This is a genomic window from Paraburkholderia sp. JHI2823, from assembly GCF_038900695.1.
Lineage (GTDB): Bacteria > Pseudomonadota > Gammaproteobacteria > Burkholderiales > Burkholderiaceae > Paraburkholderia > Paraburkholderia mimosarum.
Genome location: NZ_JAYMRY010000024.1, coordinates 1 through 57671 on the forward strand (window position 1 = coordinate 1; position 57671 = coordinate 57671).

The 57671-nt window shown below is 60.0% G+C and carries 44 protein-coding genes and 2 tRNA genes (1 of these 46 running past the window's edge); 35 read left to right on the top strand and 11 right to left on the bottom strand.

Going from position 1 to position 57671, the window contains the following annotated elements; translation table 11 throughout:
• From VSR34_RS23545 to VSR34_RS23555, 3 genes are all read left to right on the top strand, one after another.
• Positions 1-2128, top strand: a 2128-nt coding sequence (locus VSR34_RS23545; protein WP_342963689.1) for a TonB-dependent siderophore receptor, incomplete at its 5' end; no start/stop codon positions are given.
• Positions 2129-2209: 81 nt separating this feature from the next.
• A tRNA-Leu gene (locus VSR34_RS23550) sits at positions 2210-2294 on the top strand.
• Between the two features lie 56 nt (positions 2295-2350).
• Positions 2351-2426, top strand: a tRNA-Ala gene (locus tag VSR34_RS23555).
• Positions 2427-2563: 137 nt separating this feature from the next.
• Here the strand turns inward: VSR34_RS23555 and VSR34_RS23560 are convergent.
• From VSR34_RS23560 to VSR34_RS23575, 4 genes are all read right to left on the bottom strand, one after another.
• Positions 2564-3412, bottom strand: coding sequence for a hypothetical protein (locus tag VSR34_RS23560; protein WP_342963690.1), 849 nt, complete (start codon positions 3410-3412; stop codon positions 2564-2566).
• 503 nt (positions 3413-3915) lie between these two features.
• Positions 3916-4992 (bottom strand): TniB family NTP-binding protein, encoded by a 1077-nt coding sequence (locus VSR34_RS23565; RefSeq protein ID WP_342963691.1) that lies wholly within the window; start codon positions 4990-4992, stop codon positions 3916-3918.
• A gap of 18 nt (positions 4993-5010) precedes the next feature.
• Positions 5011-7701, bottom strand: a complete 2691-nt coding sequence (locus VSR34_RS23570) for an integrase (RefSeq protein WP_342963692.1) — start codon at positions 7699-7701, stop codon at positions 5011-5013.
• 1135 nt (positions 7702-8836) lie between these two features.
• Positions 8837-9313 (bottom strand): HAD domain-containing protein, encoded by a 477-nt coding sequence (locus VSR34_RS23575; RefSeq protein WP_342963693.1) that lies wholly within the window; start codon positions 9311-9313, stop codon positions 8837-8839.
• Between the two features lie 2711 nt (positions 9314-12024).
• On the opposite strand from VSR34_RS23575, the gene VSR34_RS23580 reads away from it, so the two are divergent.
• From VSR34_RS23580 to VSR34_RS23595, 4 genes are all read left to right on the top strand, one after another.
• Positions 12025-12621, top strand: coding sequence for a BPSL0761 family protein (locus tag VSR34_RS23580; protein ID WP_342963694.1), 597 nt, complete (start codon positions 12025-12027; stop codon positions 12619-12621).
• A 46-nt stretch (positions 12622-12667) separates the two neighbouring features.
• On the top strand, positions 12668-13294 hold the full coding sequence (locus tag VSR34_RS23585) for a hypothetical protein (RefSeq protein WP_342963695.1): 627 nt from the start codon (positions 12668-12670) through the stop codon (positions 13292-13294).
• Positions 13295-13525: 231 nt separating this feature from the next.
• Positions 13526-14047 (top strand): HAD domain-containing protein, encoded by a 522-nt coding sequence (locus VSR34_RS23590; RefSeq protein ID WP_342963696.1) that lies wholly within the window; start codon positions 13526-13528, stop codon positions 14045-14047.
• Between the two features lie 207 nt (positions 14048-14254).
• Entirely contained in the window at positions 14255-14692 is a 438-nt protein-coding gene (locus VSR34_RS23595; RefSeq protein ID WP_342963697.1) for a hypothetical protein, read from the top strand.
• Positions 14693-15032: 340 nt separating this feature from the next.
• On the opposite strand, the gene VSR34_RS23600 is transcribed toward VSR34_RS23595, so the two are convergent.
• The gene (locus VSR34_RS23600) at positions 15033-15548 is read right to left on the bottom strand and encodes a hypothetical protein (RefSeq protein ID WP_342963698.1); all 516 of its coding nucleotides are present in this window, start codon (positions 15546-15548) and stop codon (positions 15033-15035) included.
• An 85-nt stretch (positions 15549-15633) separates the two neighbouring features.
• On the opposite strand from VSR34_RS23600, the gene VSR34_RS23605 reads away from it, so the two are divergent.
• From VSR34_RS23605 to VSR34_RS23640, 8 genes are all read left to right on the top strand, one after another.
• Positions 15634-16317, top strand: coding sequence for an SOS response-associated peptidase family protein (locus tag VSR34_RS23605; protein ID WP_342963699.1), 684 nt, complete (start codon positions 15634-15636; stop codon positions 16315-16317).
• Complete coding sequence (locus tag VSR34_RS23610; RefSeq protein ID WP_342963700.1) at positions 16314-16658, top strand: hypothetical protein; 345 nt, start codon at positions 16314-16316, stop codon at positions 16656-16658. Before VSR34_RS23605 ends, VSR34_RS23610 begins: the two co-directional genes overlap by 4 nt.
• A gap of 315 nt (positions 16659-16973) precedes the next feature.
• A complete protein-coding gene (locus VSR34_RS23615) occupies positions 16974-18560 on the top strand; it encodes a class I SAM-dependent DNA methyltransferase (protein WP_342963701.1) in 1587 nt (528 codons plus the stop codon).
• A gap of 7 nt (positions 18561-18567) precedes the next feature.
• Positions 18568-19896: a restriction endonuclease subunit S gene (locus tag VSR34_RS23620; protein WP_342963702.1), complete on the top strand. Its 1329-nt coding sequence runs from the start codon at positions 18568-18570 to the stop codon at positions 19894-19896.
• Positions 19893-23015, top strand: a complete 3123-nt coding sequence (locus VSR34_RS23625; RefSeq protein WP_342963703.1) for a type I restriction endonuclease subunit R — start codon at positions 19893-19895, stop codon at positions 23013-23015. The genes VSR34_RS23620 and VSR34_RS23625 overlap by 4 nt, the downstream gene beginning before the upstream one ends.
• Positions 23016-23591: 576 nt before the next feature.
• Positions 23592-24329: a class I SAM-dependent methyltransferase gene (locus tag VSR34_RS23630; RefSeq protein ID WP_342963704.1), complete on the top strand. Its 738-nt coding sequence runs from the start codon at positions 23592-23594 to the stop codon at positions 24327-24329.
• Positions 24329-25417 (top strand): AAA family ATPase, encoded by a 1089-nt coding sequence (locus tag VSR34_RS23635; RefSeq protein ID WP_342963705.1) that lies wholly within the window; start codon positions 24329-24331, stop codon positions 25415-25417. The genes VSR34_RS23630 and VSR34_RS23635 overlap by 1 nt, the downstream gene beginning before the upstream one ends.
• 110 nt (positions 25418-25527) lie before the next feature.
• Complete coding sequence (locus VSR34_RS23640) at positions 25528-27675, top strand: alpha-ketoglutarate-dependent dioxygenase AlkB (protein ID WP_342963706.1); 2148 nt, start codon at positions 25528-25530, stop codon at positions 27673-27675.
• A gap of 233 nt (positions 27676-27908) precedes the next feature.
• Here VSR34_RS23640 and VSR34_RS23645 read toward each other — a convergent pair whose 3' ends face one another.
• Positions 27909-28874 (bottom strand): TauD/TfdA family dioxygenase, encoded by a 966-nt coding sequence (locus VSR34_RS23645; protein ID WP_342963707.1) that lies wholly within the window; start codon positions 28872-28874, stop codon positions 27909-27911.
• A gap of 129 nt (positions 28875-29003) precedes the next feature.
• On the opposite strand from VSR34_RS23645, the gene VSR34_RS23650 reads away from it, so the two are divergent.
• Together VSR34_RS23650 and VSR34_RS23655 are read left to right on the top strand one after the other, a co-directional pair.
• Complete coding sequence (locus VSR34_RS23650; protein WP_342963708.1) at positions 29004-30086, top strand: hypothetical protein; 1083 nt, start codon at positions 29004-29006, stop codon at positions 30084-30086.
• Between the two features lie 8 nt (positions 30087-30094).
• Positions 30095-33424 carry an ATP-dependent helicase gene (locus VSR34_RS23655; RefSeq protein WP_342963709.1) on the top strand — a complete coding sequence of 1110 codons (3330 nt, stop codon included), beginning with the start codon at positions 30095-30097 and terminating at the stop codon, positions 33422-33424.
• A 406-nt stretch (positions 33425-33830) separates the two neighbouring features.
• Here the strand turns inward: VSR34_RS23655 and VSR34_RS23660 are convergent, their stop codons facing one another.
• Entirely contained in the window at positions 33831-34331 is a 501-nt protein-coding gene (locus VSR34_RS23660) for an Lrp/AsnC family transcriptional regulator (protein WP_342963710.1), read from the bottom strand.
• 193 nt (positions 34332-34524) lie between these two features.
• On the opposite strand from VSR34_RS23660, the gene VSR34_RS23665 reads away from it, so the two are divergent.
• Positions 34525-35541 carry a 1-aminocyclopropane-1-carboxylate deaminase gene (locus VSR34_RS23665; protein WP_342963711.1) on the top strand — a complete coding sequence of 339 codons (1017 nt, stop codon included), beginning with the start codon at positions 34525-34527 and terminating at the stop codon, positions 35539-35541.
• A 237-nt stretch (positions 35542-35778) separates the two neighbouring features.
• Here VSR34_RS23665 and VSR34_RS23670 read toward each other — a convergent pair whose 3' ends face one another.
• Complete coding sequence (locus VSR34_RS23670; protein ID WP_342963712.1) at positions 35779-36402, bottom strand: glutathione S-transferase; 624 nt, start codon at positions 36400-36402, stop codon at positions 35779-35781.
• Between the two features lie 180 nt (positions 36403-36582).
• Between VSR34_RS23670 and VSR34_RS23675 the strand changes: the two genes are divergently transcribed.
• From VSR34_RS23675 to VSR34_RS23720, 10 genes are all read left to right on the top strand, one after another.
• Positions 36583-37242: a glutathione S-transferase family protein gene (locus VSR34_RS23675; protein WP_028231138.1), complete on the top strand. Its 660-nt coding sequence runs from the start codon at positions 36583-36585 to the stop codon at positions 37240-37242.
• Positions 37243-37622: 380 nt separating this feature from the next.
• Positions 37623-38792: a porin gene (locus VSR34_RS23680; protein WP_342963713.1), complete on the top strand. Its 1170-nt coding sequence runs from the start codon at positions 37623-37625 to the stop codon at positions 38790-38792.
• A 365-nt stretch (positions 38793-39157) separates the two neighbouring features.
• Positions 39158-39586: a glycine zipper family protein gene (locus VSR34_RS23685; RefSeq protein ID WP_342963731.1), complete on the top strand. Its 429-nt coding sequence runs from the start codon at positions 39158-39160 to the stop codon at positions 39584-39586.
• A gap of 177 nt (positions 39587-39763) precedes the next feature.
• Complete coding sequence (locus VSR34_RS23690; RefSeq protein ID WP_028212268.1) at positions 39764-40342, top strand: YSC84-related protein; 579 nt, start codon at positions 39764-39766, stop codon at positions 40340-40342.
• Between the two features lie 16 nt (positions 40343-40358).
• Entirely contained in the window at positions 40359-40949 is a 591-nt protein-coding gene (locus VSR34_RS23695) for a copper-binding protein (protein ID WP_028212267.1), read from the top strand.
• 94 nt (positions 40950-41043) lie between these two features.
• Positions 41044-41421: a response regulator gene (locus VSR34_RS23700; protein WP_028212266.1), complete on the top strand. Its 378-nt coding sequence runs from the start codon at positions 41044-41046 to the stop codon at positions 41419-41421.
• 85 nt (positions 41422-41506) lie between these two features.
• Entirely contained in the window at positions 41507-42850 is a 1344-nt protein-coding gene (locus VSR34_RS23705) for a paraquat-inducible protein A (protein WP_028231136.1), read from the top strand.
• The gene (locus VSR34_RS23710; protein ID WP_028231135.1) at positions 42834-44450 is read left to right on the top strand and encodes an MlaD family protein; all 1617 of its coding nucleotides are present in this window, start codon (positions 42834-42836) and stop codon (positions 44448-44450) included. The genes VSR34_RS23705 and VSR34_RS23710 overlap by 17 nt, the downstream gene beginning before the upstream one ends.
• On the top strand, positions 44447-45106 hold the full coding sequence (locus VSR34_RS23715; protein ID WP_238327840.1) for a PqiC family protein: 660 nt from the start codon (positions 44447-44449) through the stop codon (positions 45104-45106). The genes VSR34_RS23710 and VSR34_RS23715 overlap by 4 nt, the downstream gene beginning before the upstream one ends.
• Before the next feature lie 19 nt (positions 45107-45125).
• A complete protein-coding gene (locus VSR34_RS23720) occupies positions 45126-45959 on the top strand; it encodes a hypothetical protein (protein ID WP_154671263.1) in 834 nt (277 codons plus the stop codon).
• A 29-nt stretch (positions 45960-45988) separates the two neighbouring features.
• Here VSR34_RS23720 and VSR34_RS23725 read toward each other — a convergent pair whose 3' ends face one another.
• Both VSR34_RS23725 and VSR34_RS23730 read right to left on the bottom strand, forming a co-directional pair.
• Positions 45989-46915, bottom strand: a complete 927-nt coding sequence (locus VSR34_RS23725; protein WP_028212261.1) for a DUF2950 domain-containing protein — start codon at positions 46913-46915, stop codon at positions 45989-45991.
• A 12-nt stretch (positions 46916-46927) separates the two neighbouring features.
• Positions 46928-48490 (bottom strand): DUF3300 domain-containing protein, encoded by a 1563-nt coding sequence (locus tag VSR34_RS23730; RefSeq protein WP_063619600.1) that lies wholly within the window; start codon positions 48488-48490, stop codon positions 46928-46930.
• Between the two features lie 1268 nt (positions 48491-49758).
• Here VSR34_RS23730 and VSR34_RS23735 point away from each other — a divergent pair.
• On the top strand, positions 49759-50982 hold the full coding sequence (locus tag VSR34_RS23735) for a HAMP domain-containing sensor histidine kinase (protein WP_342963714.1): 1224 nt from the start codon (positions 49759-49761) through the stop codon (positions 50980-50982).
• Entirely contained in the window at positions 50979-51665 is a 687-nt protein-coding gene (locus VSR34_RS23740) for a response regulator (protein ID WP_342963715.1), read from the top strand. The genes VSR34_RS23735 and VSR34_RS23740 overlap by 4 nt, the downstream gene beginning before the upstream one ends.
• 70 nt (positions 51666-51735) lie before the next feature.
• On the opposite strand, the gene VSR34_RS23745 is transcribed toward VSR34_RS23740, so the two are convergent.
• Positions 51736-52737 carry an AraC family transcriptional regulator gene (locus VSR34_RS23745; protein ID WP_342963716.1) on the bottom strand — a complete coding sequence of 334 codons (1002 nt, stop codon included), beginning with the start codon at positions 52735-52737 and terminating at the stop codon, positions 51736-51738.
• Between the two features lie 245 nt (positions 52738-52982).
• Here VSR34_RS23745 and VSR34_RS23750 point away from each other — a divergent pair, with 245 nt between their 5' ends.
• The 5 genes from VSR34_RS23750 to VSR34_RS23770 form a co-directional block, all read left to right on the top strand.
• A complete protein-coding gene (locus VSR34_RS23750; RefSeq protein ID WP_028212257.1) occupies positions 52983-54038 on the top strand; it encodes a 3-keto-5-aminohexanoate cleavage protein in 1056 nt (351 codons plus the stop codon).
• Between the two features lie 132 nt (positions 54039-54170).
• Entirely contained in the window at positions 54171-55496 is a 1326-nt protein-coding gene (locus VSR34_RS23755) for an MFS transporter (RefSeq protein ID WP_238327844.1), read from the top strand.
• Between the two features lie 58 nt (positions 55497-55554).
• A complete protein-coding gene (locus VSR34_RS23760; RefSeq protein ID WP_342963717.1) occupies positions 55555-56535 on the top strand; it encodes a quinone oxidoreductase in 981 nt (326 codons plus the stop codon).
• 10 nt (positions 56536-56545) lie between these two features.
• On the top strand, positions 56546-57394 hold the full coding sequence (locus VSR34_RS23765) for a TauD/TfdA family dioxygenase (RefSeq protein ID WP_028231131.1): 849 nt from the start codon (positions 56546-56548) through the stop codon (positions 57392-57394).
• A gap of 33 nt (positions 57395-57427) precedes the next feature.
• Positions 57428-57671, top strand: the beginning of a protein-coding gene (locus VSR34_RS23770) for an alpha/beta hydrolase (protein ID WP_028212253.1). Its footprint extends 317 nt past the window's final position; the window shows 244 of its 561 coding nt (coding positions 1-244); its start codon is at positions 57428-57430; its stop codon lies beyond the right edge, outside the window.

Genomic DNA, 57671 nt, shown 5'->3' on the forward strand with positions numbered 1-57671 from the left:
GGCGGCGAGCATCACCGGCGTTGCACACGCGGCGCACGCAGCCGATGCCGACGCGGCGAGCACAGCTGCGAACCCCGCGGCAAACCCCGCGGAAAACCCAACCGCACCCGCCGACGACGCCCCGCAGCTTGCGCCTGTCAAGATCACCGGCACGAAGACCCAGGGCTACGCGCCGCAATCCGTCGAAACCGGCCAGTACCGCGGCATGGATGCGCTCGCCGTGCCGGCCACGGTGAACGTCGTCACGCGCGCGGTCATGGACGCCCAGGGCGACACCGGCCTCTACGACGCGCTGCGCAACGTCGCGGGCGTGACGCGCCAGCAGCTCAACGGACTCGCCTACGACAATCTCTCGGTCCGCGGCATCCCGCTCGACAACCGCTCCAGCTTCTATCTCGACGGCCTGCTGCCCATCGACAACAACATCTGGATGCCGATGCAAAACAAGGAGCGCGTGGAAGTGCTCAAGGGCGCGTCCGCGCTGTACTACGGCTTCGGCGCGCCGGCGGGGATCGTCAACATGGTGCTGAAGCGCGCGGGCAGCGAGCCGGTGACGAGCATTTCCGTGCTCGGCGATTCGCACGGCTCGATCGGCGCCGCCGCCGACATCGCCCGCCGCTTCGGCTCGGACAACGAATTCGGCATACGGGTGAACGCGATGGACGAGCACGTCGAAACCCCCATCGACGGCGATCGCGGCTATCGCAAGTTCGTGAGCGCCGCGCTCGACTGGCGCGTGAGCGACAAGCTCGAGCTGCAATACGATCTCGAGCACATCGAAACGCGCGTCGTCGAGCAGGCCGGCATCGCGCCGCTCACGGCTGTGAACGGCAAGATCGCGCTGCCGGCCATGCCCGACCCATCGAAGCTGCTGGTGCCGAACGACAAGCCCACCACTGCGAGCGCCACCTCGCAGCTCGTGCGCGCCGACTATGCGTTCAACGATCACTGGAGCGCGATGCTCTCGCTCGGTCAGTCAATCACGCGGCGCGACCGCTGGGCCTGGGTGTTCCAGAAGTACAACGTCGCGACCGGTGCGGGCACTTTGCAAGGCAGCCAGCAGTACGGACAGATGTACGAGAACAAGAACGTGCGGCTCGAAGTCAATGGAGACTTCAGGACGGGGTCGTTCATGCACACCGTCACGACGGGCGCGGTGCAGAACTGGCTGTTTCAGCCGGACTTCACGACATATACGTATACGGCGGCGCAAAATCTCTACGATCCGGTCGACATCACGTCGCTCAAGCAGAGCGGCAGCGCGCGCCAGTTCTACGCGCAGCACGTGCGCAACAGCGGCGTTTATCTATTCGACCAGATCGACATCACGCAGCGCTTGCAAGTGGTGGCCGGCGTGCGCCGCTCTGAGTACAAGACCTCGCAGGCGGGCACGCCGGGCAGCGATATCAATCACACATCGCCCTCGGGCAGCATCACGTACCGCATCACGCCACAGACGAGCGTCTACGCGAGCTATGTCGAGGCGCTCGAATCGGCGGGCAGCGCGCCGGCCACGACCGTCAACGCGAACCAGATCCTGCCCGCGGCGGTGAGCCGACAGCAGGAAGTGGGCGTGCGCACGCGCTTCCCCGGAAACACGCTCGTATCGCTTGCGCTTTTCAATCTCAAGCAGGCCAGCGCCGGAACGAACGCCGACAACGTCTATGTGATGGACGGCAACGCGCGTTATCGCGGCGTGGAGTTCTCGGTGCAAGGCGACGTGACGAACAACGTTTCGCTGAGCGCGTCGGCCGTGTATCTCGACGCGAAGCAGATCGACTCCTCCGATCCGACGCTTGTTGGCAAGACTCCGGAAAACACGCCGCGTGTGACGGCGAGTGTGTTCGCCGAATATCGCGTGCCGGTGCTTGCGGGTCTATCGGTGAACGGCGGCATCTACTACGTCGGGCCGCGCCAGGTGAACAACGCGAACCAGGCGCAGATCGGCGGCTACACGCTGTTGACCGCGGGACTGCGTTACGCGACGCGCGTGTACGGCAAACGCGTTTCGGTGCAGGCGAATCTGGAGAATGCGGCCAACCGGCGCTACTGGAGTGCGGCCGGGTCGAATCAGCTTGCCGTGGGGCTTGGACGCACGCTCGAGCTGACGTCCACGCTGGAGTTCTGAGCGCCGCGCCCGCGCGTTAAAAATTCCTCACGCAGGGCCTTCAAAAATGCGCGGGGACTCGATACAATGGCGACCCTTCAAGCCCAGGTGGCGAAATTGGTAGACGCACTATCTTGAGGGGGTAGCGCTGAAAGGCGTGCGGGTTCGAGTCCCGCCCTGGGCACCAGTCGCAAGCGTATGAATCTGCTGCAACGGTAGATTCGTGCGGCAGCCGTTCTGCAAGGGGGTATAGCTCAGCTGGGAGAGCGCTTGCATGGCATGCAAGAGGTCAGCGGTTCGATCCCGCTTACCTCCACCAACAGAACGGCAGCAGCAAGGGCAACTTCGCAGCTGTGGAGTTATCCAAAGAATGTCGTAAACGACACGATTTGGTTAGACTGGGCGGCGCTCGCAATCTCTTGTTGGATTTTTTTCGAAAAAGAGTGCGAGCCGAGACTATGCCGCTCTGCTGGTTCCTGCAATCCCAGCCATACGGTTAGCCCTTCGCTGGAATTCGCATGCTTGGCGGAAATTAAAGGTCAGGCCCGTTCGTTTGCGAACGTCGGCTACAACGAGCCGCCGCGATGGATACGGGACTTTGGTTCCCAGCATTCTGTGCGAACTTAGAAACTCCGCGAATTTGGTATCTCCGGTCGCTTTAGCTGAATCCTTCTTATGCTCCTTGCCGTTTTCGATAAGCGCCGCAGACTGGTTGGGGGCAATTTTGTGAAGGAACTTGACCGAAACGTCGAGTCTGTCCGCTGCCTCCTGCAAATATCGGACTCTTCCCGAGGCGATTAATTGCTCGAAGTTTGCGACAAGCGCGGACGTCGGCGCTGAAGCGCCCTTCCGCTTCTTGTTCACGAGCCGATAATCGATATTGCGCGGCCGGCCTCTCCAAGCGATAGCCGGCGTATTTCCTAGCAAGACGTCGGAAACGCGGCAGCTACAGCAGTAGGCTATAAGAACAATCCAGTGGAGGCTCGGATGGACTTCACCAGTCATCCACCCATGGAGCTCACCCTTACTAATTCCAAGTTCAGCCGCAAACGTGGCAGCAATTCCGCCGAAAAGGCTAGAGCTTGCATGGCTTAGAAAAGTTGGAATAGCCGGGGAACCAAGAAAAGCGTCAGGACGCAATTGGCAATCCTCCAGTAGGTCGACAACCAGCCACGCGGACTTTATTTCTTCCGGATACGCCTCCTCGGCAACGTCCCTTGCCACATTCGAGCCGTCGACTCGCGATGAACCTGGCAACCAGAACGCTTCTCCGTCACCGAATTTTGGTGTCGGAATCTGTTTCAATCGCATTCCGTGTATCGGGCATGCCTTTACGCAGTCAATTAACCAGAGCAGCCGATTATATTTCGCAATATTTGCCCGGTCGTCCTGCGCATAGCACGCTGGACAAAATCTTTCACAACGAGAGAGCAGCTTATATGGCGACAACATGCTTCCGAGCGGCCGCAGCGTATGACGCTCTAGGTCATGGCGCAGAGTGAGAAGATTGAGCGCATTCGACCACCTCGCCGCCAAATCCGTGATTCCGCATATTGCGAGTCCGTAGCAATCCTTGGCTATGTGCCTGCGGCTATCGAAATCTCGACCCCCAAGCAGTGGTGCAATGGCACGGAAGGCGAAGGTCCAAGGAAGCATCCCATGGTGTGCGGATAGACGGCGGAAGTAACTTCGCAGGTCTTCAAGAGTATCTCCGCTGCAACCCTCAGGAGACAGTCCGAAGCATGCTGAGCGAGGAGGCGCGTCGTCTGGCCAACCTCCCGGTCGAGACGCCAACCGAAGAGAGGAGTTCATCCTTGCTGCCTCTGCGTATTTCTATTGGTCGCTTCCGCGTCGAGCAACAACTCGTCCCGAGCCTGCTTTTCGGTAATGTAGTTGTGTTTACTGTCTTTCTGGAGGTAAGACTGGACGGCATCCTCTCCGACAAGCGTATCCTTTACAATCTTTCTGTGAGCTCTCTCGGATGGCATCGAGCTAAAAAGAAATTCGTCTTTCCATTGTCGGCCACCGTCAGCATCGCATTTTTTCACGGCTCTTCTCAAGACGTCGACGGCTTGGCCACAGAAACCAAATGTGCCATTAAACAAGTACTCAACTTGACCCGCGATATCAACCTTGCAAGCGAGTGGCAGCGCCTCCGCGACTGATTTCACAAACTTGCAGAATTCTGTGAAATCTTCTTTTGTCGGTTTATATCGCGAGTAGTGAACGACCTCAAATCTGCGCGCGAGCTGGTCGGTCGCCACGGCAATTTCCTCGGAGCCGTAAGCGCCCAGTAGCAGCAAGTGAAAGCCTGCCCGATTCCCCAAAGACTTCAAAAGATTCCCACCCTCTCGAGGGTCTCCCTTTGCGCGAGTTAAATGGACAGCCTCATCGAGGATTAGGTATGTCGTTCCTCGCCCTATAAGCGCTTTTTCAAACATAAGTCTACTGTTACGCACAAGGTCACGTGACTTCCCGAGTTCTTGATAGTTGTTGATGCCGTCAAGTATGCTGGGCGCGAGCAAGGCATGACACAAATGTGTGTACTGTAGTGGCCAATTGAGTTCACGAGTACTAGCATCGACTGCATCCACCTCACACATCACTGCAGGAATAAGGCTTGAGTCATTGTCGACTTCTACCGCGTTGGAAGCGATATAGTCGGCTAATTGCATTTTACCCAAGGTCGACTTACCGGCACCGGTGCCGCCTACCACGAGAGTGATAGAAAGCCCGGCACCCGGCTTCGGTTGGTTGCGTATTACATTGATTACCTTATCCTGGTTCGCGTGAGGGAAACGGAGCGCATCCATGTATGCTTCTTTGTCGGCGGGACTGCCCGCGATGGCTTGTTCACGCGCAGCCGCTTGTTCACGAGTAAGCATGGCATACTCCCGGTAACGTTAGAGGGGGCGATAAACTGGCAATGATTCGTAATCCAAATTGAATTTCTGAACCAACGATTCGCCAGCGTTCGAAGTGTTTGACGCAGGTTGAGGCTTCGATGGTGGCCTATCGACGGTTGTAGGCGCTTGTTCGGTTCCCGTCTGAGCGGACGCTGATTTGTCGTCACCTTTGAGCGTTTCGCCGTCGGTCTCGCGAGGTATGACGTCGGCTATGCCTACCGCGCCGTATATACGGTGAGTCGCAGCCGTAGCGTCTGCGACAGCTGGGAGAACGTGGTCGTTCAGTACGTCGTCGAGCAAGGACTCAAACGCTTCCTCAGGCGCTTTCCGCAAGCGAAGCCAAACCTCATAGAATGCATAACGAAGTTCAATGGCGGTCAATCGACGGTATTGCATCAACAGCTTCGATTCACATCGAACCCAACGTCCATGAATGGAGGCCCACGCGACGCTGACGTCCCACATATCGACGAGCACCGGGACGTTCCGTTCTCTACTGCGCAGACGCGAAAACTCGTCGGTCCAGTAATGCAAAGGCCCAATTTGGATGCCCCTCTGCGGGTCAACGGTTCGCGTTCCACCACGCGATACGGGGATGCAGGTTTGAATCATAAACCGGCGGTCAAACGGACACAGCCGCCTAAGGCGGCGGCCAGTCTGGATGAACCCCTTGTTCATGTAATCTTCTGGAGTGTGGTCGTGCGCCGGATGCACGCGCTCCCGGTTGTAACGAACATAGAAGAAATCTTCCAGAAGCCCATGTAATTGTGCGAAGCTCATATGGTCTGCCCGCGCTGGGTCAACTTGCCGGGTGACCGTCCTTACGTGTTTCATTGCTTTTGTGTTGCCGACGAGCTTGTAGATAAGCAACTGGTTCGTTATTCCAAAAAGCCGCTCGATGACTGCACCGAAGCGAGCCTCGTGATAGGGACGGGTCTCGCGCGTTACGTCGTAAAGGTGACAAAGCGATTCGAAGGCAAGGGACTGAAGGTCTTTGCCGCCGTCAACGACGATGAATTCTGGCATACGCCGGTGAAGCCTTATCATCTCGCGTATAGCCATCATGCAGCTCGTTGCGCTCGGGGCGTGAGCGGCCAGATAAAATGCAAGTACGGCGCGCGACGTTGCATCCATGATGATTGTGAGCCACGGCCTAATTCTATATACGCGCCCTCCGTATCCGCGAATGTAAATTATGATGTCAAGTTTCGTATGGTCGATGTGGACGCGATGAAATGGCCGACCTCCGTGAACTTTATCTTCGTGGTTTAAATACCAAACGATGGGCTCGGCATTGTATGCTCGACGACTTCCCTCACGAGAGCGAATGTTAAAAAATGCGCGATAGTGTCGGTAGAAAGTGTTCTTGGACGGCGGATACTCTATACCGCGCTCGGCGCAAAGGGTTTTACAATCTTCGTAGGCGTTGCTTGTGAGGGGATTTGTGGGATTGTTGTTCCTGCGAGCAATTTCACGAATCACGTCGACTTTCGCTTCACTAATTTGTCGCCCGCGCCCAGGGGGACGCCGGCGAATCAGTGCAAGCATCTGCAGTGGTGCCGAATCTCCGGCCTCTCGCTTTTTTTTCTTCAGGCGCTGAACCTGTCGAATCCCAACGCCGAACGCGACCTGCGTGCCGCGCGGAGCATGTTCAAGCGCTTCCAGTAGTAGAAAGCGGTCGCGAGCTTGTTTAATGCGTCCGTCTTCATAGTGCTCATGCTGAGCCAAAAGCTCTTCGGTGCTCTTGGGAGTGGACAACATGATGATGTCGCCGGAGTACAACGCGGATTGAAACTGCACTTCCGGCATTTCCGCCGCAAGAGTCACTGATGAATCGCTGTAGTACAGGACTTTCCCTGTGGGCATTCCTGAAATCGTGAAGACTTCGGGCGCACCTCGAAACATAAAGTCGCTGCCTACCTCGACGTCAAATGTGAAAGCCTCCGTAACGGCATGCTGCGGAGGCCGGTTCCACTTGACCAACTCGAGCTGCTCGCGACTAGAGCAGACCGCTACATCATGAGGTTCGGAAAGGTCGTCGAATTCGAGGTCGACGTGAAGCCGCTGCTCGGCGATTGCCTTCCACACATCATCTACCCTAAACCTCCCCGGCGGCGTGGGGGCGACAACAGGCTCATTCCATGGAGTGACATCATCGAAAGCTTTCGCACAGAGAGCGGCAAGGCTCAATGCGCCGGGCTTTTCGACGAGGGGCTTGATTGCATTAAGGGCATCTTCAGATAATGGTTCTGAACCTTCGCCTTGATAGTCTCTGAGGTGTTGAAGGTTTGAAATGAAGAGAGGATTGTGCTCGACGGAGGACCGAAGGCAGAAAGTGATGCCCATCTCGGCGAAAAACTGCTCTTTTTCAGGGCAATGCCAGGTGTTATCACTTTCTGACTTGTAATATCGCCATGGATAGCGTGTGGCAAGCTCTTGCAAGCGTTTTTCAGTCTTCCATTCTTCTACAAACGGGCCCGCTGCAGTCAATCTCAGAATGTCAGGCGTGTATGGAACATCTTGGATGTACTCGCTCGTGCGACCGTCCGCGAAGGTTCTTCTTATTATCGTTGGAATACTGACCTGGACCGGTTGGCAGTAGAACTCGCGCGTGACGTCGTCAAGGTCGTATCGGTAAACAGCCGGAAATTCCACATTGCGGCTTTCGGTTGCGACGCGCCGCTTCATTTTGCGCGACGTATAGCAGGTGACGCAATTTCCCGCGCCGCCTCTAACCTTTCGCACAGGGGAATGTAGTCTCGAGCTAATAATGTACTTCTTTCCGCTGTCTGGCGTACCCCACTCAGCAAACGCATCGAGTAACTCCGAGTGCGTGTATGGCCGAGCTGGGCCTATCGGAGCATGTTCCGTCAACTCTTTATCACATAGCTGCCACTTTGATAACGGGGGCAGCTTGATTGGTAACTGAATGCTCACCTGCGCTACCTGTCAGCTACATTTACCGCCGAGAGCTAGGAGTTTTCCGATAGCTCTCGTACCAGTGAGAGTCGTGCTTTGAGGTCTCTAGCACGCAACGAGTCGCCTACTTCCGAGCGCTACGCGGGTGTGTGGTAGGACTTTCGCCCAATGGCCTTCTTTGCCTTCATATTGCTCTGTACGATTTGACGCGGGCTTGCGAAGACTTATCCGCGAGCCTTTCTAAAGAAGGTAGATTTCCTGACGCAGTACGCAGTGCTCAAATTCAGTCTGGGGCATGCAATAGATTCTCTCTTCCGACGCTGAACTATAGAGAATGGTGCCTTCCGAGATGCGAAGAATCATGAACAAGTCGCTCTTGTACCTCCACGTGAACTCGGAGCCTTTGTCGACTGTGAACACTATGTGCAGCTGCGTGCGTTTGGAACCCCGTGTGTACAGTGGGCCCCTCAACTTCGCAAATTTTGAGGGGACGTTAGATGTTGAAGGGTTCGAAAGAAGTGCAGAGACCGGTAGACGAATTTCCACGTGACCCTCCTAGTGCAATGTGAGGGCGGCTTCGGGACGTTAACATCGTTCGTTCGGTCGAGATGTGTCGGCGGTGCGCTCGCTGAACTCCAGTCCGCAAGGTCCCCACGCCGGTCCTATGAAACAGCCTTAGAGGTGTCAAAGCGATTGACAAATCGCACCAGAGCCAACGCCCCACCGGAGGAATAATAGGTCAGAACGTTCAGAAAGTGAAGATGAATATTTCAACAAAAGTGTAGAAGCAGAAATATTAAACTCTTTAGCAAGTGTAGACAGCATGAGATGTGCCACCTCGGCGCTGGTTATAGACGTCGGTCTTTGGTCGGCCGGATACGTATACCTAGGACTGCGATTTATTTTAGAGCGATTGTATGGCAGCAAGTCGCCTAACAATGTACTGCTGAGCCAGGGAGCTGGAAAGTCCTTCTTCGGCCCTCAGAAGTACAATATTGGGCGTAAGCTCGCGGCTGTAGCGCGACTTGTTGTGGTCGAGGATGAGGGGGAATGGTTCATGACGTTGAGCGACGTGGCGTTCTGCCTCGCTCATGCGCGTCGGCATGCGAGTATAAGCGGACGCTCGTTTTAGCGTTGTTCCAATGACTCGATGCGCCAGAGCCCACGGCAGCATGGCTAGACAATCGTCTACTCCAAGGAAGAACGTCCACCATGTGTTCAACACAATTGTCGCCTTGGGATACGGAGTCAGCAGGTCGGAGAGAACGTTAGCGTGCTCGAACGGCTTGTGACCTCGCGTCGCAAGAGTTGGCATGCGACCTTCACTGAAATGGACCTCGTCAGGATGCAACACGCCATCGAAGTTGAGATAGATATTCATATTCGCCTTCCCACTTCAGATGTCTGAAGAGTTTGTTCCACGCGACGGTTGTGGGCCGCGCGGGCGCAATCGACGAAATGAAAGCGTCCTCGAGCGCCGTCTCTGCTATCGGATAGCGGGTTGTTTTCGGGCAAGGATGACGTCGTTGTGGCGCGTTGTGCGGCCTAGTCGTCCAATGTGACCCGCCGAACGTCGCGACATCTGCCTTTTTGCTCTGGCGAGACGAGGGCGCATACGCGCCAAGCGAAGTGGCAATCCGACTTTTCCTCGTGCTGAAAAAGGCTCGGTACGGGGGCGTTGCCGAGCGGTGTGGAAGCTTGCCCGCCGAAAGTATCGCCATACGAGTTCGTATATCTCCCCGGGACCTCTTTCGGTATCGCTGGTCTCTTCCGGGCTACCGTCTTACACTTACAAGCTTTGTCGCGCTTGCGGCTATGGCTCGTATTTTCGAGTTGTCGAAAAATGAGATTTTTATCGCACTTTTAGTATAGGGGGCGTGCGTGTTCGTGGCAAGGAATTCCTGCTGTGGGTGACTCATGGCCGAACCTCGCGGCACGCGTTCTTCGCGTGGCCCTAGCGAGGAAAGACGTAACCTACGCGCAGTTGGCGGAGGCTCTAGTCGCTGCGGGCGAGGATGACAGCGAGCGCGCCCTCGTATCGCGTATATCGAGAGGCACGGCACAGTTCAGCTTGCTCCTCCAAATTCTGCATATCACAGACTCAGAACCACCTCCGTTATGGTCGGCGGCAATCTCTCGAGAAGGGTCCTGGGAGCAGCGTGCGGCCGCCGCGCTTGGTGCGGAACTGGCGGCTCAGCCTTGGATAACCTCGGCGGAGCTAACGCGCCGACTTGCGCTGGTAGGTGTCCGCGCCACACCAAGGACCGTCGCGCGACACGTTTCGTCTGGAAAATTTACCGTCACTTTTTTCCTTCAGTGCCTGACGGTGCTCGGTAGCCCCAGCGCCGACCGCTACATTGACCTCGGCGACCTCCGCCGTGCAGCGTTGCGAACCGCAGATACCATGGGCGACGCCTCGTCCGATTGAACTTGCATTTTTCATATGGCCGACTAGACTAAAAGTGAGATAAATATCTCACCGATGGCTCTCGTGCTTGGCTAGAGTTCTGGCTCCGGAGACGCCTCTGCTTGACTGCGACCGAGCCGCCGAGCGGTCCGACTCAACATTTAACGGACAAGCAATATTTCATTTTCCTTTCTGTCGTTGGGCGCGCATCCCCCACGTTGGGCCGGCCGGTGCTGCCTAACCCGCCCGTCAGATGTTGTGGCAGAAGTCTTGGCGTTCGGCCTACGCTGCTCGATGGTCAGCAGAGAATTCTGGTCAGCAACTTGCCGTGTATCGATTAGGTATGCAAAGCAAATAGCCATGAGTGCGCTAGTTCAAACTTTCTCTAGTGACTCTGGTCTCAACGGCCCCAAGGTTGCTCTTCTCGAATGGCGCATCCTGCAAGCAGGCCATGGATGCCATTTCGTCGGCATCGACGTTGTGCACAAAAGATGCCATGCCAGCCCGGCCATACGCAACCTTGACCTAGTCGCGATGGTTGGAATTTCCAACGCTGGCTGTACATATCGCCTAGTTGGACTTCCGGGGTCGACCGACGACTGGCTCCAGATGTGGACGGCGTGGTGCGCTTTGTTCCGGCAGCCGTCACCGACTGACGTGACGGCGGAAGTACTTCGCTGGCGGTCACACACCGAATCTCCAACACGAGATAATGTCTGCGACTGGGAATCGGCAATGTCATTGTGGCTGACACCTTCCGTGTCTGAGCAGCCGATGGTTCGACTGAGTGCCTGGCATATTCTTGAAACAGATTTGCTCACGCGACATTTTGTCGGACGCAACGAGGCGACTGGGCATACGAGGGTGAGTTCGGAAATTTGCGATTTTGACGCAATCGCTCGACGCGGAGTAACCCGCTCTGGGCGGGTGTACCAACTAGTCGGCGACAGCTCCGTAAATCCGGACGAAACGTATGTTTGGTTACAGTGGTGTGCATTCAACGGTATCCGCTCCTATTCGGACGTTACGGCGTCGACGCTTTCAGACGGAGCACGCACATGACGATGCCTTTCGAGCGAGCGTCGGCCATCCTGGATGCTCGGGATTTTCTGCAACAGCACTCTCGGATGAGCGAACCTAGTCTGCCCGCAAGGGTCCGACGCCGTGCCGAAGCACTACTTCGGCATTACCCGGACTAGGGTGATATCGAATTTATCTGCATCGCCTTACCCCACTGCTTTCAAATGCCAGCCCGCAAAAGGACGAGATGACCCCACCATTGCAGCAACCCTGCTGACGAACTTCGGAGGCAGCGCTTTGGCTAGAACTCTTGCCAGTCAATAGCGACAGGCGCTGCCGTGTCGAATCGACGCGACTGCACAAGCATTGGAGGCGATGAATGCGGGACAAGACTCCTCGTGCAAGTTTGGAGCGGGCGCTCGCCGCCAAAATTGACAAGGGCATACGACGGAGTCTGGAGGCAATGACCGCGCACGTACGTAGACCTGAGGACAATGTCGTCGTTCGAATTAGGACTGCTGTTCAAACGGGCGCTGCGAGACGAACTGTACGAACGAAATCGCGAAAAGGGACGACGGGCCGATACCCACAGGGTCACAAGGTGAAGGAAACGACGTGAACAACGTAGACGAACAGCGGCCAGTTATGTCAAAAGGAGTGAAGCCATGACTATGCCGGATGAACGCACACGTGCGCTGATAAATGCGCGCGAGCTGCTTTCTGACACCTCGAAAATGACGTCGGTAGTGAATGTCAAAGCGCTCCGACAACGAGCGGCCGCCGTGCTACGTCATTATCCCGATGACGGAATGCTATCGCTGATTGCTGCCCAGTCGCCGTGGCTCGAATGGCCGTGGCGAGACCCTGGAATTTCAGCGCCACAAGCCGAAGACGATGGTGCGAGTGTGTCCGGCGCGGACGACATGGCAGACTTTGTCGCCAAGCTGGGAGCAGTGCTCGCCTCAAATCCCATGACCGTTGCACAACTGGTGAAGGCGTTGGTATGTGCGGAACCGAATAGCTACGTGCTGTTCATGACGCACTATGCCGACGTAGAAGAGGCGGACGGAGTCCGACAGGTGAGCATGCAGGAGATGGTATGGACGCACGAACGGGGTGCGTATAGAGGCGACCCGTACGACGTGTGGTACCCACGAGGTCCGGTACCGCGCGAAGACGGCTACCACGATGTCAAGTATGAAGCCGTTCGGGTCGTGGTCCTGTCAGATGGCCCGACGAATCTCCGATTCGTCGGGCAATGACATCCGAAGGTGAAGGACCCTTTCGTCTTGCATCTGGAGGGGAGATATGTCCATCTACTTGCATTTCCCGGGTGAAGGCTCGGAAACAGTGTACTTGGAGCGCTGGTCGATACGCGAGTCCGCCAATGGCGAGCGGCGCTTCGTAGGATATAGCAGGGAAACGCGAGATGGACGAGTGAGCACTCCGGTAGTTGAACTAGATGCCGAGGCACGTAGAGGCCGCACAGCCAGCGGCCGCATTTATCATCTAGTAGGCCCGAGCGGCTGGAGCAGCGACGGCGAATACGTGCTCAGTTGCGTTGCTGAAATCCTCTGCGAGGGCGGCGCATGGCGCGACGTCACTGAAGAGTTGATTCCTGATTGTCGCGTAAGAAACCGTGAGACTGACAACCCGGCGGAACTCACGCTCGATGCAACCGCGCGGCTCCTCTTTGTTTCGCCTTTTCATGTGCGGAGGCTCATCGACGAGGGCAAGCTGCCTGCTCGCACGGACGAAGAAGGAATTCAACGTATACCCAAAGCGGTTGCGCAGGCGTATCGCGAGAAAATGCGCAAGGACCAGCGGGAGGGGATGGAGCGAATGATGGACGCATCGCAGCGCGCAGGGCTTTACGACGCTGAGATTGAGGACCTCCCGGTGCGTCGAAAAATTGACAACGGCAATGGGGAGTAACGAGCGCGGGACCAAGGAGGACGCAGTTTTAGATTTTGTGTCGTGTCGCTCAGACCCGTATGTTGTTTTGGCGCATTCCGATTTTGAATTCTCATTGTTGATAGACCGGCGACGCATAGACCTCGACAACGAGCGAGGCTTTGATGCAAAGGTAGACGACGTGATGATTCGATTCGTGGCGGGGGAGACGATGTGGCTCCAGTGACCCCGACGCGCAGGGAAAGATATTAAATGACGACGCGAAAGGTGCTATTTCTTGATATCGACGGTGTTCTGCATCGTGGAATCGCTCGCAGGTCTGGCAACCTTGTAGTGAGTAGTGCGCCAGAATTCATAGAATTATTTGAGTTCGCGCGGGTTCTAGATGAACTACTCCGACCGTATCCTGATGTCGAAATCGTCTTGTCCTCAGACTGGGCTATCGTTTTGGGGACTCAATATACAGTTGCAGCGCTTCCGTTGTCCACATTGCGAGAACGTGTTGTTGGAGCGACGTACGAAGACTCCATATTTAACGAGTACTTCTGGTTCGTGGTTCCACGAGGTGCTCAGGTCATGGATTACGTGAGCAGAAACTCACCTTTGACGTGGTTAGCTGTCGACGACCGCGAGGACGGATTCGAGTCGCACCGTGACCGGCTCGTGCATTGTCAGACGGATGCTGGGCTTGGGGACCCTGTGGTCGTTGAACTATTTCGACAGCGTTTGCAGCAGTTTTTCTCAGGAGCGTCGACAGATGACATCAACGAGTAATGGGCCGCCACCACATCAGCAGCGAACATTGCCCGTCCGTATCACCGACGGCACCTGGTTCCACCAAACGTGGGCGATGTCGCCAAGAAAGTCATCGCCTATCTTCGACAGCGGCTGACCATAGTTCGCGCTCACCTACCCGAACTCCTTTGCAATCACAGTTCTGGGCGATGCAAGTGCATACGTCCCTACGAGGGGGAAACAAAAATGCTTAAAGTGACGGTGGAGCTTTTGCCTGGCGGCCGCGAAAGCGGAAAACGCGTGATAGCAACGGCCGACATTGCGCGCGTGCGAGACGGGGCGCTGGCGGACTACGAAGCGGAACTAAAGGAGGCATTGATTGGCGACGTTGGTGACACGGCACTGCTTCGCGACTACCCACGCTGGTCCGCTAGCGTTTTTGATTTGGTCGCGCGATGCCTGGCCGCTGCATTGAATAACGGAAAGGAGGAGTTGCCGCCGCGCCCCGTGTTGCCAGAAGTGACCGTTCACGTGCGTGGCGACGGCGTTCACTATGTCAAACTTAGCGAAATCCCAGAGCCGGCGAAAACTTTTTTCGAGAAGAACCTCGACGGCTCTGGAATACCCGGCAATGGCTGTGCGTACGCGCATGACTGGCAAGACTTTCTTGAAGGGCAGCGTTAGTGCAAGGACAATCTTTGGGCTGTCCTCGCCAAGGGGCAACTCCGACCATGTTGGGTGTCTGGGGTAGTGAACTAAGACGATTCGGCAACTATGGACACTTGCTTTTGAAATCGTGCTTTCCTACTGAGTTTGTGCCCACGCTGGGCTCAGTATCGTTAGGGTGACAGTTGACATAACCGGGACGCCCGTGTACGGGACAGAATCTGCTGACATCGCACGGAAAGCCCCCTGCTAGCATGTCATGACCTCGCAGGGACAGCAGCGGTAGCGATACCCAAGAAACCAATCTCGCTGAAATTGAACTACGGGCCTCGCGACATTCCGCACGGCAGGCTTGGCGTCAGCGTCGCTCCCAGGTAATGGGTCCAATTCTCTGCAGCTCCTGCATCAAACGGCGACGTATGCGTCCCAGGGACTTTCGCGCTTCGTCCACCGTCGCGTAGTCCTTCTGCAGATGCCAATAGGCCTCACCAGCCATTGCCTCCAGTTCAGATAACGCATATCGGCCCGTTTGCACCTCGAGCGCGAGCCGGCCTACCTCATCTCGTGGATGCAGGTTCCAGATGCGTCGCAACTCGTCATCGAGCGGTGTAACGAACGGGGGCAGTCCGTACCGGCAGCGCTCCGCGCGCAGCCTGCGCTCGCGCTTCCAGGGCAAATCGGCGGCCGGCGGGTCGACTACCGGGCCAACGCCGCACGTTCTGTCGCGCTTTGTGTGTTCCAGCCGGTATATGCACATGTCATACGCGTACCAGTCGGAGCGTGCCTCCTCGTCAGTCAGCCATATCGGCGTGGGGACAAAGCAAGCGGTGACCTCGTTCCAGACGGCCCATTTGTATTCCCAGAGCGGCTCCATTTGTTGGCAAAATACTGTATAAATGTACAGGTGTGGAAAAGTACCATAATCTCCCGCGCCCGCCCAGCCCACGACGGAGGAAGCTATGTGCACGAACTATGCAGCGGCGCGCCGCGACCGGCTGTTTCGTCACTTCGGAGTCGAACCTCCTGACAGTCCTTGGCGTGACGAGGTGTACAAAGACTATATGGCCCCAATTATTCAGCGCACTACGGACGGCCAGACGGCGAATGTCGCAACGTTCGGGATGGTGCCGCGCAAGCACATCCCACCGGGTGTGCGCGTTTTCGACACGATGAACGCGCGCTCGGAGACCGTCGGCGAGAAGCGCAGCTTCAGTGGTGCGTGGAAACGTCTGCAGCTGTGCCTCATCCCCTGCGAGGCGTTCTACGAACCGAACTATGAGACCGGCAAATCGGTGCGCTGGCGTGTCGACTTGGCATCGGGTGAGCCGTTCGCGATAGCCGGCCTGTGGCGCGAGTGGGACGACGGCAACGATGGCAAGGCTCTCTCGTTCACCATGCTCACTGTCAACTCAAATGAGCATCCGCTTATGCGTCGTTTCCATAAACCTGGCGACGAGAAGCGCTCGGTCGTCATAGTGCGGCCTACGGACTATGAGGGGTGGCTCAACAGCCGGTCGACGGACGAGGCGCGTTCGTTCCTGAATCTCTTCCCTGCAGAGCTGATGCATGCCGAGGCGTGCCCCGCACCGCCGCGTGCGCTGAAGAGCAGTACAACTGCGTCGAAAGCGGAAGCCGAGAAATGAAGAAGCTAGATGACGAAACGAAGGCGGAACTGCTCACGTTCCTCGTGGTCGGGCAGCTGTTCGCGTTTGCGCGCACCGGCGAATGGTTGCGCACTGACCATCTCATTGAGTCGTCTCAGATGTGGCTTAGCTCGAGCGGCGCTCAGTGCGACTGGATGGAGCGAGCTCGACTCATCGCAGCGTGCCGGGTACTCGCGGTCAAAGCGCTTGACTTGCCATTCCCGCAACTCGAAGCCGACCTGGTGCAGTTGTTTAACCTGAATAGGGGCTGGTTTCTCGATTATCGGAAGCCGGTCGTTCAGGAAATTCATGCGCTTAGCGTTGCCCTCCTAGCCAGCTGAAGTGCAGTGCGTGGGCGAAGCAGACCCGAGCTTCAGGCCTGTTGCTACCCTGGGGGTGCCTCGCGGCCTGCTGTTCCACTGCAAATCTACCCGGGATTGGTATGCGTCTTGGGTATCTCCTTGTTGCCAATTTGTAGGGAGACCCAGAATCTGAGAGTTACAGCTCCGTCAGACGATGCTATGGGGCCGTGGGAAGCACCGGATGGGATATTGGAAGCATCGCGCGAGTTTTTTTCCTCACAGCGGAGACCCATGAGTCCGGTTTCGAGACAGGCGGAGGTATCATCTTATCTTTGCCCCGTCATTCGGCATCACATGAATCAAGACCTGAAAAAGACCCTATGGGCCGCAGCCGACAAGCTGCGCGCTTCCATGGATGCCGCAGAGTACAAGCATATTGTCCTCGGCCTGATTTTCCTCAAATACATTTCGGACGCGTTTGATGAGCGGCGCGCGCAGCTTTCTGCGGCATTTGCCGACGACAATGACGACCTGTATCTGCCCGATGCGTTGGACCATGCCGAGGCGCTGGAAGAGCGCGACTATTACACGATGGCTAACGTCTTCTGGGTGCCTGCGGCAGCACGCTGGGAGGCGCTGCGCGCGCAGGCAAAGCAGGCCGACATTGGCGTGCGGATTGATGCCGCGCTTGAAGCCATCGAAGCCGACAACCCTCGCCTGAAAGGCATTCTCGACAAACGTTTCGGCCGCACACAGCTCGAACCGGGCAAGCTCGGCGAACTGGTAGACCTGATTTCGAAGATTGGCTTCGGCGAAGGCCACCACGCGAAAGATTTGCTCGGCGAGGTGTACGAATACTTTCTCGGACAGTTCGCTACCGCCGAAGGCAAGAAGGGCGGACAGTTCTACACGCCCGCCTCAGTGGTGCGCGTGCTGGTCGAGGTGTTGGCTCCGCATCAGGGGCGCGTCTATGACCCCTGCTGTGGCTCGGGCGGGATGTTCGTGCAGAGCGAGAAGTTCATCGAGTCCCACGGCGGACGGATGGACGACATCAGCATTTACGGCCAGGAAGCCAACCCGACGACCTGGCGCTTGGTTGCCATGAATCTCGCGATTCGCGGCTTTGCTGCGGACTTGGGCAAGGAGCCAGCTGACACGTTCCACCGTGACCAGCACCCGGACTTGCGCGCCGACTATGTGCTCGCGAATCCGCCGTTCAACATCAGCGATTGGGGGGGCGAGCGCCTGGCCGATGACCGGCGCTGGGCACATGGCACGCCGCCTGCCGGTAACGCGAACTATGCCTGGCTTCAGCACATCCTGCACCACCTGAGCCCGCGTGGACAGGCGGGCGTAGTGCTTGCGAACGGCAGCATGAGCACTAGCCAGAACAGTGAAGGTGACATTCGCCGGGCTATGGTCGAGGCCGATGTCGTTGATGTGATGGTCGCCCTGCCACCACAATTGTTCCTGAACACGCAGATTCCGGCGTGTCTTTGGTTCCTCACCAAAGACAAGAGCGGCGCACCGATTGCCGGGGCCAAGCCAGGGCGTGACCGGCGCGGCGAGGTATTGTTCATTGACGCGCGCAAGGTCGGACGCATGGAGTCGCGCGTAGTGCGTGTGTTCGATGACGAAGACATCGGGAAAATTGCCGCGACGGTGCATCGCTGGCGCGCCGATGGCGAGGATGGCACCGATGAACCGTATGCCGATGTGCCGGGCTTCTGCCGGTCGGTGAAGCTGGCCGAGATTGCCGAGCATGGGCACGTACTGACACCGGGCCGTTATGTCGGCACGGAGGCAACCGAAGACAACGACGAAACGTTTGATGAAAAGATGGAGCTACTGACCGCGCAGCTTGCCGAGCAAATGGCAAAGGGAGCGGAGCTGGATGCCGTGATTCGGGAGAAGCTCGGGGGGCTCGGGTATGCGGTCTAATTGGCCAATGGTGCGCCTAGGTGACCATGTGGACGCTTGCCTTGGCAAGATGCTGGACGCCAAGAAGAACAAAGGGTCGCCTCAACCGTATTTGGGTAATAGCAATGTTCGATGGGGAGCATTTAACCTCGCTGACCTAGCTGAGATGCGATTTGAGTCTCACGAAGAGGCGCGCTACGGACTGGAGCCAGGAGACCTTGTCGTTTGTGAGGGAGGGGAACCTGGGCGATGCGCAATCTGGACCGCTGCGCCGGGCATGAAGATTCAGAAGGCCCTTCATCGAATCAGACCGAAGGCCACTCTCAACAATTACTACCTTTTTTACTGGTTCCGCCATGCAGCGAAGGCGGGACTTCTTGAGCCGCACTTCACCGGCACAACAATCAAGCATCTGACTGGAAAGGCCATTGCCGCAATAGAGATTCCGCTACCCCCGGTCGAGACTCAAATTGCGATGGTCGAAACCCTGAAGAAGCTGGATGAGCGCATTGACCTCCTGCGCCAGACCAACGCCACGCTCGAATCCATCGCCCACGCCCTATTCAAAAGCTGGTTCATCGACTTCGACCCGGTGCGCGCGAAGGCCGAAGGCCGCGAGCCGGAAGGCATGGATGCGAAAACAGCTGAGTTGTTTCCTGATGCATTCGAGGATTCGGCGCTGGGAGAGATTCCGCGAGGGTGGACAGGCATTCCTTTCGGCGAGCTTTTGAGCTTTGCTATTGGTGGCGATTGGGGAGCCGAAGGTCCAACGGATACGTGTACCCAACCGGCGACCATTATTCGCGGCACTGACATCCCAGATATTGCGGCGGGTCAGTTCGACGAAGTACCACGACGATTCGTTAGCCCGAAGAAATCAGAAAAACGCACACTCCAAGACGGTGATTTGGTAATTGAGGTTTCTGGTGGCAGCAAGACGCAACCAACGGGGCGCTCGTTGTATGTGACAGACGGTATGTTAGCTAAATTGGGTTCGACAGCCGTACCCACAAGTTTTTGCCGACTATTTCGAGCGGTTGATGCTCATACGGCACTGCTGCTACGCCAACATCTAGCCGCTATCTATCAAACAGGAAAGATGTGGAATTACCAAGTTCAGAGTACGGGTTTGGCAAATTTTCAAACCCAGCATTTTCTGGACGCGGAGATAGTCGTCATGCCGCCGCCCCCCGTCCGGAAAGCTTTTTTCGATATTGTTCGCCCTTTGATTGACCGGGCTTACTCAGCACCAATCGCCGAGCTTGTAGCCCTGCGTGACACGCTTCTCCCCCGCCTAATCTCTGGCAAACTCCGCCTCCCCGAAGCCGAGGCCCAACTAAACGAGGCGCTTGCATGAGCGGCATCACCGAGGACGCAGTCGAACAGGCAATGCTTGAATGGCTTGCCGCTCTTGGTTGGCAGACCGCCCACGGCCCCGACATTTCGCCCCCGGACGCCAAGACGCCAGGCACCGAGCGCGACACCTATCGCGACGTGGTGCTACGCCACCGCCTGGCTGCCGCCATCGCGAAGCTGAACCCGCACATTCCCCCTATCGCGCGCGACGACGCACTGCGACATGTATTGAGTCCGAACGTACCCGGCCTCGTCAACGCCAATCGCCAGCTTTACCGCTGGCTCGTGGACGGCGTGCCGGTCGAGTTCCAGAAAGACGGTGAAACACGCGGCGACCGCGTGCGCCTGGTTGACTTCACCGACGTTGCCGCGAATGACTGGCTCGCCGTCAACCAGCTCGCCATTCAGGGGCCGAAGCAGCTTCGTCGCCCAGACGTCGTGCTGTATCTGAACGGCCTGCCAATTGTCGTGGTCGAGCTAAAAAACCCCGGCGATGAGAACGCCGACATCTGGGCCGCCTGGAACCAGCTCCAGACCTATCACCAAGACATCCCCGACCTGTTCAACGCCAACGCGCTAGAGGTCATCTCGGACGGCACCACTGCGCGCATGGGCTCTCTCACGTCGAACAAGGAACGCTTTCTGGCTTGGCGCACCATCGACGGTCGTGAAACCGACCCGCTTGGGGCGATGCACGAGCTGGAGACCCTGACGCGGGGTCTGTTCCGGCGCGACTACCTGCTCGACTACCTGCGCCACTTCATTCTGTTCGAGGACGACGGCCAGCTCGTCAAAAAGGTTTCTGCTTATCACCAGTTCCACGCTGTGCGCGCGGTCGTGCAAAGCGTGCTGCAAGCCTCAGCCCCTGGTGGCTCGCGCAAGGGTGGCGTGGTCTGGCATACGCAGGGCGCGGGCAAGAGCATCGAAATGACCTGTCTGGCAGGTGCGCTGATGGCCCACGAAGGCATGGGGAACCCAACGCTCGTGGTCGTGACCGACCGCAATGACCTCGACAACCAGCTATTCGGGGTGTTCGCGGGGGCCAGCGAGCTGTTGCGAGAAACTCCGGTACAAGCTGACACCCGGCCTAAGCTGCGCGAGCTTCTGGCAAACCGCCCATCGGGTGGCATCATCTTCACGACTATCCAGAAGTTCACACCTGGCGCTGACGAGGATACCTTCCCTGTGCTGTCCGACCGCCGCAATATCGTCGTGATTTGCGACGAGGCACACCGCAGCCAGTACGGTTTCGACGCCCGCCTGCCGAACACGGATAGCAAGGGTGAAAGCACGGCTGTCCGCTACGGCTACGCACAATACCTGCGCGATGCGCTGCCGGAAGCCACGTTCGTCGCGTTCACCGGCACGCCGGTATCGCTCGATGACCGCGACACGCGCGCCGTATTCGGCGACTACGTCCATATCTACGACATCGAGCAGGCTGTGAAGGATGGCGCTACGGTGCCCATCTATTACGAAGGCCGCCTCGCTAGCCTGGAGCTGAAAGAGGACGACGCCAGCGAACTCGATGACGAGGTGGACGAACTGACCGAGGACGAGGAAAGCGACGAAGCGAAAGTCGCCACGCTGCGCCGCTGGGCCGCGTTGGAGAAAATCGTCGGCGCACCGCCGCGCATCCAGAAAATCGCCGCCGACATCGTCAACCACTTCGAGAACCGCCAATCCGTGATGGACGGTAAGGCGATGATTGTCGCAATGAGCCGCGACATCTGCGTGCACCTCTACAACGCGATTACTCAGCTTCGCCCGGAATGGCATAGCGACGACCCAACGCAAGGTGCCATCAAGATTGTGATGACCGGTTCGGCGTCAGACAAGGCAATGCTCAAGCCGCACATTTACCCGAAGAAGGTGCGCGACGACCTCGAAAAACGCTTCAAGGACCCAGCAGACCCGTTCAAGCTCGTCATCGTCCGCGATATGTGGCTGACCGGCTTCGATGCGCCGTGTCTGCACACCATGTACATCGACAAGCCGATGCGTGGCCACAACCTGATGCAGGCCATTGCGCGCGTGAACCGGGTGTTCAAAGACAAGCCTGGTGGCCTTGTGGTCGATTACATCGGCATCGCGAATGAGCTGAAAGCGGCGCTCGCCACATACACCCAAGCACACGGGCGTGGCAGACCGACTATCGACGCTCACGAGGCTCTGGCCATCCTCGCCGAAAAGATGGACGTGCTGCACGACATGCTGCATGGAGTCGATTACGCGGCGTTCCGTATACAGGCGTGGCAACTTCTGCCCGCCGTGGCGAACCATGTACTCGGTCAGGACGACGGCAAGAAACGTTTCGCCGACACCGTGCTTGCCGCGAGCAAGGCGTTCGCGTTGTGCTGCACGCTCGAAGAAGCGCTTGCCCACCGCGACGAGCTGGCTTTCCTGCAAGCCGTGAAGGCCGCGCTCGTCAAGCATGATGGCGCGGACAAGGCGTTAACGGACGAGCAGAAGGAGCACGCGCTGCGGCAAATCATCAGCCGCGCCGTGGTTAGCGACCAGGTTATAGACATCTTCTCTGCGGCGGGCCTGAAACGCCCCGACATCAGCGTGCTCTCTGATGGCTTCCTCGAAGATGTGCGGCACATGCAGCAACGCAACTTGGCCGTCGAGTTGCTGGAGCGCCTGCTGAAGGACCAAATCAAATCACGCTTCAAAACCAACGTCGTGCAGAGTGCGAAGTTCTCTGAGTTGCTGCAACAGAGTCTGACGCGGTATCGCAATCGCGCCGTCGAGACCGCCCAAGTCATCGAAGAGCTGATAGCGATGGCGAAGAAGTTCCAGTCCGAGGCACAGCGCGGCATGGAATTGGGCTTGAGCCCTGACGAAATAGCGTTCTACGATGCACTGGCGACCAACGAAGCCGCCGTGCGTGAACTGGGCGACGACACGCTCAAGAAAATCGCGGTCGAGCTGGTCGTGAAGCTGCGAGGCTCCGTCACGGTTGATTGGGCGAAGCGTGAAACCGTGCGCGCCAGGTTGCGCGTCATGGTCAAGACGCTGCTCAAACGCTATAAGTACCCACCGGACCGGCAGGAGGAGGCGACTGACACCGTGTTGTCGCAGGCAGAATCACTTTCGTCAGCTTGGGTTGGCGCGTAGGCGGGAACTACGAGGCAGCGAAAGCACAAGGGATTCGGACTAAAACTACACCAGATGGAAAGAACAACAGCCACCTCATGAGGCGGCTATTGTTCTCGCGCTTGCCACGTCAGCCAGTCGCCGTTCATTGACCTTCGAACGTTCGTTTCTGTGACAGCGAACGAGAGACGAAGGGCGCAGCTCCAATCCAAGCCCTAGTTTGAACGCCAGCCTCTTCTGACGCAAGTAGGCGCAGCATGAGACCGCATCGCGAACGTAGTACTGAGGCAAGCGCACTGAGGAATCCACATGCTTCGAAAAGGTTTTGGCCGCGCAATTTAATGCAAGTAGCATAAAATTCACGGTTCATCTAAAGTTTTGCGAAAAGTTGCCGTTTAAAAACGGCACAGTGGAATTAGGCCGTATAGCAATTTATGCTATATGATTGGTTCAGTTGCCACATCGGACGTCCGGCTACAAAGCTGGGCAAACAAGAAAAGCGAATGGTGATTTGTGAATAATTGGCTACGGGTTTCGATATCTGAGGTTATCAATCAACGATTAAATGACGATGCCCGAACTACGAGTGCCACGTATTTGGGCTGGCCGCGCAATCAAATTTTTCGAGATGTGATTGGCAGTGGTCAGGCGGACTTTGATACTGGCGTTGGACATTTGACTCCAGACGACCGCGCGCTCTTATACGCAAAATACAACCAAATACGACACCTTGATGAGCTTTCGCATGCCTTCAGACGTTTGCTGGGACAAAGCGAAAAAATCCATAGACCGACATTGATTGATGTCGGCTGCGGTCCTTTTACTGCAGGCCTTTCTTTTGCGGAGTGCTTTGGTACGCAAGGGCCATTTCGCTACTTTGGTGTAGACCGCGCTCAGAGTATGTTGCGATTAGGTTACTCGCTCGCGCAAGAGGCGAAAGCCCGCGATGCGATGCATTCTCAGACAACATTGAATTTCGAGCAGAACCTTGGGGACCTCGATTTCGGGTATGCGCGGGGTGAGTGGACGATTGTCGTTGCGTCATACTTGCTTGCGAGCCCGACGGTTGATGCCAGTGAACTTGTGCGTGAAATCGTTGATGCACTCCAGCGGGTAGGTCCCGGACCTGTCGCCGTCCTGTACACCAATAGTGCCCACGAATACGCGGATGCCAAATATCCGCAGTTCCGCGATTCCTTCGTCGAAGCTGGATTCACCGTAGAGGTTGACGAAATCGAGTGGTTTACGGACACATCTAAGGAACCAAAGCGCTTGCACTACGCTCTGCTGTGTAGGCCAGCACAGACAACGATTGCTGTCCCAGGAATTTTGTGATGAAGTTGCCAAAGTTGGACGAGCTGTTTAACGAACAAAAAAAGGTGCAGTTCTGGGAAGAGGACAAGAATCTCTTCGTTGCTGGCCCCCCGGGTTCAGGGAAAACAAGTCTCGCAGTTTTTCGAGCTAAATTCCTAAAGAATCTCGGGAAGAGTGTAGCCGTTGTAACGCGCAACAAAATGTTGGCGGCGTTGACAACTCAGCTCGACGGCGATGGATTGAAGACGTATACGATGAATCAGTTTGTGGGGACCGTCTTCTATGCACGGACCAAAAAATCGTTGCCTCAGTTCGCTCCGTTTGTTTATAACTGGGCAGCCATCATGGATGCCTCGGCTGAGGTCGACGAGGTTCCGGACCTCGACCATCTTATCGTTGATGAAGGTCAAAATCTTCCAGCAGCGTTCTTCAACTGGGCAGTTCGCTATGGGGCAAAGAACCTGACGATTTTTGCGGACGAGGACCAGACTACCGATTCTGAACGCTCTTCGTTCTCGGATATCTGCAATGCAGGTATGCCCCTTCCAGAAAGATTGACCATGAATCACCGCAATACAGCGGAGATTGCGGCAGTTGCGGAGCACTTTCATCGTTCGAAGTCACTTCCGCCTGCGATTGTTCAGCGGCGTCGAGGAGGTGAAGTTCCCCGCCTAGAGCGCTATCAAAGCTGGGATGACCTCGTCGCTCAGGTGTCGCGACGTCTTGTCAACCGCGCTCAAGTGATTGGGGTCATCGTATTTCGTCGTGACGAGGTACAGCTCTTACGTGACATGCTGAAGGCTGCGCTCCCGGACGATGCACGTGTCGAAGCATATGTAAGTAATGGGCCCGACCTACCCAATAGTTTTCGCTTGCTTGAGCCGGGTGTAACCGTCATCAGCAGCGAATCCGCGATTGGGTTGGAGTTCGATGTTGTATATTTGCAGGATTTGCATAGGTCGTTGCCGTGCCACGTCCCTGAGGATTTTCGTCGCATGTACATGCTGTGCGCGCGGGCACGTGATAGCCTAGTTTTGGTCAATGGGCCAGAAGCGTTGAGCCCCAATCAGATATCGCAACTTCCAGGTCCAGATTTACTCTCCAGATGACAAGACAAACTGACGCTCAATTGGACCTGCTCCCTGTCGACGGCGAAGGCCATGCTGGCTCCCGCCGGAGAGAGGACGCGCACCCGCGTTTGGCGTTTACGCTCGCTAGCATGGACTGGTTGAGCTTTCTGGCCGATGAATGGTGGGTGCCACCCGTTAGCGATGACGCTATCCGTCTGGGGGTTGAGGGCATCTGCGAAGAATCAACGAGGGAAGGCACGTTCGTTGTGGTCTGGGTTGACGCACAGCGTCTTCCGAAGTTGGCTGTCACCATACATGGCAAGGGTGGATGGCGCGCGGGGACCATTGAGGACATTGTGGATGGAGACACTGAAATTCTCTTCGCCGGTCCAATTCCGCTAGCTGCTGTGGCGGCCTTTTCCGTGGCAAGCGAAAGAGACCGAGCTCGCTTGGTCGCAATGAGCCAAAGCTACAGCAATGTCGGAGCCTCTCCGCATCCCATCGATGTGCGAGCGACCGTCGTCCGGTCGCCGGCCTCCGGCGAGCCGGTGGTCAGCGACCGCTATTGTCCACCTCGCAAATGGAACGCCATTCGAGGGGCAGCCGCGATGTCGCTGTACGCAGTGCCTCTCATTGACCCATGGCTGGATGTCTTCTGTGAGTCGCTTTCGACTGAAGGTGCACGTGAAAATGCTGCTACAGCCTTGGGAGCGCCATGGCTTGCAGCACCGATTTGGGAGAGGTCGTCGAGAAATGTGGCGACAATGCCGCTCTGGGCGTCGATGTGCGAAATTCTTGGTGCCGTCAATTACAGGGAAGAGTGGCGGCCGTCAGAGCTACTCGACACGATTGTCGAAACCGCTGTTGACCTGGGAGCAAACGCAGCGAAGCTAGGCGAGCTCCGGGAGCACACACATGCACTTTTGCTCGACAGAGTCTCTATCGATGCACGGCGGGCGCAGCACGACCCGCTGGGTTTAGTGCTGCAACTTGTGTTGCTTCGCCCGACGGTAGACCAGTTTGTTACCTGGCTGGAAGACCAGCGGTCAATGCCTCCCGCCGTTTGGTGGAGTGGAGCAATGCTCTCTGGTCTGTTAACCGGGATGCGCGACCTTGACCCGCAATATAGAGGTCCGAGAACTGCTCGGGAATTTATGGCAGTGCGTACATGGCGGTTGTTCGGTGGCGATGGGGCGGCGGCAACCTGGCCGGACTCGTACGGTGCGAAACAGACATGGACGTTGTCCGGTGAGAAGATTCAGTTCGCGGATGATACGCACGCATGGGCAGAGCGAAAGCAGACGCGCCGTGGGGAATGGTTCCGCGCGAACTTCGACGATGCGCCTACGTATCAGGCCGCACTTGCGCTTTCGAGACGTATGCAGCCAGCCGCTTTGCGCCGCTGTGTCCGAATTTCGGATGCTGAGCTTCCCTTCTCAGGAGAGGGGAAGGTGAGCGTCGATAAGGCGGGTACCAAGCTGAAGGTAAAAGGCTCCGTAAGCATCGCCGTGAGCGACACAGTGTCCATTGAAGACGAGCTTGATGTAGACCAATTCAGAGACTGGATTGTCGTTGGAAGCGTTGCTGAGTCGCTGCCGTCTGTACCCGCGTCTGGCCTGTCCGCAGTGAGCCAGAGGGTTGCGACTGAGCGCACAGAAGACTCTTTATCGCAGAACAGAATCCAAAAACAAGTGCTGCGACATCCAGACGACCCGCCAGGGTTGTCAATGATTCCGGATTTCATCTCGCAAGCTGAAGAGCAGTCACTACTCGAGCAGATTGACAGCAACTCTTGGCTTACGGTCCTCTCCCGTCGTGTACAACATTATGGTTGGAAGTACGACTACAAGGCCAGGAGCGTAGAGTCAAGTGCTTACATTGGGCCTCTTCCGAATTGGGCCGCTGAACTGGCCGATAGGCTGGTGAAAACTGGGCTCGTCACCCAGAGGCCCGACCAAGTCATTGTTAACGAGTACGTCGGGAACCAAGGAATAGGAAAGCACGTTGATTGTCCCGAATGTTTTGACGGAGCAATCGTAACTATAAGCCTCGGAGAAGCTTGGACCATGCAGTTCGTAGAGCGCAGCGGGAGTGGAAAGGTCGGCAAGCTCTTGCCGCGCTGCAGTGCGACGGTTCTGGATGGTGAGGTCCGCAGTAGTTGGACGCACGAGATTCCGAGGTTGAAGAAAGAAGGTTCAGTCGTACGTGGTCGGCGAGTTTCGATTACCTTTCGCAAGGTTGTGGCCACGACTGCGAAGCCGAAGCGCCAAGCGCGACCAAAGAGCTTCAATTCATAATCCGCTAGCAAGCGCGGCCTTTAGCCGAAGCCACGGTCAGGAAGAAATTTTTGATTGCGGCCACGAGCGAAGCGACTGTTGGGCAAAAGGTTGAAGGCGCAGTCAGGAAGTCGTCAAAGGCGCTTGCGGCCTCGTGATTCGAGGCTTACTGCGGTGGGGTTCGATATTCAATCGAGCAGCGTGCAATCGATGCTGCTCGGAACCGCGCAAACCGCGAATCGTGGCTTGGCACGTCAGGGGAACAGCTTGTGGACGGAATCTTCGTAGCGCTGCTGAGGATTCAGACCGGAGGTGTCCAGCCCGTATGTCCGCAGAAGCCAGCGTGATTCGCCACCGGGTTCACCGTCGACGGTCGTTCGGCCATGGAGACCGATTCGATTGTTGACGAGCAAAATGTCGCCTGGCGCGATTGCGATGCCAATCGCGCAGGTTTTGCACGCCGCTTCGAACGCCGCGACAGCGTCTGCTGCCGCCCCTTCGTTGTCTGCGCCGGCGCTGCTGTGGCTGTAGCGGACCCACAATTGGCCGTTGACATCGAAGAGAAACTCGCCGCCGTCGACCACGTGTTCCTCTCCAAGGATGCGCTGCGTCCCCCCTCGGAAGGTCTTTTGTGCCCAGATGATGAACTGCGGCTGTTTGAGTTCTGCAATCTGGCCAGCGGTAAGATGCGGGAGAATCTGCGAGAGCGGCATCACAGTCGTCTCTGCATTCGTCGGGTTTCGCAGACCTGAGAGGCAAACAAAATCCGGCGAAGGAGCGATACGAACCTCCTCGCTATCGAGGCGTCCACGCACCGGAAAGCTCACCGCGTCCGTATGACCCTGCATCGACTTGCGGGATTTTACGGAGAAATCGCCTTCACCCGGGATGATGACGAGGTTGACAAACAACTCGCCGTCGTTCTCGGAGCCATACGAAACCGTATCGAGTCCGAGCGTTGCAATTGCCCCAATCGACGATGCCCGGGCGAGAAGCGTACCTTCCGCGTTGGGGAGCGGCAAAAAATCTTCTGGCGTCGCAGGGAGGCTTGCCGCGTCAAAGGCGTTGGGCAGGTGGATGTACGCCTCCGTCCATGCCTGCTCCCAAAGAGCGTTCACGTCCGTGCCCGTTCGCGCTAGCTCGTCACGAACCACCTTGCTCAGCTGTTCGCCCGTGCTCACCGGGTCCGCGAGGCATTCGCACGCTTCTTCAAATGTCATTCCTGCACGCCATTGGTGCACGGCTGCTCGGACAGCGGCGGAAAATTCAGCGTGAATCAGGGTGGCCCCCAAGTTTGATATATTGTTGATACATGCTTATACTAAAGACAAACCATCATACTGTCCAGCATGCGACCGAAGATTCTGCCCCAAACTGATGCCACGCGCGCGGCCCATTTGTTTGCCCAATGGGCGCATCTGATTTGCGTCCTGTCTGCGAATGCGAAATTTCGTGCGGATGCTCAGGACTCAGCTGTGAGATGTACCGTCACTCTCCCGAATGAAGAGGTGCTAGATGTGTCAGCTGGCTCCGCTGAAGCAGCGGCATTGGAAATGATGAGTACGCTCAACTCGAGAGTTCTGGAGGCACACAGCGACACCGGCTGGGACACTGAATACCAAAAAATACTCGATAAAGGTCATGAGCCCACGGAGGCAGTTATGCATAGCGAATCTCAGCACCGCGCCAGCGAAACGAGCCGTACGAAGGAGCGCCAAGACACCATTGGTGTCAGCAGCAAGAAGGCACTGCAATTGGCTGTCGGAGAATTAGCAGACCTTCGGGGAGATTCAGTTGCAGCGATTGCACGGGAACTTGTGGCAGATGGCTTTGAGGAATTTCAGAGGCGGAGTCGAAAGGAGAGTCCCACTAAGCTGCTCACGAACTATGAGTCGAGATTGACTGCGCTTGACGGTGATGACACTGTTCAATGGATGGTCAGGTTGAGCCGCCATTTGTCTATCCGACTGAAGCTAACTGCCAAGGAGTATGGGAAATCCTCGTCCCAGCTTGTTGCAATGTGCATGGCTGATTCGCTCTCTCGGCAACAGCGCTTGGTTGAATCAGCTGCCACTGAGGCAGAACTTGTCTTGGCACGCGCCGCTGTCGCAGGAGTCAAGGGACCAAAAGTGCGGCGATTGGCGGTGGATGTCGGAATTGGCAATTACGCCCCGCTTGTCAGTGGAATGCTCGCGGGAACTATTGAGACGCCTCCAAAGCTGCTTGAGGCAATATCGGCAAAACTGGAAGTGTCCCGCATTGCACTCCAGCAAGTGCTCACAGAGTCGTTTGAAGAGTCCACTGTGCCGGCATTCAAGTCCGAAGATGTGAAGCCACACGTACACTTGGAACCTCAGAAATGGGAAGATGCAGTCAGGTCATTGGCATTGTCCGATGACGAAACTACCAGACTGATGAAGTTCAAAGACTAACGTCACTGATGAACCCATTCGAGCGGGCACGTACCGAAGCAAACAACCTTCGGCAGCTATTGTTGAATCGCTGTACAAAAGGTCTGCCAAACAGCCTTGAACTGCTCTCGTCCGTCGAGGATGAGCTTGAGCTCTGTATTGAAAAGGTTCCGGCAGCTTTTGCTGCCTTGGGTGGCGGCGGTGCTGTCCTCAAGAGAAAGGAATGCTTCATCTACGTTCGGAACACCGTCAGCGACGATGAATATTCGTACTTGGTTGCTCATGAACTAGGGCACTGGAAGCTAGACGCTGATAAGCCCGAATTGACTATCGCCGACCTCAAAGCATTGATGGGAAGCGAAGGCACTCCCGCAGCAATAAAGGTTGAAGCCTACGGTGCCCGCGAGCGTCAGGAACTGCAAGCGAATGTCTTCGCCCGGGAACTGCTGCTGCCTCGGGAGGTTGCAGCAAGTCTGTGGCGTCAAGGCAAAGGCCCTCGTGAGATTGCGCACGCCTTGGTGCTTCCTTTGGAATTGGTCAGGCAGCAGATGCTGGACGGCGTGTTACTGCCAAAGGCAGCGTCGGTTGTCCCTCGGGATTTGCCAGTTCCGAGCGAGGACCAAAAGGTCGCAGCCGAGGCTCGTGAGAGATTCGTGAACGTCGTCGCTGGTCCCGGAACTGGCAAGACGACTACGCTTGTACACAGAGTCAAGTACCTCATTGAGCAGCAAAATGTAGACCCAAGTCGCATTCTGGTCCTCACCTTCACAAACAAAGCAGCATTCGAACTCGTCGAGAGGCTTCGTGTCGCGGGTATCCAGCGTGCCGCTGACATCTGGGCGGGGACGTTCCATGCCTTTGGCTTAGAATTTCTGAGGAAATACCATCAGCATTTTGGCCTTGACCAGGACGTGCTGGTCGCAGACAGGTTGCACGAGATAACGCTTCTTGTGCGCAATCTTCCGACCGTCGATTTGCAGTATTACCTACGAGTTGAAGACCCTTATGACTGGCTTCAGACTGTCCTCAAATGTATCCAGCGCCTTAAGGAAGAACTGGTTAGCCCAGACGAGTATAGGAAAAGACTGACGTCACTCGGCCCGGCTTCGGAAGAGCTCCAGCGGGAACGCGAAGACATTGCCGCACTGTATGAGCTTCACGAGCGTTTGCTCTCAGAGGCGAGAATGGTCGACTTCGTTGACCTGGTTGCGAAGCCGGCGCTTCGGATTCGAGAGGATAGAGATAGCGTCGCAGAGTTTGCAAATCATTTCGAGCATGTGCTCGTAGACGAATATCAGGACGTCACCGAGGCAATGGTGATGCTCGTTCGCCAGCTCGCCATGCGTGCAAAATCGCTATGGGTTGTGGGAGATGTGCGTCAGGCAATACATCACTGGCGGGGTGCGTCCGTAAGAAGCCTGATGAAGTTCGAGCAGTCCTTCAAGGGAAGTGGAGACACGTCGAGTGCTAGGAAGTATTCGTTAGACTCAAATCGCAGAAGCTCTCTGGAAATCTTAGACCTTTTCTCCGAAGCCGGCCGAGTTCACACATTGCAGGATGAACTGGCGCTAGATGAGATGCACGCAGTCAACGGTAAGAGCGCTTACTTGCCACAACTAGTTTCGTGCGTTGAGAGAATTGATATCGCTGAGGCAATCGCTCAGGAGGTGCTGAGGCAGAACGAAGAAGGTAAAGGTATAGCATTCCGAAATCAGGCTATTCTCTGTAAGCGTAGTGCTGACATTGAGTTTATGTCGGACTACCTGCGCCGGTCCAAAATTCCTGTTCTGCACATCGGCGAGCTGGCGCAGCGTCCTGAAGTGAAGCGGCTGGTCTGCCTTATGCAGCTCTATTGTGAGCGCGAACCTCGGGCTCTCGTGGGTCTGGCGAACGTACCCGGTCTTTCGATGCCGTGGGTGGACATTCACAGACTGCTCGAGTGCGCGCACGGCGATGTAGCGTGGCAGAGAGGTCGGTGGCTCGGAAAGACGTTTGAGGGTATGTCGGCACTGGGATGCGCTGCCAGTGAGAACTTGCAGACATTGCTGCGTGGCTTCACCCGTAACACAAATCCGTGGCAATTCGTCTGTGACTTGCTTTTGGAACGTCGGTTTTCGGTTCCGCATCCTGATGATGTTTCTCTCGAAGCACAGACTATTCGTATCGCTTTGTGGCAGTTCGCGTACTCGGTTCGCAATGGAGATGGCGACGTCCGACAGGCACGACTATCGCGGTTTTTGCTGCGAGAACAGCTGCGGCAGCGTATCGGAGAGACTTATTCAGACAGAGAGCTTCCGCCAGAGGCTTCTGAAATGGATGCGGTACGTCTGCTAACCGTCCACGGCAGCAAAGGACTCGAATTCACATCGGTCCATGTCGGGTATGTGGACCCCGCATTTTTTGGGTCCGAACCTCCGAGGTGGGGAGCCTCTGAGTCGATTACCCATCTCGTTCCACCAGCAGTGCTAGGCAGCTCTGACCAAGAGTTTGCGTTCGAGTCGGCAATAGAGAGAAACAATCTTTTCTACGTGGCTTTGTCCAGGGCGAAGCTTCGTCTGCAGCTTTACGAAAGCGGCGTGCGCAAGTCGTCGGAGAGGCTGGCGCAGCTTCGCAATTGCGGAGTGAAGTACCAGCTCCGAAAGTTCAATGCGAGCGCAGCCGCTCCTGAGGTTAAGGGCAAAGCGAATACGCTTCAGGCGCAGGCACGAGAGCGCATTTCGCTGGATGAATTCGAAGCGTATATCCGCTGCCCACTGCAACATCACTATCGCTATCGCCTTGGACTTAGGCGTGAACAGGATACGGACATTTCGATAAGAGCTCGTTGGGCGGTTATGGCGACGCTCCATGCCATCGCGCAAGGTGGTGCAAAGCCAAAGGACGCGTTTGCTGCCGCTTGGGAGAGCCAACAGCTTCCGCCGAAAACAGAGGATGCGGCGCTTCAGCGAGACGCTGTCATCGCCTGTCAACGAGGTCTGAATGTTCTGCGGAACAACGACGGACTGCTGCACGAGTCTCTCGTCGCGAGAATAGGTGGAATTGAAGTTGAGCTGCCTTGGATTATCGAAAGCTTGGGGCCGGAATACCACATGATTCGATTCTCGTCCCGAGGGGCAACCGCTACCAGAGATACCTTGCGGCCACTTCTGCTCGACTTGGTCGACCGGGACTCTGGGCCGTTGGTTCTCCACACCTTGGTCGCTCAGAAAGAAATCGAAGTCGAACAGAGCAAGTGGTTGGAGCGAACCGGCGCGTACAAGGCTGCGCTGCGTTTTAATGCCAACGACCGAGGCCCGAAGCCGGGAAGACATTGTGGGCGTTGTGCTTACATCGGGCTGTGTCCGGTTGTGCCGGTTTGACTTGGTTCGGAGAAGCGCGCTGCATCGGTGTAGCGAGGACCGCACAAGCCCGACCTATTCGGGACCGGTCAGAGTGCTATGACTACGGTCGCCAACCTCTGACTCCGCCCGCCCGCACGTGTCTATAATCGGCACGTCCAAAGTCGTTTTCCACATTGTGAAAAATAGGGGCGCTATGGCGCTTACCCATGTTCCATACATGGGTTTGCGACACGATTTGGTGGTTCTGGGGCGACGCAAGCCGCCGCTGGAGGCCGCTATACGGTCTTTAAACGACATTATTTGATGCTACCGGACGACATTCTTTGGATAACTCCACAGCAGCATCATCATCCTGTTTCGCTTCCGCTACGTTCCATCGAAACTTAGTCGTCCTCTGCAAATGATCGACTCCGCGCCTCTGTGGTCACAGCGGCAAAGCGTGCGTCGAAAGAATCTCCTTCAACACCATGAAGCTGCGCACCTGGCGCACGCCCGGCAAGTACAACAGCTGCTCCGCATGCAGCTGGTTGAAGCTCTCGTTGTCGCGCGTGCGCACGAGCATGAAGTAGTCGAATTCGCCAGTCACGACGTGACATTCCACGCAGCCTGACACCTTCTGGGCCGCTTTTTCGAACGCGGCGAACGCTTCGGGCGTCGAGCGATCCAGCACGAAGCCGATCACCACCAGCATGCCCGCCCCGAGCGCCTTCGGGTCGAGCAGCGCGACGATTCCTCGTATCAGTCCCATCTCCTTGAGCCGTTCCACGCGCCGCAGGCACGCGGGGGCGCTGAGCTTCACCTTCGCGGCGAGGCTGACGTTCGAGATCGAGGCGTCCTGCTGCAAATGCCGGAGGATCGCGCGATCGATGCGATCGAGGGCGGCTGGCTCATTCGGCGCCGCGGATGGGTGTCTGCATAATTTCATTGCGTCCTTTCCTGGTTTAGCGAATTAAAGATTTACGACGATGGTGATCGTCGATCTAAACGTAGGTCGATGGAATTGTTTTCGCAAGCTCATTTCGCCGCAATCCGCCTACCATTCCTCCATCGGGTTGCGCTTGCGAGGCGCCCCGACCGTTGATTACGCCCTGTGTGAACCGACCTTCCGGAGCCATCCGATGAACCTCCAGCGCTTCCCCCGCTATCCACTGACGTTCGGGCCCACGCCAATCCAGCCGCTCCAGCGCCTGAGCCAGCATCTCGGCGGCAAGGTCGAGCTCTATGCGAAGCGTGAGGACTGCAATAGCGGCCTTGCGTTCGGCGGCAACAAGACGCGCAAGCTCGAATACCTGATTCCCGACGCACTCGCGCAAGGCTGCGACACGCTGGTCTCGATCGGCGGCATCCAGTCGAACCAGACGCGCCAGGTTGCGGCCGTCGCCGCGCATCTCGGCATGAAGTGCGTGCTGGTTCAGGAGAACTGGGTCAACTATTCCGATGCTGTTTATGACCGCGTCGGTAACATCCAGATGTCGCGCATGATGGGCGCGGACGTGCGGCTCGTGCCGGACGGCTTCGATATCGGCATCCGGCCGAGCTGGGAAGAGGCGCTCGAAAGCGTGCGTGCGGCGGGCGGCAAACCGTATGCGATACCGGCGGGTTGCTCCGAGCATCCGCTCGGCGGCCTGGGTTTCGTGGGCTTTGCCGAGGAAGTGCGCGCGCAGGAGGCGCAACTCGGCTTCAAGTTCGACTACATCGTGGTGTGCTCCGTGACGGGCAGCACGCAGGCGGGCATGGTCGTCGGCTTCGCGGCGGACGGGCGCGCGGAGCGGGTGATCGGCATCGACGCTTCGGCCACGCCGGAAAAGACGCACGTGCAAATCACGCGCATCGCGCGGCATACTGCGGGCCTCGTCGAGCTGAACCGCGATATCACCGGGAAAGACGTGATTCTCGACACGCGTTACGGCGGCCCCGAATACGGTCTTCCCAACGATGGCACGCTGGAGGCGATTCGCCTGTGCGCGCGGCTGGAAGGCGTGCTCACCGATCCCGTGTACGAAGGCAAGTCGATGCATGGAATGATCGACAAGGTGCGCCGCGGTGAATTCGAGCCGGGCTCGAAGGTGCTTTATGCCCATTTGGGCGGCGTGCCGGCGCTGAGCGCTTACAGCTTTATCTTCCGCGACGGTTGAAACAAAGCGAAAGTCGCTTGCGCGCCCGCAAGCGCTCTCGCGTCATGGCCTTTGACTTCGATCACGGCGCGCCTGGCCGCGCGCATCGACAATGAGCACCGTCTACACGTCGTGGGAGTGCCGGGCTCTCTAGCCTCTCCTACGAATTGCGCGCCGGGCTTTCAGCCCGGCGTTTTTTTTTCGAAACTGCTATCGCAATCGCGAACGGAAGGCGAGCGGTCCCGAACGCACCCCTCGTCAGGGCGTCCCGTTTCTGCAATGCGCGGCGAAGCCGGGCCGTTCGGCCAGGCGATCGAAATACCGGGAAACGGCAGGCAAGTGCGGGTGATCGAACGGCGTGCCGAACCAGCGGTTCACCGACAATCCAATGGGAATATCCGCGAGCGAAAACTGCTCGCCGGCAACGAACGCGCCGGTTCCCTGCAACTGCGCGTCGAGAATGCGCATATGCCGGGTCCAGTTCTCGATCGAAAGCGCAATCTCGCTCGGCGCCTGGTGAGCGGGCGACGCTCGCACCAGCCCGGGAAATGCATAGCTCCACGAACGGTTCAGGTCGGTCGCTTGCCAGTCCATCCACTGATCGACACGCGCACGCAGCATCGGGGCGGCCGGATAGAGATGTGCGCCGCCGTAGCGCGACGCCAGATAGCGGATGATGGTATTCGACTCCCAAAGAACAAAATCACCATCCTTGATGACCGGCACGAGCGCATTGGGATTCAACGCGAGGAATTCCGGGTCATGCGTCGAGCGAAAGCCGGTTCCCCAATCCTCTCGCTCGAAGGGAAGATTCAGTTCGACACAGGTCCACAGCACCTTGCGAACATTGATGGACGACGCTTTTCCGAGGATCTTCAGCATATCGAATGGAAAGAGAGGAGGAACATGCGAGTCCAGGATACGTCACGCGTGCGGCCCACGCCATATACACTTCTTGGCGCGCGTGCCGTTGCAGTTCTCGCCGGCGCTTGCAATCCGCTCGCAATCCGTGCATGGTTCAACGACTTGCCGGCGGCAGCCGGCACGAAAGGAGACTCGACGATGTCGCTAGCGCTATATGGCCATCCGTTCTCTTCGTACACGCAAAAGGTGCTGATCGCGCTGTACGAGAACCGCACGCCCTTCGAATTTCGCAGCATCGGCCCCGAAACGCCGGGGCACACGGCAGAGTGGCTGCGGCGCTGGCCGCTGCGCAAGTTCCCGCTGCTCGTGGATGGCGAACGCAACGTGGCGGAAACAAGCATCATCATCGAATACCTGCAACTCGCGCATCCCGGCCCGGTGCGTCTGCTGCCCGCCGACGCCATGGACGCGCTCGAGGTGCGCTTTCTCGACCGCTTCTTCGACCTCCATGTCATGACGCCCGTGCAACGCGCGGTGGACGGCGCGCTGTCCGGTGATCCTTCAATGCGCGATGAAGGGCGAGCGTTTGCCACGGAAAAACTCGAACTCGCCTATGCGTGGCTCGAAGGCCATCTCGCGGGCAGGAACTGGGCCACGGGCGAGAACTATACGATGGCGGATTGCGCGGCTTCGTCATCGCTTTTCTATGCCGACTGGACACATCGCATTCCCGGAACGTATCCCTTGCTGCGCGCATATCGCGAACGCCTGCTCGCCCGGCCTTCGTTCGCGCGGGCCGTGGAAGAGGCGCGGCCATACCGTGCGCTCTTTCCGCTCGGCGCGCCCGATCGCGATTGACGGCTCGCCCACGCGGCATTTGGTAAGGCTTGCTAATCACATTAACGAGCACCTGATAGCGTTCCATGGGCCGTTTGCGGCGCGTGGCAATTTTCGCTTGATTGCCGGAGCGTGCCCAACGCCGGGTTTTCGTTCGCGAGGCGTTTGCAAACGTGCCTGGCTGCGAGCCGTTAATTAACCTGTCGCTCTTATCAACGGCGAATAAGGGATGATTGAAAACGGAATTGCGTGACAGCCGAACTTAACCCGCTGCAGTCTGCATAACAACGACGTTATTTGTATTACGCCGACAACGGAACCATTTTCACGCCGACGCATGTGAATAAACATGGGACTAACATAGGAATACCGATTACCCGGAGAGAGAAGGAGACGCAAAGATGAAGAAACATGTGCTCATGTTGCTTCCAGTTCCTCTTTCCCTGCTGGCGTCAGCCGTTCAAGCGCAAAGCAGCGTCACCCTGTATGGCGTGATCGACGAAGCCTTCCAGTTTGTCCACAACGCCAACGCCCAGGGCAACAACCTCTACAGGCTGCAGGGCGGCAACCTGCAAGGATCCCGCTGGGGTTTGAAGGGAACGGAAGATCTAGGCGGTGGGCTCAAAGCCATCTTCCAGCTGGAAAATGGGTTCGACGTCAATAACGGCACCCTGCAACAGGGCAGCCGCCTGTTCGGCCGTCAGGCGTTCGTAGGCTTGACGCATGAGCAGTACGGTACGTTGACGCTGGGTCGCCAGTACGATCCCGTCGTGGACATGGTGCAGCCACTCACGGCAGACAATTACTGGGGCAGCACCTTCACGACGCCCGGTGACGTCGACAACAACGACAACAGCTCTCGTACGAACAATGCCGTCAAATACCTTTCGCCGCAGTTCTACGGTTTCCAGGTCGAAGGCATGTACGCGTTCGGCGGCGTCGCGGGCGCGACGGGCTCGCAGCAGACATGGTCGGCGGCGGCAAGCTATGTGAATGGTCCGTTCAGCATCGCGGCCGGTTACGTGCGCATGCATAACGCCAACTCCACCCTGCCGCGCGCCACGTGGACCAGCACTTCGGACGGAACGTTCGACGGCGGCTATCAGAACCTCGCCTACGAAACCGCCAAGTGGGTCGGAATCGGCTCCGTTGCCCTGCAATACGTGGCCGGTCCGTTCACCTTCGGCGGGCGGTATAGCAACGCACAGTACAAGGCCGACGCGCAGTCGCTCTTCCCATCCAACCAGCGCTACAACGTTGCCGCCGGCTTCGTGAACTATCAGCTCACCCCGGCTTCGCTGGTCGGCATCGGCTATACGTGGACACACAGCGCCGGCGACACTTCGGCAACCTACAACCAGGTTTCGCTGGGCGGCGACTACAACCTGTCCAAGCGTACCGACGTATACCTGGTCGGTGCGTGGCAACATGCCAACGGCACGCAGCGCGTCCCGGTCGCAGGGGGCGGTTCCGTGCTGACCACGGCTGTGGCTTCAGTGGCCGACTATGGGCTCAATGCAAGCTCGAGCTCGCAGATCATGGTCAGCCTCGGCATACGCCACAAGTTCTGATCCGCCGTCGCTACCCGCTGTTTCCCTCGCCGTATTCCCTCGCTGTTCTCCCTCGCTGTTTTCCCTCCCACGCCCGCCGCACCGTCCGGCCCTCCCGGCCAGGCGCCGGCGGGCGCGGTGCTGCGGATGACGGTAGGACCATGGTCCGATTGTGCTCGTCGCTGCCCGCACACATCATTGAACACAACGCCGCGCCGCCCGGTGCGGTGCTTGTCCCGCTTTCGGGCCTCGTGCTCTCGCTCGGGCCTGTCGTTTCCCAACTTCCCGTCGATTGCAGCAGGCGCAATCGACGCGCTCTCGCACGCGTGCAAGGAATTGATATGGATGCCTACATAAATCGCCGAGCGGGCGCACTGTGCGCCGCCATGCTGCTGTTCGCGAGCGCCGCGCAGGCCACGCCGATTGCCTATCCATCGAAGGGGCAGAGCGCGCAGCAACAGCAGTCGGACGAATCGGCCTGCTACTCATGGGCGAAGCAAAACACGGGCATCGACCCGCAGCAGGTCGCGTCGCAGCCACCGCCGCCTTCGGGGCCGGCCGTGGGCGGCGGCGAGCGTGTCCAGGGTGCGGCGCGCGGCGCGGCTGGCGGCGCGGTGATTGGCGCGATCACGGGCGACGCGGGCAAGGGCGCCGCGGTCGGCGCGGCGGCCGGCACGATGGTGGGCGGCTCGCGCGCAAGGCAGAACCGGCGCGCCCAGCAGGCCAATTCCCAGGCACAGACGCAGGGTGCGATGGACACATTCAACCGCGCGTTCGCCGCCTGCATGCAAGGGCGCGGCTACACCGTCCAATAGCGTGCCGTGTGTATGCGAGGCGTAAGACCAAGGTCCGATTGTCCTGCTCGCTGCGTCTGAGACCATGTGGCACAACGGTGAGCAACGATGGGCGAGCAGCTTCTGATTCTCGCGTCACGTTCGATCCGCTTGCGTGAGTGCGGTGTCCGGGCTGTAAAAACTCAATGGAGGACGATAATGAAGCGACGGATTTTTGTGCTTACGACGGCGGCCGCGGCCGGTCTCGTCGTTGCGGGGTGCAGCACAACCACGAGCAGCGGACAAAGCGCTGAAACGGACGCAGCGAAACGCCAGGAGATCGATGCCGCCGTGGACGGCACGCTGTCGCGGCTGTTCTCGACCGTCGACGGCTCGCGTGAACTGGTCTCGAAGGCGCAAGGCGTGCTGGTGTTTCCATCGGTCGTGAAGGCGGCATTCATCGTCGGCGCGGCATATGGCCAGGGCGCGTTGCGCGTGGGCGGCAAGACCGCGGGCTATTTCAGCACGGCGGGCGGTTCGTTCGGCTTGCAGGCCGGCGCGCAGTCCACAGCCTTGATCTTTCTCTTCATGACCCAGGATTCGCTCGACAAGTTCCGCAATTCGGCGGGCTGGGCGGTGGGCGGCGACGTTGCGGTTTCGCTCGTGAAGGTCGGAGCGAATGGCGCGATCGACACGAGAACCGCAACGGCGCCTGTCGAGGCGATCGTGATGACCAATACGGGTCTCATGGCCGATGCCTCGGTAGCCGGCACCAAAGTGACGAAGCTCGATTTGTAAACAGCGGAGAAACGCGATGGCGTACCTCAAGTGGGTAGCAACAGCCGCCATGGTCGCCGCGGCGCAGCTTGCCGCGGCGCAGGGGCAGACGAGCGCCAATGTGACGCATGAGCCGGGGAAGGCGACCGCCTCGGCGATGCACAAGGTGACGGCCACCATCGAGAAGATCGATGCCGATACGCGCACTGTCACGCTCAAGCGTCATGACGGCAAGATGGTCGATGTGGAGCTCGGGGAGAAAGTCAGGAACTTCGATCAACTAAAGGTTGGCGATGTCGTGACGATGACCTACAAGGAAGCGCTTACGCTCAGCCTGAAGAAGGGCGGCGGTGGTGCAACCTCGGTGCAGGAGACGCCGCAGGTCGAGCGCGCGGCCAGCGGTGCCAAGCCCGGCGGCATGGTCGGGCGCGAAGTGAAGGTGATGGCGGACGTGGTGGCCGTGGACAAGAAAACGCAGACGGTCACCTTGAAAGGACCTGAAGGTGGGACGATGGATCTGCGGGTCGAAGATCCCGCACAGTTGGCAAGCGTGCAGGTTGGCGATCAGGTCGAGGCGGTCTATACGGAAGCGTTCGCCGTATCCGTCAAGCCCGCACAGCACAAGTAGTCGCGCCTGGGCGCAGCCACGCGCGAGGAGCAGGCCGGTGCGCACCGCGGCGCCGGTCTGTCCGTCCTCATTGGTAAAACGGACGCAAGGTCATATGAACAACGCGACACGATCTGTGGCCGTCGTTGACGACGAGGAGTCGGTCGGGCGAGCGATCCAGCGCCTGTTGAAGTCGGTCGGCATCGACTCCGACGTATACACCAGCGGCGAGGCATTTCTCGAAGCGCTCGCAGCCTCGGCGCCTCACGCGCCATCGTGCGTGGTCCTCGATATCCAGATGCCGGGCATCAACGGTATCGAGGTGCAGCGGCGGCTGGGCGGCACGGGCATCAAGTGCATCGTCATCACGGCGCACGACGATACGCGCGTGCGAGAACAGGCGCAGGCGGCCGGCGCGGTCGCGTACCTGCGCAAGCCGTTCGACGATTCGGCGCTCATCGGCGCGGTGCATGCGGTGCTGGGCGTACCGTGACCACGCATGTGTACATGCCGTGCTCATGCAGCAACGCGCAGCGACAATGAGCCACCGCGCCATGACCGTAAAAGGAGGCCCCGCGATGAAGCGCGCCGAGCTTCTGGTTTGCCACGACTGCGATCTCATGCAGCAGGGCGTGCCTTGTCCGCCCCGTGGCACGCTGCGCTGCCTGCGCTGCGGCGCCGAACTGGCGCGCGATCATCCGGAAGGTCTCGCTCGCTCGCTCGCGCTCGCGCTGGGCGCGCTCCTGCTCTTCGTCATCTCGAACCTGTACCCGATCGTCGGCCTCGCGGTCAACGGCAATATCGTGCGCACGACGCTGTGGCATTCGGTCCGGATTCTCTATCTCGACGGCATGTGGCCGATCGCGGTGCTGGTGTTCATCACGACGATCTTCATGCCCGCCATGCAGATCGTTTGTCTGCTCGCGCTGCTCGTTCCGCTGGCCATGAACCGCGCGCCATGGCAGGCGCCGCTCCTGTTTCGCGCGATGTACGCCGCGCGGCCCTGGGGCATGACCGAGGTGCTGATTCTCGGGCTGCTGGTTGCACTCGTGAAGCTCTCGCATATCGCCACCGTCGTGGCCGGCGTCGCGCTGTGGTCGTTCGGCGCGTTGATGCTCGTGCTGGCGGGCGCGAGCGCGGCCTTCGACACGCGGCAGTTCTGGGCACGCGTGGCGGGCGCCGCGCTGCCGTCAGGCGCTGCGACAGCGCCAGGGACAAACGGCGCACATGGCGTCGCGCTCAACGGCGCACTCCGTTATGCGCCCGGCGCAAGCGGTGCGCGTGCCGGCGGCGCGCTCACGGGCGCCGCCTGCGGCATCGCGCGCTGCCACGCGTGCGGGCTGCTCGCGCGTATGCCGGGGGCCGCGCATGGGGTGGCGTGCCCGCGCTGCGGCAGCGCGCTGCATCTGCGCAAGGTCGCGAGCCTCTCGCGCACCTGGGCGTTTCTCGCAGCGGCGGTGGTGCTGTACGTGCCGGCGAACGTGCTGCCGGTCATGGATACGAGTTCGCTCTTCGGCACCCAGAAAGACACGATCATGAGCGGCGTGGTGTACCTGTGGACCTCGGGGTCCTGGCCGCTCGCGCTGCTCGTGTTCATCGCCAGCATTACCGTGCCCATGGTGAAGATCCTCGGGCTGTCGTACCTCGCATGGTCGACGCAGCGCGGCTGGAGATGGCTGCCCGAGCAGCGCACGCGCATCTACCGCTTGATCGAGCTGATCGGCCGGTGGTCGATGCTCGACATCTACGTCATCACGATGCTCGTCGCACTGGTGCAGTTCAAGGCGCTTGCCACCATCAAGGCGGGGCCCGCCGCGATCGCCTTCGGCGCCGTCGTGATCCTCACGATGTTCGCCGCGAACATGTTCGATCCGCGTCTCATCTGGGACGCCGTGGAGCGCAGTAATGGCGACGCCCGGTAACGACGGTCTGCCGCCGGATCTGCCCGAGGCGAAGCCGGTACAGGGATCGCGTTGGCGCATGCAGATCGTTTGGCTCGTGCCGATCGTCGCGGTGCTCATCGGCGGCTGGCTCGCCGCGAAGGCGATTCTCGAGGAAGGGCCGACCGTGACCATCAGCTTCAAGACCGGCGATGGCCTGGAGGCCGGCAAGACGAAGATCAAGTACAAGGATGTGGATATCGGCGTGGTGAAGTCGGTCACGCTCTCTCACGACCACAAGCGCGTGATCGCAACGGGCGAGCTCGTGAAAGACGCAACCAGCATGCTGGTCGACAACACGCGCTTCTGGGTCGTGCGTCCGCGCATTTCGGGCGGCACCGTCTCGGGCCTCGGCACGCTGCTCTCGGGCTCCTATGTCGGCATGGACGAGGGCAATTCGAGCAAGACGCGGCGCGACTTCGTCGGCCTCGAAGTACCACCCGTGTTTCCGAGCGACATACCGGGGCGCGAATTCGTATTGAGAAGCAATGACATGGGCTCGCTCGACGTCGGCTCGCCGGTGTTCTTCCGCCGCCTTCAGGTGGGGCAGATCTCGTCCTACGATCTGGACCCGAACGGCAAGGGTGTCACGCTGCACGTGTTCGTGAATGCGCCCTACGATCGTTTCGTGCGCAACGACACGCGGTTCTGGCATGCGAGCGGGCTCGACGTGTCGCTGAGCCCGGACGGGGTGCAGATCAACACGCAGTCGGTGGTGTCGATGCTGATCGGCGGTGTGGCGTTCGAAACGCCCGATAGCGACGATACAACCGAGGCCGAGGCCAATGCGAAGTTCCAGCTCTACCCAACCCATGCCGATTCACTGAAGACGCATGACCGCATCGTCGACACCTACGTCGTGAACTTCTACGATTCGGTGCGCGGGCTGACGATCGGCGCTCCCGTTGATTTTCGCGGCGTCGTCGTGGGCGAGGTGACGCGAATCTACACGCGTTTCGACCCGGTGAAGAAGCAGTTCAGTATTCCTGTCGAAATCAATCTGTATCCGGAGCGGTTCACATCGCGCTTCCAGCATGACAGAACGGCCGGACGTCTCAGCGAGCAGCCGCACGAGCTTGCCGATTTCCTCGTCGCCAATGGCTTCCGGTTCCAGCTGCGCTCGGGCAATCCGCTGACGGGGCAGCTCTACGTCGCCTTCGACATCTTCCCGGACGCGCCGAAGGCGAAAATCGACTGGACGAGAACGCCGGCCGAATTGCCCACGGTGCCGCGCACGCTACAGTCGCTGCAGGACTCGCTCACGCGGCTGCTGGCGAAGCTCAACGGCATCCCGTTCGAAGCGATCGGCACCAACGCGCAACGCACGCTGCAGAGCGCGAACGACGTGATGGCGAAGCTCGGCACCGACGTCGTGCCGCAGGCGCACGATACCCTCTCCGCGGCGCACTCGGCGCTCGACTCGGCCAACGATGCGTTGCAGCCCGACACGCAGTTGCAGCAGAACGCGAGCGACGCCATGCGCGAGCTGGCGCGCACGGCGGCTTCGGTGCGCATGCTCACGGACTATCTCGAGCGTCATCCTGAAGCCGTGGTTCAGGGCAAACCGGGAGGCAAGCAGTGAGCCGCATCGTGACCGTGCCGACCGTGCCAATCGCGCGCGCCGCTGCGGCGGCGTGGATCTGCATCATGGGGAGTCTTGCCGGATGTTCGTCGCCCTCGCCGACGTTCTACGCTTTGCGCGCCGACGATGGTGGCGCGACGGCCCCCGCTGCCTCGACTGCCGGCCCGGCGGGCGACGCGGCGCTCGCTGTCGTCGTCGGCCCGGTCACCGTGCCCGACATGGTCGACCGGCCGCAAATCGTGACGCGCAATCCCGACAACACGATCGAGATGAACGAGTTCGCCCGCTGGGCCACGCCGCTGAAACTGGATATCGGCCGCGTGATCGCCGCGGACCTCGCGTTGCGGCTGGACACGGCTCGCGTGTCGACGGTCGATCTCGGCATGAGCTCGCCGCCGGTATGGCGCGTGCGCGTGGATATCGTGCGCATCGACAGCGTGGCGGGCGACTCGGTGACGGTCGAGGCGCAATGGGTCGCGCGCCCCCCAGGTCACCGCGCGCCGGTCGTGGGGCACACGCTCGCGCACGCGCCCGTGACGAGCCGCGACTACGGTGCAATCGTGGATGCGCATGACCGCGCCCTTGCCATCATCAGCACGGATATTGCCGCCGCGATTCGCGCAGACCACACATCCGTTCGCAGTGCGACGGATTGATACACGGCCCGTTCATCCTATGAAGAGATCGGGGTCGCGGTGGGTGGTGCTCGCGCTGATCGCGGCGCTGGCATGGGCGGACCGCGATGCGCTCGCCAACGTGCCGCCGCCCGGGAACACGCCAGCGGGCCTTCTGGGTATTCTCGCCTTCGTTCTCGCGCCTGCTCCCGCCGGGCCGGGCATGCGCCATTTGCAGCTGGCGGGCGTGGAGCCGGACACGGTCAAGGCGCGCATTGTCGAAGCCTGGTTCGACCGGCTGCACGCCGACCCCGTCATTGCCTTCGCCATGCCCGGCGGCGCGGCGGGCCTCGAGGCGCGGCTGCGCGACGACGCGGCGCGCGATCGCCTGATCCGAAGCGGCATTGCCCGTTTGACGCCGCAAGAGCGGCTCGCTTACTTCACGTTGCTCGCGAAGTACATCGGGCAGGCGGCGAGCGGCGATTGTCATGGGGTCGCGAGCGTGCAGGACATCGCGGATCGCATTTCGCCAGGGAGCATGAGCGATGCCGACGCGGTCCAATACTTCTCATTGCTTCACCTCATCGTGATCCGCTCCGTGCTCGGCGCGCCGCTGAGATTGCCCACGCCCATGCAGTACGAAGCCGCGCTGCGGCATCTCGACGAGGCGGTCAATGGCCAACTTGCGGGCGATGCGCAGGCGGTGGCGCGGCTCAAGCGTGTGACGGGCGGCGCCCCAGGCGCCACGATTGCCGACATCTGCTGGGCGAGCGCGCTGCTCATGCGTTCGACGGCCGCGATGGACGGGCCCGACCGCGACGCGCTGCTGCTCTACATGCTCGGTGACGGCGCGCCTGTGCAGAGGCAATCCCCGAACGCCGCGCCCGCGCCTTGAAGACAACGGCCGTGCGGCGGCGCATGGCATCAAGGCGACGACTTCGACCAGCCCGGGCCCGGATCGAACGACGTCATGGCTTCGGCCTTGGCCGCGCTGTCCGGGCCCAGATCGCGCTCGTACACCTGGCCGTCGTGGTTCACCATGAAGGTCTTGATGCCCGTGTCGCCGTAGCGCACCGGCCAGGCGACGACGCCGAAGCCGCCGAACAGCTTGTCGTGCACGAGGTAGTTATACGCGCCGCCCGGCGCGTGCGGTCCCTGCGAGGTCAGCAGCTTGTAATGGTAGCCATAGTAGCCGGCGCTTTCGGTGCTACGCTTGCCCGCGGTGAGAAATGCTACGCCTAGCGGGCTGGGCGCTTCGTCGGGGCCGGTCGGCCAGTACAGGCCGTCGTGCTTGCCGGGCGAACTCGCGAGCCTGCTCGCATAGACGAGCATCGTGTTGCCGTCGTGATATGTCTGCGCATATTCGTCCTGCGCGTCGTAGACCGCGAGCAGCGCTTGCATCACGGCCAGTTCGTTGCGGCCGATACGGCGCGCGCGCATTTCCTCGGCACCGGCGGCGGTGTCGAAATGCCAGCCTTGCGCACTCTTGACCAGCGGGATCGGCAAGGTCCAGCCGTCGTCGCCAACCGCGATGACCGCATGATTTGCATCGGTATCCTGAATGGTGTGCGAGACCTTCCATTCGCTCAGGAATTTCTCGCGCAATTCCGCACCGACCGGCGGCAAGAGATGGCGGAAGTCTGCGCCGAGCAGCGTCTTCAGTTCGGGCTCGTCGTTGCCGGCTACGGCGTCGCCGAACGCGGTCATCGCGGCGTCGGGCGATGCGAAGTACCTTTGTCCGGCGGCCGCGCAAAGCCGCGGCGTGAAGGCCGCAAGCACGGCGAGCGCGATGACGAGGGCCGCAGCCAGCGCTGCCGAGGCGACCGGACGGAGAAACATGTGTTTGTTCATGGCCGTTCTCCTCTAGCGCCTGCCGCCGCCGCGTCCGCCGCCGCCACCGGCGCGCATCCCGCCGCCGCCGCCGCTTGGACGATTGAATCCCGAAGACTGCATGCTCGAGCGCCCGCGGCTCGCGTCGCGCTGCGTGGCCGCGCCGCCGCCCACGCCCTGGAACGCGCTGTCGCGGCCGCCGCCGCCTCCGTATCCGCCACCGCCGCCGCCGCCACCGGCACCCGTGCTCACGCGATTGCTCACAGCGGCGTTATTGCCGGCCGCCGCGCGATTGCCGGTGCCCGCGTTGTTGCCGACGCTGGCGCGATTGCCGGTGCCTGCGTTGTTGCCGACGCTGGCGCGATTGCCGGTGCCTGCGTTGTTGCCGACGCTGGCGCGATTGCCGGTGCCTGCGTTGTTGCCGACGCTGGCGCGATTGCCGGTGCCCGCGTTGTTGCCGACGCTGGCGCGATTGCCGGTGCCTGCGTTGTTGCCGACGCTGGCGCGATTGCCGGTGCCCGCGTTGTTGCCCGCGTTGGCGCGATTGCCGTTGCCCGCGTTGTTGCCGACGTTGCCGCGATTGCCCGCACCCGCGTTATCGGCGAAGTTCGCGCGATTGCCTGCGTTAGCGTTGTTGCCCGCGCCGCCAAGCCCCTGGCGGTCTGAGCCGCCCGCGCGGTTGCCACTGCGATCGGCGACGTTGGCGCCTTGCTGGCCTTCGCGGCCACGGTAGTCACGGCGTGCGTCGGCGCCGCCCACGTTGTTGCCGTATTTTTGGCGCGTGGCGTTGTCGCGATAGGCAACGCCCTGCCGATGGCTCGCATCATGCTGCCATTTACCGCCCTGAACCTTCGTGCTGTCGAAGTTGCGATTGACGTTCCTCGCCTTGTTCACGTTGATGTTGACGTCGCCTCCGCCCCAGTTGCAGTTGCTGAAGATCGCGCCCGCGGCCGCGAGGCCGACGCCCCATGCGAAGCCCGTCATCAACGCGCCGCCGGGATAATAGGCCGGTGAGGGCGGCCAGGAGTACGGCGGGTAGGCGGGGTAGCTCCATGCGCCGTAGACGACCGTGGGGTTGTACGCGGGCACGTAGATCACCTCGGGGTTGGCGGGCTCGATCTTCACAATGGTCTGCCCCCCCTGCGCGGGCGGCTGTTCGACCACGACCTGCTGCTGCTCGTTGCTCTTCAGGTTGCCCGCATCCTGTGCGCGCGCACGCAAGCGTTGGACGGCGGCGAGCACGTCCTTTTCCTGGGCGAGGAACGCGTCGCCGAGTTTCTGTGTCCAGTCGAGCTTTTCGTTCATCGGTTCGAGCGCCTGCGGGAAGGCAACGAGGGATTTGACGCTCGTGTCCCACGGCTGGTCCTGGACTGCCTTCACGGCATCGTCGCCTTTGACCTTCGGATGTTCCTTCACCCAGCGCGCCGCCTGCACGATCTCCAGCGGGTAAGTGGAGGCCATGAGGACCTGGGCGAGCACGGAATCGGGGTACAGGGCAATGGGCGCGACGAGCGCCTCGAGTTCTTCGGGTTTGTACGGAGCGGGCTGCGGTGCGTCTTGTGCGCGCACCGCGCCTGCAAACAGCAACGCGAGCATCAGCAGGCAGACCGCGTACGTGCGTTGTTTGATCGAGGATGTCATGGCCGTACCTTCCATTCGTTTGCTCCAACCGGACTACGGGACGGATAGCGACAACGTGAAGGGGCGTGCGCGTGCGAGCGCGTTGCATCGTGAGCAGACCGCCGGGAGCCTTGGTGTCGTTTTCGAGGGCGCCCGGGCGGGATGGCCCAAGCCTATAGTCCGGTAAGCGCCTTTGTGCTGGCAATCGGACCAGAGTCCTATTGACACCGAATAGTGGGTGGAACGAATCTGTTCGCTCGTCGGCTCGGGGGCAGCGCGCCTCGTCGCGGCTGTGGCCGAGCGACGCTTCGGAGCGGGCACCGTCGATACCGGGAGGTCACAAATGAAGATGCGTATGACTGCGCCATGCGTGATCGCGCTCGTGTGTTGCGTGCCGCATTTCATGCCGGCGGTCTATGCGCAAACGGGAACGCCGGGCACTCAACAACTGCGCCACGTGCAGCGCAAAGCGGAGCAAAAAGCGCGCGCAAACCAGTCTCAGCAGACTGCGACACAACATCAGGCGGCGAGCGCCCCTGCAGCGGCAACAGCGGCTCCGGCTTCGGTACCCTGATCGACAATTGCGCAGAAATGAAATGACAGCGCCCATTATTGAATAATCGGCCTGATGAATGCACGGTTCGAAATAGTGGACGCTTCTATTTCGTAAAAAACATAATAGCTATTTCGCGCGATGAGGCTCGTTCATATCGGATGGATCATCCGGCCGACGCCGTGAGCCGAAACGGCTCGTTCAAACAGAACGTTCGCAAATATCGGATGACAATTGTCGGTCGCAATTCAGGCGCAATGCGCCTCGGCAAGCCGTCTGTCGCATTGCCGAACCCGGCGCGCGGAAAGAATTATCGAAAAGAATTGCAATGAGCGCTAGCATCCGGAATTTCTTTCATATAATTGACAGGCGGAGAGAGTTGGGAGTCGCCTTGTTGTACGATCATTGAATCCATTCATCCGTTTTCTTTAGTGACTGACTCATTCTCCGTTAGAGCAGGATCGTCCTTGATTCATTGAACTGCAGGCGCAGTCGGCAGGGGGGCGAAGCTGGTCCCGCACACGACCGGAATTCTGGTGCTCGTCAAACCCGCCACGTTCGGCATCGAAACGTGATCAACGTTTCTCAGGCTCGAACGGGGCAGTTGTCGGAGGAGACCGTGATCAGGGCGCATTTGGGGAACAAAAACACAGGTCTGAGCAGATCGAAAGCAGAACATGCAGTGGCCAGCATGTTCGCGTGGTTGGAAAAGGTAAGGCCGTACGCCTTCCCGAACGGGAAGGCGTTTGCACCGCCGCAACGCAGCCGTGCATCGTCACGCACCGCGCAGGACGTGGTGCGAAGTCTGCAAAGCGTGCTCGAAGTCGTGCCCACGGCGGCGCTCGTGATCGACGACGCGGGGCGCATCGTCTGGACAAACGGCCGCGCCACTCGTGTGCTCGGTTACACGCTGGGCGAGATGATGAGCATGCGTCTGGAAGAGGTGCTCGTGGCCTGGCGCAGCGACGAGCGCGCTTTCTCGTTCGCTGAACTGAATACGGCGCAAGGACTGACGCAAAGCGTCACGCGCGTCGCCGTGGCGCGTGCGAAGCATGGCGCGCAAATCGATGTGCATGTGACCGCTTCCGCGTCGCTGGCGGCGGGCGCAGCGGCGCGAATGGTGGTGGTCGTCGAGCCGGTTGACGATGCCGCGAGCGCGGCGCGCGCAAACGAGCCACGCCGCTTGCAACGCGAAAGGGCTTCCGAGATCGGCGACATGGCAGCGGCGCTCGCGCATGAAGTCGATCAGCCGCTCACGGCCATTCTCAGCAACGCCCAGGCGGCGCAGCGCTTTCTCGCGCAGAACCCGCCGGCCCTGAGCGACCTGCGTGAGCTGCTGGGCGAGGTGGTGGCGGACAGCACGCGCGCGCACGCGATCATCCGCAAGATGCGCCAGTCCGCGAAATGCGAGCCCGCCGAACGGGATGCCGTGGACGTAGGCAGCCTCGTGCGCGATGTCATTCGCCTTGTGCGGCGCGAAACGCAAAGCTGCGGCGCGGCGGTGGGGGCGCGCATCGAAGACGGGCTGCCGCAATTGCGCGGCGACGCGGTGCAGCTGCAGCAGGTGCTCGTCAATCTGCTGCTGAATGCGCTCGATGCCGTGCATGAATGCAGCGCCGACGAGCGCACGGTTTCCATCGCCGTCACCGCCACCGAGGATCGCGCGAAGGTGCACATTGCCCTGCGCGACGACGGCCCGGGTGTCGATGCCGGCCGGTTCGCCACACTGTTCAAGCCTTTCATGACCTCCAAGCCGCAAGGGCTGGGTCTGGGCCTGTCCATCAGCCGCACCATCGTCATGGCGCACGGCGGCCAGCTATGGGCCGAGCGCAACGCCGACCATGGCCTGACGTTCCATATCGAACTTCCCGCGGAGGGCGCGTCCATGCACACGGCTGCGCGTTTATTACCATGAATTCGTCCACTTCCACCGTGTTCGTCGTGGACGACGACGAACACGTGCGCAACGCGTTGTGCCGGTTGCTGAGGTCGGGTGGTTACACCGCCGAGGCCTATGGCAGCGCGAGCGCGTTCCTTGACGAGGCAGATCTGGCGAGCGCGCCTGCCTGTCTGCTGCTCGATCTTCAGCTGCCCGACCTGAGCGGTATCGAACTGCAGCGGCGGCTCGATGGCATCGTGCCGATCGTCTTCGTCTCCGCTCACGGCGACATGACGACGGCGGTGGAAGCGATGAAAGCCGGCGCGTCCGACTTTCTGACGAAGCCGATCGATGCGCGCGTGCTGTTCGACGCCACGTCGAAGGCGCTGGAGCGCGCGCGGCAGCTGTTCGAACAGCGCGAGCAGCGCGCGGAGATCCAGCGCCGCGTCGAAAAGCTGACGCCGCGCGAGCGCGAGGTCATGGCGCTCGTGGTGACGGGCCGGCCGAACAAGCTCGTGGCCGACGAACTGGGCGCCGCCGAGAAGACGATCAAGATTCACCGGGCGCGCGTCATGGAAAAGATGCAAGCGAACTCGCTTGCCGATCTCGTGCGGCTCATGACCACGTTCGACTTCGAGTTGCAGGAACTGCTGTCGCCGGAGCCGTCGCGAACGCGCGGCGCGCGAAGACACGCCGAGCCCCTTCCTCATACCGGGTGACGGCTCGCGCGCCCTGCGCATCGGCAACCCCGCAACGACGCCGGCGCCCACACGTGGCGCTTCCGCTACGTCATTTCAACTGACCATTGCGCCAGTCGCGCGGCGTCATGCCAAAGCGTGCGCTGAACCAGTTCGTGAACGAGCCCTGCTGCGCATAGCCGAGCAAATCGGAAACGCGCCCGATCGGATAGCGCGGGTTGCTCATGTAGCGCACGGCAAGCTCGCTGCGCACTTCTTCCACGAGCCGCGTGAAGCTCGTGTTGGCGAGGCCCAGCTGGCGCTGCATGGTGCGAACGCTCAGGTGCAGATGATCGGCCACCAGCTCGACGGTGGCCCGTTCCAGCGGCAGCAGCAGGTAAATCGCCTTGCGCACCTCCAGCGCGGTCGATTCGACGCCCGCGGCGTTGAGCGAATCGGCGAGGCTTTCCGCATAGCGCACCAGCTCCGGGTCGGCGGCGGGGTTCGGGTAGTCGAGATCGGCGGCCGTGCATACGATGCCGTTGAAGTCGCTGCCGAACTCCAGCGGACAGCCGAAGAAACGCCGGTGAAACGTGAGGCTTGGCGGTGCCCGATGAACGAAGTGCACGGCTCGCGGTTTCCAGTGTTCGCCAAGAAGCGCGCCGGAGTGGCGCGCGAGCACGGCAACCGCGAGCTCGATGGCCTGGTTCGTGGGAATGCCGGGATCGACCACCAGTTCCTCGCGGATGGTGACCGTCGCGCCCGTGTCCTCGACATGTACCGCGAGCGCTTCGTTGAGCAGGTGCCGGTATTCGGCGGCGGCGAGCAGCACCTCGCGCAGCGTGCGCTTGTGGGCGAGCAGGATGTTGACCACGCCGCTGCCGAACTTGTGCCGGGTCTCGGCCATTTGCAGCGCAAAAGTCGGGCACGATGCCTTTTCGGCGGAGCGTTCCAGCAGCAGGCAGGCGGCGGCGGCGGGAATGCGTTCCTCCGGGTTGGCGAGCGACGCGGCGTCGATTCCCACCTCGTGCGCAAGCTCGACCGGGTTCAGGCCCACGCGCCTCGCCACGTCGAAATAGCCGCTCATCGAGACCGAGCTGATGGTCGTTTGCATGGTCGTGTCTCCTTCATGTCGCTGCGCCGCGGCGACCCGTCAGCCCGGAATACATGGGCTTGGGCCTATATTGGTGTTAACGCCTGGTGGCGCCAAAAGATAAAACGATGGCGCTCAATCAGAAAAGTTTAGCGCAGGATTGCCGTATCGTGCATCTCAACGGATCAACCATGTCCCGAGCGGTATTCCAGGCGTGCTGCGCCCGGCCGACCATCGGAATACCGTCATCTATATTGGAGAACACGATGCAATTCCTCGACGATTCGCTGCACCCCGAGAACCAGGACAAGGTGGTGATCACCACGGCGCCGTACGGCCCTGAGTGGATGCCCGAAGATTTCCCGGAAGACATTCCGGTCACGATGGATGAACAGATCCAGAAGGCCGTGGACTGCTACAACGCGGGCGCGACGGTGCTGCATCTGCACGTGCGCGAACTCGACGGCAAGGGCTCCAAGCGCCTCTCGAAGTTCAACGAGCTGATCGCCGGCGTGCGCGCCGCGGTGCCGGACATGATCATCCAGGTGGGCGGCTCGATCTCGTTCGCGCCGGAAGACGAAGGCCAGGCCGCAAAGTGGCTTTCGGACGACACACGCCACATGCTGGCCGATCTCGATCCGAAGCCGGACCAGGTGACCGTGGCGATCAACACCACGCAGATGAACATCATGGAGCTGCTCTACCCCGAATACCTCGCGGGCACGTCGCTCTCCAACCCGGCGTTCATGGCCGCGTATAGCGAAATGACGGTGCCGGCCGGCCCGGCATGGGTCGAAGAGCATCTGCGTCGCCTGCAGGCTTCGGGCATCCAGCCGCACTTCCAGCTCACGGGCATCCACGCGCTCGAAACGCTTGACCGCCTCGTGCGCAAGGGTGTCTACAAGGGCCCGCTGAACCTTACGTGGATCGGCATCGGCGGCGGCTTCGACGGTCCGAACCCGTTCAACTTCTTCAACTTCGTGCACCGCGCCCCCGATGGCTGCACGCTCACGGCCGAGTCGCTGCTCAAGAACGTGCTGCCGTTCAACATGATGGCCATGTCGATGGGCCTGCACCCGCGTTGCGGCATCGAAGACACGATCATCGACCAGCACGGCAACCGCTTCACCTCGGTGCAGCAGATCGAGCAGTGCGTGCGCGTGGCGCGCGAGCTGGGCCGCGAGATCGCCACGGGCAAGGAAGCGCGCGAGATCTACCGCATTGGTGTGCAGTACGAAACGGTCGAGGAGACGCTGGCTGCGAACGGCATGGCGCCGAACCGCGCCGCCGGTGTGAAGAACCTGCCGCTGCGCGCGGCGTAACGACGCGCGGCGTAGCGACGAACGGGTCCGGCGCGTGCCGGACCTCGAAACGGGTGGTTGGCGCTTGCCGGCGGACCTGAGAGAACAACGAACCCGACGCAGATCGGGGTGCCAAGGAGACAAGACATGCACATGCATGCCGCGCCCACTGCGGGCGAATTGACGAAGAGCGAATCGAACGTGCGCGTTTATGCGTGGGTCGTGTTCGCTTTGACGGTGGGCTTGCTGCTTTCGGACTACATGTCGCGACAGGTCCTGAATGCGGTTTTTCCGCTGCTCAAGACCACGTGGAATCTTTCCGATACGCAGCTGGGCTCGCTGAGCAGTGTGGTCGCGCTGATGGTCGGCGTGCTCACGTTCCCGCTCTCGGTGCTCGCCGACCGCTGGGGCCGTGTGAAGAGCATCGTCCTGATGGCGGCGATGTGGAGCATCGCTACGCTCGGCTGCGCGCTCTCGACGAACTACGGCGAAATGCTGCTTGCACGGGCCTTCGTCGGGATCGGTGAAGCCGCCTATGGGAGCGTGGGAATCGCAGTTGTCCTGAGCATTTTCCCGGTGCGGCTGCGCTCGACGATCACCGGCGCCTTCATGGCGGGCGGCGCGTTCGGTTCCGTGCTCGGCATGGCGCTGGGCGGCGCGGTGGCGGCGCACCTGGGCTGGCGCGCGGCGTTCGGCGCGATGGCGATCATGGGGATTGTGCTCGTCGTGATCTATCGCGTCGTCGTTACCGAGAAGCGGATCGCGGCGCTTCAGCCGGCGAGCGTGAGCCGCGAGGCGCAAGGTCTTGGCATGCGTATTAGCCTGCGCACGCTGCTGAAGGGCCTGTTTTCCACGCGTTCGGTCGTTTGCGCGTATGTGGGCAGCGGCGTGCATCTGCTCGTGCCGGCGGCCGTGTGGAGCTGGCTGCCGAGCTTCCTGAACCGTTACTACGGCATGGCCACGGGCAAGGCCGCCGTAACCGCAGCGTTGTTCGTCCTCGTCACGGGCGTGGGCATGGTGGTGTGCGGCAACCTCGCGGACCGCTTCAGCAAGGAAAACGGCGCGCGGAAATGGAGCATTGCGATCGTGTACTGCCTGCTCTGCTTCGCGTTCCTCGTGATCGGCTTTCGCATGCCTGCTGGCCCGGCGCAACTCGTCGTGATCGGCGCGGGCATGTTCTTCTGCGCAGGCGCGGCGGGCCCTTCGGGCGCGATGGTGGCGAATCTCACGCCGCCCGCGATCCACGCTTCGGCGTTCGCCACGCTCACGCTGGCGAACAACCTGCTCGGCCTCGCCCCTGCCGCGGTGCTGACGGGTGTGGTCGCCGACCGCATCGGCCTGCTCGGCGCGCTGCAACTGGTGCCGTTCGCGCCGCTCGTGGCCGCAATCGTCTTCCTGATCGGCCGGCGCAACTACGCCGCAGATCTGGACCGCGTGAACGCCCTGCGCGAGGAAGCGGGCGCGCCAGCGCAACGATGAATCGGATTTAGTTCTGAGCCAGTCTGGCTCAGCTTGAGTAAAGGATAGGAGATTGAACATGGCGAAAGCAGTGCGCTTTTACGAAACCGGCGGTCCCGAAGTCTTGCGCTACGAAAGCGTGGAAGTGGGCGAGCCGGGCCCCGGTCAGGTTCGCCTGCGCCATGAGGCAGTCGGTCTGAATTTCGCCGACACGTACTTCCGCTCGGGCCTGTACCCCGTGCCGCTGCCTGCGGGCATGGGCGTGGAGGCCGCGGGCGTGGTCGAGGCGGTCGGCGCGGATGTGACCAACGTCGCGGTGGGCGACCGCGTGACCTACACGGGCTTCATCAACACACTCGGCGCCTACAGCACCGAACGCCTGATCCCGGCGGCACCGCTCATCAAGCTGCCCGACGCGATTTCGTGCGAAACGGCAGCCGGCATGACGATGCGCGGTCTCACCTCGTCGTACCTGATGCGCCGCATCCACGACTTCAAGGCCGGCGACACGATCCTGCTGCACGCCGCGGCCGGCGGTGTCGGCCTGATCGTCTCGCAGTGGGCGAAGCTGCTCGGCCTCACGGTGATCGGCACCGTGTCGAGCGAGGCGAAGGGCGAGGTTGCCCGTGCACATGGTTGCGACCACATCGTCTATTACAACCGCGAAGACGTGGCGAAGCGCGTGCGCGAGCTCACGAACGGCGTGGGCGTGAGCGTGGTGTTCGACAGCGTGGGCAAGGATACCTTCGAAGCCTCGCTCGATTCACTCAAGCGCCGCGGTCTGATGGTTTGCGTGGGCACGGCTTCGGGTCCGATTCCGCCGTTCAATCCGCAGATCCTCGCGATGAAGGGCTCGCTCTATCTCACGCGCCCGGCGCTGGCGGACTATATCGCCGATCCGGCGGAGAAAAACGAGCTTGCGGGCGAACTCTTCGGCCACGTGGCCGCCGGCCGCATCAAGATCGAACTGAACCAGCGCTATGCGCTGGAGGACGCGGTGCAGGCGCACCGCGACCTCGAATCGCGCAAGACGACGGGCTCGTCGGTCTTCGTCATCTGAGGAGCGCAGCATGCAAGTCGAACAACTGACTTATGCCATCGGCGCCGAACTGACCGGTGTGAACCTCGCCGATGCCGTTCACGACGACGGGCTCTTTGCCGAGATTCGCGCCGCGCTGCTCAAGCACCGCGTGCTGTTCCTGCGCGACCAGAACATCACGCGCGCCGAGCATGTGGCGTTCGCGCGCCGCTTCGGCGAGCTGGAAGACCATCCGGTCGCGGGCAGCGACCCGGAGCACCCGGGCCTCGTGCGCATCTACAAGAACCCCGAGCAGCCCAACGACCGCTACGAAAACGCATGGCACGCGGACGCCACGTGGCGCGAGGCGCCGCAGTTCGGCGCCGTGCTGCGCTGCGTGGAGTGCCCGCCCGTGGGCGGCGACACGATGTGGGCGAACATGGTGCTCGCCTACGAGAAGCTGCCGGAATACGTGAAGGCGCAAATCGCCGACTTGCGCGCGCGCCACAGCATCGAGGCGAGCTTCGGCGCCGCCATGCCGATCGAGAAGCGTCTTGCGCTCAAGGCGCAGTATCCGGACGCGGAACACCCGGTGGTGCGCACGCACCCGGAGACGGGCGAGAAGGTGCTGTTCGTGAGCGCCTTTACGACGCACTTCACGAACTTTCATACGCCGGAGCGCGTGCGTTACGGGCAGGACGCGAATCCGGGCGCGGGCGACCTGCTGCGCTATCTCGTGAGCCAGGCCTATATTCCGGAGTACCAGGTACGCTGGCGCTGGAAACCGAACAGCATCGCGATCTGGGACAACCGCAGCACGCAGCACTATGCGGTGATGGACTACCCGCCATGCCACCGCAAGATGGAACGCGCCGGCATTATCGGCGACAAGCCGTACTGACGCCGTTTTGAAACAGGCAGGAGACCAAATTCAATGTCGTACGAGAACAAGCCGACCATCCTGATGGTTCCGGGGTTGCGCGATCATGTGGCGGAACACTGGCAAACGCTGCTGGAGCGCAAGCTGCCCAACGCGGCCTCGGTGCCGCCGCTGGAGCATGACAAGCTCAGTTGCGCGGCGCGCGTGGCCGCGCTCGACGCGGCGCTCGCGAAGATCGACGGTCCCGTGATCCTCGTCGCGCATAGTGCGGGCGTGATGATCACGGTGCAGTGGGCGC

What these genes read in the sequence shown, in the direction of transcription:
- VSR34_RS23750 (WP_028212257.1), top strand. Translation starts at nt 52,983, where the DNA reads ATGCAATTCCTCGACGATTCGCTGCACCCCGAGAACCAGGACAAGGTG.
- VSR34_RS23720 (WP_154671263.1), top strand. Translation starts at nt 45,126, where the DNA reads ATGAAGAGATCGGGGTCGCGGTGGGTGGTGCTCGCGCTGATCGCGGCG.
- VSR34_RS23745 (WP_342963716.1), bottom strand. Translation starts at nt 52,737, where the DNA reads ATGCAAACGACCATCAGCTCGGTCTCGATGAGCGGCTATTTCGACGTG.
- VSR34_RS23735 (WP_342963714.1), top strand. Translation starts at nt 49,759, where the DNA reads ATGTTCGCGTGGTTGGAAAAGGTAAGGCCGTACGCCTTCCCGAACGGG.
- VSR34_RS23725 (WP_028212261.1), bottom strand. Translation starts at nt 46,915, where the DNA reads ATGAACAAACACATGTTTCTCCGTCCGGTCGCCTCGGCAGCGCTGGCT.
- VSR34_RS23625 (WP_342963703.1), top strand. Translation starts at nt 19,893, where the DNA reads ATGAGCGGCATCACCGAGGACGCAGTCGAACAGGCAATGCTTGAATGG.
- VSR34_RS23580 (WP_342963694.1), top strand. Translation starts at nt 12,025, where the DNA reads ATGACTATGCCGGATGAACGCACACGTGCGCTGATAAATGCGCGCGAG.
- VSR34_RS23645 (WP_342963707.1), bottom strand. Translation starts at nt 28,874, where the DNA reads ATGACATTTGAAGAAGCGTGCGAATGCCTCGCGGACCCGGTGAGCACG.
- VSR34_RS23565 (WP_342963691.1), bottom strand. Translation starts at nt 4,992, where the DNA reads ATGCTTACTCGTGAACAAGCGGCTGCGCGTGAACAAGCCATCGCGGGC.
- VSR34_RS23730 (WP_063619600.1), bottom strand. Translation starts at nt 48,490, where the DNA reads ATGCTCGCGTTGCTGTTTGCAGGCGCGGTGCGCGCACAAGACGCACCG.
- VSR34_RS23610 (WP_342963700.1), top strand. Translation starts at nt 16,314, where the DNA reads ATGAAGAAGCTAGATGACGAAACGAAGGCGGAACTGCTCACGTTCCTC.
- VSR34_RS23570 (WP_342963692.1), bottom strand. Translation starts at nt 7,701, where the DNA reads ATGAAGCGGCGCGTCGCAACCGAAAGCCGCAATGTGGAATTTCCGGCT.
- VSR34_RS23650 (WP_342963708.1), top strand. Translation starts at nt 29,004, where the DNA reads ATGCGACCGAAGATTCTGCCCCAAACTGATGCCACGCGCGCGGCCCAT.
- VSR34_RS23685 (WP_342963731.1), top strand. Translation starts at nt 39,158, where the DNA reads ATGCTGCTGTTCGCGAGCGCCGCGCAGGCCACGCCGATTGCCTATCCA.
- VSR34_RS23740 (WP_342963715.1), top strand. Translation starts at nt 50,979, where the DNA reads ATGAATTCGTCCACTTCCACCGTGTTCGTCGTGGACGACGACGAACAC.
- VSR34_RS23595 (WP_342963697.1), top strand. Translation starts at nt 14,255, where the DNA reads ATGCTTAAAGTGACGGTGGAGCTTTTGCCTGGCGGCCGCGAAAGCGGA.
- VSR34_RS23695 (WP_028212267.1), top strand. Translation starts at nt 40,359, where the DNA reads ATGGCGTACCTCAAGTGGGTAGCAACAGCCGCCATGGTCGCCGCGGCG.
- VSR34_RS23665 (WP_342963711.1), top strand. Translation starts at nt 34,525, where the DNA reads ATGAACCTCCAGCGCTTCCCCCGCTATCCACTGACGTTCGGGCCCACG.
- VSR34_RS23765 (WP_028231131.1), top strand. Translation starts at nt 56,546, where the DNA reads ATGCAAGTCGAACAACTGACTTATGCCATCGGCGCCGAACTGACCGGT.
- VSR34_RS23710 (WP_028231135.1), top strand. Translation starts at nt 42,834, where the DNA reads ATGGCGACGCCCGGTAACGACGGTCTGCCGCCGGATCTGCCCGAGGCG.
- VSR34_RS23755 (WP_238327844.1), top strand. Translation starts at nt 54,171, where the DNA reads ATGCATGCCGCGCCCACTGCGGGCGAATTGACGAAGAGCGAATCGAAC.
- VSR34_RS23700 (WP_028212266.1), top strand. Translation starts at nt 41,044, where the DNA reads ATGAACAACGCGACACGATCTGTGGCCGTCGTTGACGACGAGGAGTCG.
- VSR34_RS23760 (WP_342963717.1), top strand. Translation starts at nt 55,555, where the DNA reads ATGGCGAAAGCAGTGCGCTTTTACGAAACCGGCGGTCCCGAAGTCTTG.
- VSR34_RS23655 (WP_342963709.1), top strand. Translation starts at nt 30,095, where the DNA reads ATGAACCCATTCGAGCGGGCACGTACCGAAGCAAACAACCTTCGGCAG.
- VSR34_RS23575 (WP_342963693.1), bottom strand. Translation starts at nt 9,313, where the DNA reads ATGAATATCTATCTCAACTTCGATGGCGTGTTGCATCCTGACGAGGTC.
- VSR34_RS23640 (WP_342963706.1), top strand. Translation starts at nt 25,528, where the DNA reads ATGGACTGGTTGAGCTTTCTGGCCGATGAATGGTGGGTGCCACCCGTT.
- VSR34_RS23670 (WP_342963712.1), bottom strand. Translation starts at nt 36,402, where the DNA reads ATGCTGAAGATCCTCGGAAAAGCGTCGTCCATCAATGTTCGCAAGGTG.
- VSR34_RS23705 (WP_028231136.1), top strand. Translation starts at nt 41,507, where the DNA reads ATGAAGCGCGCCGAGCTTCTGGTTTGCCACGACTGCGATCTCATGCAG.
- VSR34_RS23620 (WP_342963702.1), top strand. Translation starts at nt 18,568, where the DNA reads ATGGTGCGCCTAGGTGACCATGTGGACGCTTGCCTTGGCAAGATGCTG.
- VSR34_RS23680 (WP_342963713.1), top strand. Translation starts at nt 37,623, where the DNA reads ATGAAGAAACATGTGCTCATGTTGCTTCCAGTTCCTCTTTCCCTGCTG.
- VSR34_RS23690 (WP_028212268.1), top strand. Translation starts at nt 39,764, where the DNA reads ATGAAGCGACGGATTTTTGTGCTTACGACGGCGGCCGCGGCCGGTCTC.
- VSR34_RS23585 (WP_342963695.1), top strand. Translation starts at nt 12,668, where the DNA reads ATGTCCATCTACTTGCATTTCCCGGGTGAAGGCTCGGAAACAGTGTAC.
- VSR34_RS23660 (WP_342963710.1), bottom strand. Translation starts at nt 34,331, where the DNA reads ATGAAATTATGCAGACACCCATCCGCGGCGCCGAATGAGCCAGCCGCC.
- VSR34_RS23635 (WP_342963705.1), top strand. Translation starts at nt 24,329, where the DNA reads ATGAAGTTGCCAAAGTTGGACGAGCTGTTTAACGAACAAAAAAAGGTG.
- VSR34_RS23675 (WP_028231138.1), top strand. Translation starts at nt 36,583, where the DNA reads ATGTCGCTAGCGCTATATGGCCATCCGTTCTCTTCGTACACGCAAAAG.
- VSR34_RS23605 (WP_342963699.1), top strand. Translation starts at nt 15,634, where the DNA reads ATGTGCACGAACTATGCAGCGGCGCGCCGCGACCGGCTGTTTCGTCAC.
- VSR34_RS23590 (WP_342963696.1), top strand. Translation starts at nt 13,526, where the DNA reads ATGACGACGCGAAAGGTGCTATTTCTTGATATCGACGGTGTTCTGCAT.
- VSR34_RS23615 (WP_342963701.1), top strand. Translation starts at nt 16,974, where the DNA reads ATGAATCAAGACCTGAAAAAGACCCTATGGGCCGCAGCCGACAAGCTG.
- VSR34_RS23600 (WP_342963698.1), bottom strand. Translation starts at nt 15,548, where the DNA reads ATGGAGCCGCTCTGGGAATACAAATGGGCCGTCTGGAACGAGGTCACC.